General features: G+C 52.3%; 40 protein-coding genes and 1 pseudogene (1 of these 41 cut by a window edge). 25 read left to right on the top strand and 16 right to left on the bottom strand.

The features are described 5' to 3' along the window. Window positions 1–459: 459 nt before the first annotated feature. Both F3J30_RS19205 and mdtD read left to right on the top strand, forming a co-directional pair. Window positions 460–1,167, top strand: coding sequence for a FadR/GntR family transcriptional regulator (locus F3J30_RS19205; RefSeq protein WP_166718229.1), 708 nt, complete (start codon window positions 460–462; stop codon window positions 1,165–1,167). Continuing rightward, complete coding sequence (gene mdtD / locus F3J30_RS19200) at window positions 1,164–2,597, top strand: multidrug transporter subunit MdtD (RefSeq protein WP_014072422.1); 1,434 nt, start codon at window positions 1,164–1,166, stop codon at window positions 2,595–2,597. Before F3J30_RS19205 ends, mdtD begins: the two co-directional genes overlap by 4 nt. Here mdtD and rbsR read toward each other — a convergent pair. From rbsR to kup, 7 genes are all read right to left on the bottom strand, one after another. Continuing rightward, window positions 2,563–3,555 carry a ribose operon transcriptional repressor RbsR gene (gene rbsR / locus F3J30_RS19195; protein WP_166718228.1) on the bottom strand — a complete coding sequence of 331 codons (993 nt, stop codon included), beginning with the start codon at window positions 3,553–3,555 and terminating at the stop codon, window positions 2,563–2,565. The two genes, mdtD and rbsR, sit on opposite strands and share 35 nt — an antisense overlap. A 3-nt stretch (window positions 3,556–3,558) precedes the next feature. Next, on the bottom strand, window positions 3,559–4,488 hold the full coding sequence (gene rbsK, locus F3J30_RS19190) for a ribokinase (protein WP_166718241.1): 930 nt from the start codon (window positions 4,486–4,488) through the stop codon (window positions 3,559–3,561). 106 nt (window positions 4,489–4,594) lie between these two features. After that, window positions 4,595–5,485, bottom strand: coding sequence for a ribose ABC transporter substrate-binding protein RbsB (gene rbsB / locus F3J30_RS19185; protein ID WP_014072425.1), 891 nt, complete (start codon window positions 5,483–5,485; stop codon window positions 4,595–4,597). A 27-nt stretch (window positions 5,486–5,512) separates the two neighbouring features. Then, the gene (gene rbsC, locus F3J30_RS19180; RefSeq protein ID WP_006177541.1) at window positions 5,513–6,478 is read right to left on the bottom strand and encodes a ribose ABC transporter permease; all 966 of its coding nucleotides are present in this window, start codon (window positions 6,476–6,478) and stop codon (window positions 5,513–5,515) included. Window positions 6,479–6,482: 4 nt separating this feature from the next. Then, window positions 6,483–7,988, bottom strand: a complete 1,506-nt coding sequence (rbsA, locus tag F3J30_RS19175; protein ID WP_014072426.1) for a ribose ABC transporter ATP-binding protein RbsA — start codon at window positions 7,986–7,988, stop codon at window positions 6,483–6,485. Window positions 7,989–7,995: 7 nt separating this feature from the next. Continuing rightward, on the bottom strand, window positions 7,996–8,415 hold the full coding sequence (gene rbsD / locus F3J30_RS19170; RefSeq protein ID WP_014072427.1) for a D-ribose pyranase: 420 nt from the start codon (window positions 8,413–8,415) through the stop codon (window positions 7,996–7,998). A gap of 202 nt (window positions 8,416–8,617) precedes the next feature. Further along, window positions 8,618–10,486 carry a low affinity potassium transporter Kup gene (kup, locus tag F3J30_RS19165; protein ID WP_014072428.1) on the bottom strand — a complete coding sequence of 623 codons (1,869 nt, stop codon included), beginning with the start codon at window positions 10,484–10,486 and terminating at the stop codon, window positions 8,618–8,620. A 222-nt stretch (window positions 10,487–10,708) separates the two neighbouring features. Between kup and ravA the strand changes: the two genes are divergently transcribed. After that, window positions 10,709–12,205, top strand: coding sequence for an ATPase RavA (ravA, locus tag F3J30_RS19160; RefSeq protein WP_014072429.1), 1,497 nt, complete (start codon window positions 10,709–10,711; stop codon window positions 12,203–12,205). Continuing rightward, on the top strand, window positions 12,199–13,650 hold the full coding sequence (viaA, locus tag F3J30_RS19155) for an ATPase RavA stimulator ViaA (RefSeq protein WP_014072430.1): 1,452 nt from the start codon (window positions 12,199–12,201) through the stop codon (window positions 13,648–13,650). The genes ravA and viaA overlap by 7 nt, the downstream gene beginning before the upstream one ends. Here the strand turns inward: viaA and asnA are convergent, their stop codons facing one another. Continuing rightward, the gene (asnA, locus tag F3J30_RS19150) at window positions 13,651–14,643 is read right to left on the bottom strand and encodes an aspartate--ammonia ligase (protein ID WP_166718227.1); all 993 of its coding nucleotides are present in this window, start codon (window positions 14,641–14,643) and stop codon (window positions 13,651–13,653) included. It abuts the gene before it with no gap. 151 nt (window positions 14,644–14,794) lie between these two features. Between asnA and asnC the strand changes: the two genes are divergently transcribed. The 13 genes from asnC (at window position 14,795) to F3J30_RS19085 (ending at window position 26,284) form a co-directional block, all read left to right on the top strand. After that, window positions 14,795–15,253 carry a transcriptional regulator AsnC gene (gene asnC / locus F3J30_RS19145; RefSeq protein WP_003862383.1) on the top strand — a complete coding sequence of 153 codons (459 nt, stop codon included), beginning with the start codon at window positions 14,795–14,797 and terminating at the stop codon, window positions 15,251–15,253. A 90-nt stretch (window positions 15,254–15,343) separates the two neighbouring features. Beyond that, the gene (mioC, locus tag F3J30_RS19140) at window positions 15,344–15,793 is read left to right on the top strand and encodes an FMN-binding protein MioC (RefSeq protein WP_166718226.1); all 450 of its coding nucleotides are present in this window, start codon (window positions 15,344–15,346) and stop codon (window positions 15,791–15,793) included. 374 nt (window positions 15,794–16,167) lie between these two features. Next, a complete protein-coding gene (gene mnmG, locus F3J30_RS19135) occupies window positions 16,168–18,057 on the top strand; it encodes a tRNA uridine-5-carboxymethylaminomethyl(34) synthesis enzyme MnmG (RefSeq protein ID WP_014072433.1) in 1,890 nt (629 codons plus the stop codon). 108 nt (window positions 18,058–18,165) lie between these two features. Then, entirely contained in the window at window positions 18,166–18,789 is a 624-nt protein-coding gene (gene rsmG, locus F3J30_RS19130) for a 16S rRNA (guanine(527)-N(7))-methyltransferase RsmG (protein WP_014072434.1), read from the top strand. A gap of 616 nt (window positions 18,790–19,405) precedes the next feature. After that, window positions 19,406–19,786 (top strand): F0F1 ATP synthase subunit I, encoded by a 381-nt coding sequence (gene atpI, locus F3J30_RS19125; protein ID WP_008500194.1) that lies wholly within the window; start codon window positions 19,406–19,408, stop codon window positions 19,784–19,786. A gap of 8 nt (window positions 19,787–19,794) precedes the next feature. Then, a complete protein-coding gene (gene atpB, locus F3J30_RS19120; protein WP_129994687.1) occupies window positions 19,795–20,610 on the top strand; it encodes a F0F1 ATP synthase subunit A in 816 nt (271 codons plus the stop codon). A 49-nt stretch (window positions 20,611–20,659) separates the two neighbouring features. Then, a complete protein-coding gene (gene atpE / locus F3J30_RS19115) occupies window positions 20,660–20,899 on the top strand; it encodes a F0F1 ATP synthase subunit C (RefSeq protein WP_000429386.1) in 240 nt (79 codons plus the stop codon). Between the two features lie 48 nt (window positions 20,900–20,947). After that, on the top strand, window positions 20,948–21,418 hold the full coding sequence (gene atpF, locus F3J30_RS19110; RefSeq protein ID WP_014072436.1) for a F0F1 ATP synthase subunit B: 471 nt from the start codon (window positions 20,948–20,950) through the stop codon (window positions 21,416–21,418). Window positions 21,419–21,432: 14 nt separating this feature from the next. Then, window positions 21,433–21,966 (top strand): F0F1 ATP synthase subunit delta, encoded by a 534-nt coding sequence (gene atpH / locus F3J30_RS19105; protein ID WP_166718225.1) that lies wholly within the window; start codon window positions 21,433–21,435, stop codon window positions 21,964–21,966. A 12-nt stretch (window positions 21,967–21,978) separates the two neighbouring features. Continuing rightward, on the top strand, window positions 21,979–23,520 hold the full coding sequence (atpA, locus tag F3J30_RS19100) for a F0F1 ATP synthase subunit alpha (protein WP_006808751.1): 1,542 nt from the start codon (window positions 21,979–21,981) through the stop codon (window positions 23,518–23,520). Between the two features lie 51 nt (window positions 23,521–23,571). Further along, window positions 23,572–24,435, top strand: coding sequence for a F0F1 ATP synthase subunit gamma (atpG, locus tag F3J30_RS19095; RefSeq protein WP_014072437.1), 864 nt, complete (start codon window positions 23,572–23,574; stop codon window positions 24,433–24,435). 26 nt (window positions 24,436–24,461) lie between these two features. Beyond that, the gene (atpD, locus tag F3J30_RS19090) at window positions 24,462–25,844 is read left to right on the top strand and encodes a F0F1 ATP synthase subunit beta (RefSeq protein WP_014072438.1); all 1,383 of its coding nucleotides are present in this window, start codon (window positions 24,462–24,464) and stop codon (window positions 25,842–25,844) included. A gap of 20 nt (window positions 25,845–25,864) precedes the next feature. Beyond that, on the top strand, window positions 25,865–26,284 hold the full coding sequence (locus tag F3J30_RS19085; protein WP_006177560.1) for a F0F1 ATP synthase subunit epsilon: 420 nt from the start codon (window positions 25,865–25,867) through the stop codon (window positions 26,282–26,284). A gap of 302 nt (window positions 26,285–26,586) precedes the next feature. On the opposite strand, the gene F3J30_RS19080 is transcribed toward F3J30_RS19085, so the two are convergent. Then, on the bottom strand, window positions 26,587–28,695 hold the full coding sequence (locus tag F3J30_RS19080) for a right-handed parallel beta-helix repeat-containing protein (RefSeq protein ID WP_166718224.1): 2,109 nt from the start codon (window positions 28,693–28,695) through the stop codon (window positions 26,587–26,589). 344 nt (window positions 28,696–29,039) lie between these two features. Here F3J30_RS19080 and glmU point away from each other — a divergent pair, with 344 nt between their 5' ends. The 7 genes from glmU (at window position 29,040) to phoU (ending at window position 37,258) form a co-directional block, all read left to right on the top strand. Continuing rightward, entirely contained in the window at window positions 29,040–30,407 is a 1,368-nt protein-coding gene (gene glmU / locus F3J30_RS19075) for a bifunctional UDP-N-acetylglucosamine diphosphorylase/glucosamine-1-phosphate N-acetyltransferase GlmU (protein ID WP_166718223.1), read from the top strand. A 154-nt stretch (window positions 30,408–30,561) separates the two neighbouring features. Then, window positions 30,562–32,391, top strand: a complete 1,830-nt coding sequence (glmS, locus tag F3J30_RS19070; protein WP_014072441.1) for a glutamine--fructose-6-phosphate transaminase (isomerizing) — start codon at window positions 30,562–30,564, stop codon at window positions 32,389–32,391. Between the two features lie 321 nt (window positions 32,392–32,712). Further along, window positions 32,713–33,753 carry a phosphate ABC transporter substrate-binding protein PstS gene (pstS, locus tag F3J30_RS19065; RefSeq protein WP_014072442.1) on the top strand — a complete coding sequence of 347 codons (1,041 nt, stop codon included), beginning with the start codon at window positions 32,713–32,715 and terminating at the stop codon, window positions 33,751–33,753. Window positions 33,754–33,835: 82 nt separating this feature from the next. Continuing rightward, entirely contained in the window at window positions 33,836–34,795 is a 960-nt protein-coding gene (gene pstC, locus F3J30_RS19060) for a phosphate ABC transporter permease PstC (protein WP_014072443.1), read from the top strand. After that, window positions 34,795–35,685, top strand: a complete 891-nt coding sequence (pstA, locus tag F3J30_RS19055; protein WP_014072444.1) for a phosphate ABC transporter permease PstA — start codon at window positions 34,795–34,797, stop codon at window positions 35,683–35,685. Before pstC ends, pstA begins: the two co-directional genes overlap by 1 nt. Window positions 35,686–35,732: 47 nt before the next feature. Further along, a complete protein-coding gene (gene pstB / locus F3J30_RS19050) occupies window positions 35,733–36,506 on the top strand; it encodes a phosphate ABC transporter ATP-binding protein PstB (RefSeq protein ID WP_010426574.1) in 774 nt (257 codons plus the stop codon). A gap of 26 nt (window positions 36,507–36,532) precedes the next feature. Continuing rightward, on the top strand, window positions 36,533–37,258 hold the full coding sequence (gene phoU, locus F3J30_RS19045) for a phosphate signaling complex protein PhoU (RefSeq protein WP_008500182.1): 726 nt from the start codon (window positions 36,533–36,535) through the stop codon (window positions 37,256–37,258). Window positions 37,259–37,300: 42 nt separating this feature from the next. On the opposite strand, the gene yieH is transcribed toward phoU, so the two are convergent. After that, window positions 37,301–37,966 (bottom strand): 6-phosphogluconate phosphatase, encoded by a 666-nt coding sequence (gene yieH / locus F3J30_RS19040; RefSeq protein ID WP_166718222.1) that lies wholly within the window; start codon window positions 37,964–37,966, stop codon window positions 37,301–37,303. A 166-nt stretch (window positions 37,967–38,132) separates the two neighbouring features. Here yieH and adeP point away from each other — a divergent pair, with 166 nt between their 5' ends. Beyond that, window positions 38,133–39,470: an adenine permease AdeP gene (gene adeP / locus F3J30_RS19035; protein ID WP_166718240.1), complete on the top strand. Its 1,338-nt coding sequence runs from the start codon at window positions 38,133–38,135 to the stop codon at window positions 39,468–39,470. A gap of 90 nt (window positions 39,471–39,560) precedes the next feature. Here the strand turns inward: adeP and F3J30_RS19030 are convergent, their stop codons facing one another. The 6 genes and pseudogenes from F3J30_RS19030 to F3J30_RS19005 form a co-directional block, all read right to left on the bottom strand. After that, entirely contained in the window at window positions 39,561–40,127 is a 567-nt protein-coding gene (locus F3J30_RS19030) for an NADPH-dependent FMN reductase (protein WP_014072446.1), read from the bottom strand. A gap of 36 nt (window positions 40,128–40,163) precedes the next feature. Further along, window positions 40,164–40,910 carry a phosphopantetheinyl transferase gene (locus tag F3J30_RS19025; RefSeq protein ID WP_166718221.1) on the bottom strand — a complete coding sequence of 249 codons (747 nt, stop codon included), beginning with the start codon at window positions 40,908–40,910 and terminating at the stop codon, window positions 40,164–40,166. A 140-nt stretch (window positions 40,911–41,050) separates the two neighbouring features. Continuing rightward, window positions 41,051–42,013 carry an HTH-type transcriptional regulator YidZ gene (yidZ, locus tag F3J30_RS19020; protein ID WP_166718220.1) on the bottom strand — a complete coding sequence of 321 codons (963 nt, stop codon included), beginning with the start codon at window positions 42,011–42,013 and terminating at the stop codon, window positions 41,051–41,053. Further along, window positions 41,982–43,157 (bottom strand): MFS transporter, encoded by a 1,176-nt coding sequence (locus F3J30_RS19015; RefSeq protein ID WP_166718219.1) that lies wholly within the window; start codon window positions 43,155–43,157, stop codon window positions 41,982–41,984. Before F3J30_RS19015 ends, yidZ begins: the two co-directional genes overlap by 32 nt. Before the next feature lie 661 nt (window positions 43,158–43,818). Further along, window positions 43,819–44,106 carry a hypothetical protein gene (locus F3J30_RS19010; protein WP_166718080.1) on the bottom strand — a complete coding sequence of 96 codons (288 nt, stop codon included), beginning with the start codon at window positions 44,104–44,106 and terminating at the stop codon, window positions 43,819–43,821. Window positions 44,107–44,569: 463 nt separating this feature from the next. Beyond that, window positions 44,570–44,604, bottom strand: a pseudogene (locus F3J30_RS19005) (RHS repeat-associated core domain-containing protein) (its annotated part continues 433 nt past the right edge of the window); the annotation flags it as partial.

The raw sequence follows: 44,604 nt of genomic DNA, 5'->3' as shown, positions 1-44,604 counted from the left end.
AACTTCGTAATGAATTACGTGTTCACTCGTTGAGACTTGGTATTCATTTATTGTCCGAAGACATTAAGAATCCATGTCACTTTGAGTGCCCACACAGATTGTCTGATAAATTGTTAAAGAGCAGTGCAACGCGGCTTTCAGCTCACCGTTGCGAGGTGGCGTATATTACGCCTTCCTCATTCAGAGTCAAGCGTTTATTTTCGCTTTTCTCTGTTGGCGTTCATCTCTGAACCCCGCTAACCCGGCGGCTTGTAAGCCGTTGTTCCGTGTCAGTGGAGGCGCATTATAGGGAGTTATTCTGAAGTGACAAGAGGAAATTTAAAAAAAGTTTCTGACCGTGTTTTTTTTCACCAAAACCTACGTAATCAAGCTACAAATTGTTCTATTTGATGTATTTGCAACCACAATCACACTCCAGATGGCATACTTACCAGCATGAACAAATAAGGAATAAGAGCGATGCCCTTAAGCGCACAACAGCTGGCAGCACAAAAAAACTTATCGTATGTGCTGGCAGAAAAGCTGGCTCAGCTGATCTTAGCGGGTAAATATGCCCCTGGTTGTATCTTGCCAGGTGAAATGGAACTGGGTGAACAGTTTGGGGTAAGCCGTACAGCCGTTCGCGAAGCGGTGAAAACATTAACGGCCAAAGGGATGGTATTACCACGCCCGCGCATCGGGACTCGCGTTATGCCGCAGGGCAACTGGAATTTCCTCGACCAGGAGCTGCTCTCCTGGTGGATGACGGAAGATAACTTCCATCAGGTTGTCGATCATTTCCTGGTGATGCGCAGCAGTCTTGAACCGCAGGCCTGCCTGCTTGCCGCCACGCTAGGTAGTGCAGAACAGAAGGCAGAGCTGAACACCTTAATGGAAGAGATGGTCTTCCTGAAGAAGCACTTCAATCGCGAACGCTGGGTTGAAGTGGACATGGCCTGGCACGAGCACATCTATTATATGAGCGGCAATCCGTTCCTGACCTCGTTTGCATCTCTGTTCCATTCGGTTTATCACACCTACTTTACCTCTATTACCCAGGACGAAGTGGTGAAGCTGGATCTGCATCAGGCCATTGTTGATGCGATTCAGGACAGTGACGGGCAACGCGCCCTGAGAGCATGTCAGGCATTGCTGGCAGCACCAAACCACCAGCAGGAAAATAAATGACCGAGAAAAAAGCACGCAGCATGGCCGGATTGCCGTGGATTGCAGCCATGGCGTTCTTTATGCAGGCGCTGGATGCCACCATCCTTAATACCGCTCTCCCCGCGATTGCCCACAGTCTTAACCGCTCCCCGCTGGCGATGCAGTCTGCCATTATCAGTTATACCCTGACGGTGGCAATGCTTATCCCGGTGAGCGGCTGGCTGGCAGATCGCTTCGGCACCCGCAAAGTCTTTATGCTGGCCGTGACCCTGTTTACCCTCGGCTCCCTGGCCTGTGCACTTTCTACATCCTTAACGCAGCTGGTCATCTTTCGCGTACTTCAGGGGGTTGGCGGGGCGATGATGATGCCCGTTGCACGTCTGGCGCTATTGCGTGCCTATCCGCGCAGCGAACTGCTTCCCGTGCTTAACTTCGTTACCATGCCTGGGCTGGTTGGCCCGATCCTGGGCCCGGTCCTGGGCGGTGTGCTTGTCACCTGGGCAAGCTGGCACTGGATATTCCTGATTAACATTCCGATTGGTATCGCAGGGCTTCTCTACGCCCGCAAATATATGCCGAACTTCACCACCCCCAAACGCAGCTTTGATATGGGGGGCTTTTTCCTGTTTGGCCTGAGCCTGGTGCTGTTCTCCAGCGGGATGGAGTTATTTGGCGAGAAGATCGTGGCAACGTGGATAGCGGTATCCATTATTCTCAGCGGCATTCTGCTTTTGCTTCTTTATATACGTCATGCACGCCGTCACCCGACACCACTAATCTCTTTATCTCTCTTTAATACGCGAACATTTTCAGTGGGTGTTGCCGGAAACATTGCCTCTCGGTTGGGTACAGGTTGCGTTCCCTTTCTGATGCCGCTGATGTTGCAGGTCGGTTTTGGTTACCCGGCGTTGATTGCCGGCTGCATGATGGCCCCCACGGCGATGGGGTCGATTCTGGCGAAATCGACTGTAACTCAGGTGCTGCGCTGGTGCGGTTATCGTAAGACGCTGGTTGGTGTGACCGTGTTTATCGGCCTGATGATTGCACAGTTCTCGCTGCAATCCGCAGCATTACCGGTCTGGATGCTGATCCTGCCGCTGTTTGTTCTGGGCATGGCGATGTCTACGCAGTTCACCTCGATGAATACCATCACGCTGGCAGACCTGACGGATGAGAACGCCAGCAGCGGGAACAGCGTACTGGCGGTGACTCAACAGTTGTCGATAAGCCTGGGGGTAGCCGTGAGTGCGGCGGTACTGCGGTTCTATGAAGGATTCGACAGCGCAAACACCGTCGAGCAATTCCATTACACCTTTATCACGATGGGCGCGCTTACCGTTGTCTCTGCACTGGTCTTTATGTTGCTAAAACCCAAAGATGGTCGAAACCTGATCAAAGAGCGCCACAAACCAAAGGCTAAACCGAACCCCGTTCCATCAGAACAGGAGTAAGCTGCAAACGTTGCTGTTGCAGCGCGGGCTGTGCCATACGATGAATCAACACATCGATGGCCAGCTCGCCCAGTTCATCCTTGGGCTGATGGATGGTGGTAAGCGGCGGCGTCATATAGCGCGCCAGTTCGATGTCATCGTAGCCGATCACCGCCATATCATCAGGAATGCTCAGTCCGGCCTGATACAACGCCTGATAAGCACCAAATGCCATCGCATCGTTACCAATAAATACCGCCTGCGGACGTTGTGCTTGTGCCAGCAGCTTTTGCATGGCCTCTAAACCGCCGTTAAATTCAAAGTCACCGGTAATGCAATATCCCTCAGGAATGGAAAGCCCTGCCCGCGCCATCGCGGAAAGGTATCCTTCAAGACGTAACCGGGCCGGCGTTTTATCCAGCGGCCCCGTGATACAGGCAATACTGGTGTAGCCTTTATTGATCAGGTATTGCGTTGCCATATCGCCACCCAGCAACGAGTTATCCTGAATCAGGTCGCTGGTGCCATCGAACGGTGCCCAGTCCATCATCACCGTAGGAATAGAAGGGTAGCGCTGAATAATCTCTTTCGAGGGCTGATGCGTTTCGGTACACAGCAGTAGTAGCCCGTCGACGCGTTTTTGCATCAGTGTTTCAAGGTTACGGTTCATGCGCTGCTCATCGCCTTCGGTATTACACAACACCAGGCTGTAGCCGCGCTCAAAGCAGCTGCGTTCGACGCCGCGCACAAGTTCAGAATAGAAAGGGTTGGTACTGGCGGTAATAAGCATCCCGATGGTGCGGGTCTGGTTGAGCTTCAGACTACGGGCCAGCGCCGACGGCGCGTAATTGAGATCTTTTACTGCGGCTTCGACTTTTTCCCGAATCGCCTCACTGACAAAGCGATCGTTATTGATAACGTGGGAGACAGTAGAAGTAGAAACGCCCGCCATGCGGGCGACATCTTTCATTGTGGCCAAGCGTTACCCCTGCTGACTTAAGAATTCATCGATCTCTTTACGCCACGGAACGGAAGGCTGCGCACCTTTGCGGGTGACCGCGATAGCGGCAGCGGCATGAGCAAAACGAATAGCCTGATCCTGCGCCTTACCTTCCAGCAACGCCGTCACCAGCGCACCATTAAAGGTATCCCCGGCCGCAATGGTATCAATCGCTTTCACCTTAAAGCCCGGCACGCGACGGCCTTCGCCGTTGACGCTGGCCCACACACCGCGGCTGCCGAGGGTAATGATAACGTTGCCGATACCTTTGTCGTGCAGCGCGTTCGCCGCACGCGCCGCATCGTCGTCATTTTCCACACGAATACCGGTCAGCTTTTCAGCTTCGGTTTCGTTAGGGGTGATGATATCCACCAGCGCCAGGAGCTCATCAGATAATACACGGGCAGGCGCCGGATTAAGTACGACAGTGGTATGATTTTCATGCGCAATTTTGGCCGCAGCCAGTACGCTTTCCACCGGGGACTCCAGTTGCATTAATAATGCTTCTGCACTGGCAATAATGTCGCGCTGCGCTTCAACGCGTTCGGTTGTCAGCGCCGCATTAGCCCCAGCATGAATACCGATGACATTCTCACCTTCCGCATTAACGAAAATCAGCGCTACGCCGGTTGATTCCCCGGCCACCACGCTTACTGGCGCAATATCGATGTTGTCGCTTGCCAGTTGTTTACGTACGCGTTCACCCGTGTCGTCATTACCCGTACAGGCAATAAACGCAATCTGTGCGCCGCTGCGACCGGCAGCAACGGCCTGGTTTGCGCCTTTACCGCCGAAAGCCACCTGATACTGGTTGCCGGTGACGGTTTCGCCAGGTGTCGGGAAAGATTCAAGGTTAAGAATGTGATCGGCATTGATACTGCCAAGAACAACGAGGTTGCCAGCGGTTTTCATGTATGAGGTGTCCATCTGAGAGCGCCACCGGGATTAACCGGTGGCGTATGCCACACTTTTCTTTGTATTTGTCCATCAGGCCGCCAGTGACGGCCTGAATCGCATATTACTGCTTGATGACCAGTTTCAGGTCAACTGGATATTTTGCCTGAACCTTTTCGCCCTTCAGCACTTTATCAGCAGTCTGAACACCTGTTGCGCCAATCTGCTCAGGCAGCTGAGCGATGGTCGCAGCCAGTTTGCCATCATTTACTGCTTTTTCACCATCCGGAGTACCGTCAAACCCGACAACCATCACATCAGATTTACCGGCAGTTTGCAGAGCACGCAGCGCACCCAGTGCCATTTCGTCGTTCTGTGCGAATACAGCCTGTACATCAGGATGTGCGGTCAGCAGGTTCTGCATGACGTTCAGACCTTTAGTACGGTCGAAGTCGGCAGGCTGGCTGGCCAGAACGTTAAATTTGTGTGCTGCAACAGCTTGCTGGAAGCCTTCGCCACGTTCACGGGCAGCGGAGGTACCGGCGATACCCTGCAATTCAATAACTTTCGCGCCTTCACCGGCTTTCTTCGCGATGTAATCACCCGCGATTTTGCCGCCCAGAACGTTGTCAGATGCAATGTGGCTGACGACCTCACCTTTAGATGCCTGACGGTCCAGGGTGATCACCGGGATTTTCGCCTGGTTTGCCATTTTCACGGCGTTACCCACAGCGTCGGAATCGGTTGGGTTGATCAGCAGGATTTTGGTGCCACGAACGGTCAAGTCCTGAACGTTAGCCAGTTCTTTCGCCGGGTTGTTCTGGGAATCCAGCACCACCAGGTTGTAGCCCAGTTTGTCTGCTTCTTTCTGCGCGCCATCCTTCAGAGAGACGAAGAACGGGTTGTTCAGCGTGGAGATAACCAGCGCGATGGTGTCTTTCGCCATTGCGTTAGCACTTACGGTTGCGCTCAGCGCCACAGCAGAAACCAGGGTAGCCAGTTTTTTCATGTTCATATCTAAGATGTCCTGTAGTGTCGTCAGTTACTGTTTTTTGTTGTCTACCAGTACCGCCAGCAAAATCACCACTGCTTTAACGATCATCTGGTAATAGGAGGAAACACCTAATAAATTCAAACCATTATTCAGGAAACCGAGGATCAGTGCGCCGATCAATGTCCCAACAATGCGACCTTTACCGCCCGCAAGACTCGTACCGCCCAGAACCACTGCCGCAATGGCATCCAGCTCATAACCTGTACCCGCCGTAGGTTGCGCCGAAGAGAGACGCGCTACTTCGATGATGCCTGCCAGGGACGCCAGCAAACCGCACAGGGAATAGACGATAATTTTGACTTTATTAACGCTGATACCAGAAAGGCGCGTCGCGGCTTCGTTACCACCCAGCGCATAGATATAGCGACCCAGACGGGTGTGGTGCAGCATGTACCACGCCGCCAGGAAGACGATACCCATGATCCAGACCGGCGTCGGGATACCCAGCGGGCGACCGATACCGAACCAGCCAAACAGATCGGCGTTATCCGTAAATCCGGTGTTCACCGGGCTGCCGTTGGTGTAAACCATGGTCACACCGCGCAGCAGCAGCATCATCACCAGCGTGGCGATGAACGCCTGGACGCGGCCTTTCGCCACAATCACACCGGTCACGGCGCCAATCGCCGCACCTGCAGCCAGGGCCGCTGCAACGGCCACCAGCGCGTTGACCTCAATCCCTACAATTGAAGCCGCAATTGCACCGGTAAGCGCCAGCAAGGAACCGACGGACAGGTCGATCCCCGACGTCAAAATCACCAGCGTCATGCCGACCGCCATAATGGCGTTCACGGAAGTCTGCTGAAGAATGTTGAACAGGTTATTAACGGTGAAAAAGTTTGGGCTCATGGTCGACACAATCGCAATCAGCACCAGCAGGGCAATCAGCGATTTTTGTTCCAGCAGCCAAGCCTTTGTGAAATAACGGCGACCAGAAACAGCCTGGGTAGTCATCTTCTTACTCCTGATTCACGCGATTAAGCTTGCCCACAGCGGCAGCCATCAGAACTTCCTGGGTGGCCTGCTCGCGAGTGAATTCTCCGCCGAGATGCCCTTCATGCATGACGATAATGCGATCGCTCATGCCTAATACTTCTGGCATCTCGGAAGAGACCAGAATGATGCTCAGACCGTCGGCCTTAAACTGGTTAATCAGCTGATAGATCTCTTTTTTCGCGCCCACGTCCACACCACGGGTTGGCTCATCAAGGATCAGCACTTTCGGGCGCGTCATCAGACCACGCGCAATCGCCACCTTCTGCTGATTACCGCCGGACAACAGGCCGATTGCCTGCTCCATCGACGGGGTTTTGACGTTAAAGAGACGGATAAAATCGCTGACCGCCTGCTGCTCGTCTTTGTGCTTCAGGGTGCCGCCGCTATGGCTGAAATAGCGCAGTGCGGTCAGCGACATGTTCTCTTTCACCGACATGCCCAGCACTAAGCCGTCGCGCTTACGGTCTTCAGAAATATAGACGATGCCATTCGCCAGACCATCTTGCGGAGAGCGAGTGACAACTTCATGGCCATCAAGAGTGACGTAACCGCTGGTGCGCGGCAGTGCCCCGTAGAGCACTTTCATCAGCTCGGTACGCCCCGCGCCCATTAGGCCCGCCACGCCGAGGATTTCACCCTGACGTAGGGTAAAGGTCACATCGTTCACACCCGGGCCGCAAAGGTTGTCCACCTTCAGGCGGATTTCACCCGGCGCTTTATCCAGATGTGGGTACTGATCTTCGAGCTTACGTCCCACCATCATTTCGATCAGGGTATCTTCGGTCAGCGAAGCCACTTCGCGCTCGGCAATAAACTGCCCGTCGCGGAAGACAGTGACGTCGTCGCAAATCTCGAAGATCTCTTTCATGCGGTGAGAGATATAGACAATCCCGCGCCCCTGCGATTTCAGCTCGCGGATAACACGGAACAGGGATTCGGTTTCGGTATCAGTCAGGGCGTCGGTCGGTTCATCCATAATAATGACTTTCGACTCAAAGCTCAGCACCTTAGCGATTTCCACCATCTGCTGATCGCCGATGGAGAGGTCGCCCACCAGGCGGTCGCTTTTAAAGCGCAGGTTCAGCTTCGCCAGCAGTTTGTCCGCTTCGGCGTACATCGTTTTCCAGTCGATTTTGCCAAACCGGTTAACGAATTCGCGGCCGAGGAAGATGTTCTCCGCAATGGTGAGTTGCGGGATCAGATTCAGCTCCTGGTGGATAATGCCGATACCGGCTTCCTGGGATGATTTCGGGCCGTTGAAGGTGGTTTCTTTACCCAGCCAGGTGAGTGAGCCGGCATCGCGTTGATAGATACCGGTCAGCACTTTCATCATGGTGGATTTGCCAGCGCCGTTTTCGCCCACCAGCGCCATCACGCGCCCGGCGTATACGTTCAGCGCGGCACCAGAGAGGGCTTTTACGCCAGGGAACGATTTATCGATCCCTTTGAGTTGCAATAATGCGTCCATGATGGCCTCAGAAGGTGACGCCAGCACAGAGAATAATATTCGCATACGGGGAACACTCCCCGCTGCGAATCACCGCCTGACTGTCTGCGGTTTGTTGTTTGAACTGTTCGTGCGTTGTGTAACGAATTTCTATGGTGTTTCCCTGGTGTTGTTGCAGTTGCTCAATGTGGCTGAGCAACGTTTCGTGGAGTTGCGGATTATGTTGTTTGATCTCCGTCGCGAGAATGGCCGCCTCAACCTGCATCTCCGCGGTCACCACGTCCAGTACCTGCATAAACGAAGGAACACCCTGCGTTAACGCCATATCAATACGGGTTGTGCTGTGCGGAACCGGTAAGCCTGCATCGCAAACCACCAGCGTATCGGTATGTCCAAGACGGGAAATAACCGATGAGATTTCTGAGTTGAGTACAGTGCCTTTCTTCATTTTCTTGCTCCACTAGCGAAACGTTTCGCTGAAAACAGTGTAGACCCACTGGTGTTCAGAAAACCATCATGACGTAACAGATTTGTGATCAACGTCGAAACGTTTCGCTAAGTGAAATGTGGAGAGGTAAATGCAAAACGGTAACCCTTAGGTTACCGTTTTTTATGGTTGCGCCCTCTCCCCGTGGGAGAGGGTTGAGGACTTAAATCTCGACCTGTGTCCCAAGTTCAATCACGCGGTTAGGCGGGATCTCAAACTGGTCTGGCGCACGCAGGGCGTTACGTTGCAGGATAAGGTACAGTTTGCCACGCAGACGCAGATACCACGGCCGCTTACCGATAATCAGCGACTCGTGGGACATGAAGAACGAGGTCTCCATCATACGGCAGCTCAGCCCTTCCAGACCGCAGCGGTGGAACACCTCTTCCACGTTCGGCGTTTCGCGCCAGCCGTAACTTGCCACCACGCGCCAGAAGGTAGGCGACAGCTGCTCAATCTGCACGCGACGTACGTTATGAACATACGGCGCATCTTCGGTACGCAACGTCAGCAGGATCACGCGTTCATGCAGCACCTTGTTGTGCTTGAGGTTATGCATCAGCGCGAACGGGATAACGTTCAATGCGCGCGACATATACACCGCAGTACCCGGAACACGCACCGGCGGGGATTTCTCCAGGGAAACAATCATCGCTTCCAGAGAGTTACCGTGTTCATGCATCCGACGCAGCAGACGGAAGCGTTCGCTCTTCCACGTTGTCATCACAATAAACATCACCAGACCCAGCGTCAGCGGCAGCCAGCCACCGGAAACAATCTTGTCGAGGTTGGCGGAGAACAGCGGCACGTCGATGCACAGGAAGCCCACCAGAATCATTCCCACCAGGAATTTATTCCAGTGCCAGTTCCGGTAAGCCACAGTTGTGGAGAGGATCGACGTCAGCACCATGGTACCGGTCACGGCAATACCGTATGCCGCTGCCAGGTTGCTGGAGTGCTCGAAACTCACGATGACAATCACCACGGCAAAGTAGAGCAGCCAGTTAATGAAAGGAATGTAGATCTGGCCCGACTCCATTTCTGAAGTGTGGATAATGCGCATTGGCGAGAGATAACCCAGACGCACGGCCTGCCTAGTCAGAGAGAACACGCCGGAAATAACCGCCTGAGACGCAATAACGGTCGCCAGGGTGGCGAGGATCAGCATCGGTACCAGCGCCCAGTCAGGTGCCAGCAGGAAGAACGGGTTCTTAATGGCTTCCGGGGTTTTGAGCAACAACGCGCCCTGGCCGAAGTAGTTCAGCACCAGTGACGGCAGCACCACGGCAAACCATGCCACGCGGATAGGCAGTTTCCCGAAATGCCCCATGTCCGCATACAGCGCTTCAACACCGGTAATAGAAAGAACGACCGCGCCTAATGCAATAAACGAAACGGTTTTGTATTCAAGGAAGAAGTTAACAGCCCAGAGCGGGTTCAGGGCGTGCAGCACTTCCGGGTTCGCAATAATGCTGCGCAACCCCAGCGCTGCCAGGATCAGGAACCAGGCCAACATAATCGGTGCAAACAGCTTTCCGACAAGCCCGGTGCCGTGCTTCTGGATAGCAAACAGCAGCGTCAGAACAATAATGGCCAGCGGGACAACCCACGTATCAAGCTGCGGCGCGATAATTTCCAGCCCCTCTATTGCCGAGAGAACCGAAATCGCCGGGGTGATCACCACCTCACCATAGAAGAAGCTGCCGCCAATCAACCCGATGATCACCAGCACCGAGGTCATTTTGGCCGACGTGTTACGCCCGGCAAGAGACATCAGCGTCAGGATACCGCCTTCGCCTGCATTATCTGCACGCATAACAAAGGAGAGATATTTAACGGAAACAACCAGGATCAGCAGCCAGAAGATGAGTGACAAAAAGCCAAATACAGCGTCACGTTCAACACCAAAACCAAACTGACCGGACAGACATTCACGAAGCGTATAAAGCGGGCTGGTGCCGATATCACCGTAGACAACCCCGATCGCCGCAAGCGTTATTGCGGGTAATGATTGCTTATTATCAGTGCTCATAGACTAGTCTTTTCGTTTGTATAACAAATGTGTGCTTAGTCCCTTGGCCCACAAAAAGCGCACAGTATGCACGATTAATTGCAAAATCGTACCCCTAAATGCAACCGCGTTAATGTAGCGCAAAGAAAATAGCGCCGCACTTCAGTCTATTACCAGCCCTGACTGAAACGTCTATACTCGCTTCAATTGGCCGCCACGACGGCGAAAGGATGCAAAACTATTATGGCTCACTCACATTTATTAGCAGAAAGAATTTCCCGCCTCAGCAGCGCGCTGGAAAAAGGCCTTTTCGAGCGTAGCCACGCCATTCGCCTGTGTTTACTGGCGGCGTTGAGCGGTGAAAGTGTATTTTTGCTTGGCCCGCCGGGGATCGCGAAAAGCCTGATTGCCCGTCGGCTGAAGTATGCTTTCCAGAATGCCCGTGCCTTTGAATATCTGATGACCCGATTCTCTACCCCGGAAGAGGTTTTCGGTCCGCTTTCCATTCAGGCCTTAAAAGATGAAGGGCGCTATCAGCGTCTGACGGAGGGTTATCTCCCGGAAGCAGAGATAGTGTTTCTCGATGAAATCTGGAAAGCCGGCCCAGCCATTCTGAACACTCTACTTACGGCAATTAACGAGCGTCGCTTCCGTAACGGCGCCAGTGAAGAAAAAATCCCGATGCGCCTGCTGGTGGCTGCCTCCAACGAACTGCCGGAAGCCGACAACAGCCTGGAAGCACTTTACGACCGTATGCTGATCCGTCTGTGGCTGGATAAAGTCCAGGATAAATCGAACTTCCGCTCGATGCTGGTCAGCCAGCAGGATGAAAACGAAAACCCGGTATCCGCATCGCTTCAGGTCACCGACGAGGAATACCATCAGTGGCAGCAGGAGATCGGCAAAATCAAACTGCCAGATGCCGTCTTTGAGCTGATCTTCATGCTACGCCAACAACTCGATTTACTGCCTTCGGCGCCCTACGTTTCCGATCGTCGCTGGAAAAAAGCGATCCGCCTGTTACAGGCCAGCGCCCTGTTCAGCGGGCGCGATGCCGTTGCGCCCATTGACCTGATCCTGCTGAAAGATTGTCTGTGGCATGACGCAGAAGGCATGAACCTGATGCAACAGCAGCTTGAAATATTGATGACCGGGCAGGCCTGGGGGCAGCAGTCAATGCTCAACCAGCTCGGTGCCATTGCCCAGCGTAGGATGCAGCTCCAGCAGCAGCAAAGCGATAAAACAGCGCTCAAGGTTAACCGTCTTGGCGGAATGTTTGCCCGTAAGCCGCATTACGAGCTGCCAACTGAGCTCACTGCTACCTCTCTCACGCTTCTGCTCCAGCAACCGCTAAAACTCCACGATATGCAGGTGGTGCACATTACCCTTGAGCGCGAGGCATTATCGCAGTGGCTGGATAAGGGCGGCGACATCCGCGGCAAGCTCAACGGCATTGGTTTTGCGCAACTGCTGAATATGGAAGTGGATACCAGCCAGCATCTGGTGCTTCGCGATGTTAGCCTGCAAGGTTCCCGCCTTGCGTTACCCGGCACGGCGTCAGACAGCGTGCCGGAAGAGATCAAACAGCAGCTGGAAGCGCTGGATACCGAATGGCATCAGCAACATACCCGCTTCAGCGAACAGCAGAAGTGTCTGTTTATTCACAGCGACTGGTTAGGGCGCATTGAAGCCAGCCTTCAGGACGTGGGCGCGCAGATCAAACAGGCGCGTCAATGCTAACGCTGGATACGCTTAACGTCATGCTGGCGGTCAGTGAGGAAGGATTGATCGAAGAGGTCGTCATTACTCTGCTGGCCTCCCCACAGCTGGCGGCCTTCTTTGAAAAATTCCCCAGACTCAAAAAGGCCATGACCGACGATCTCCCGCGCTGGCGGGATAATCTGCGTAAGCGCTTAAAAGAGACGGAAGTCCCGCCTGAACTCACCGAAGAAGTGGCGTGCTATCAGCAGTGCCAGCGGTTATCCACGCCACAGTTTATTGTTCAGCTGCCACAAACCCTGACCCTGCTGGATAAAGTCCACTCTCCGTTTGCCAGCCAGGCCAGAACGCTGGTCACCGATAACGCCACCTTTACTCCGGCACTGCATACTCTGTTTTTACAGCGCTGGCGGCTCAGCCTGGTGGTGCAGGCGACAACCCTTAACCAGCAGCTGCTGGATGAAGAGCGTGAACAGCTCCTGAGCGAAGTACAGGAGCGTATGACGCTCAGCGGCCAACTGGAGCAGGTGCTGGTAGAAAACGAAAACGCGGCCGGACGCCTGTGGGATATGAGCGCCGGGCAGCTGCGGCGCGGTGATTACCAGCTGATCGTAAAATACGGCGACTTTCTCACGCAGCAACCTGAACTCATGAAGCTTGCAGAGCAGTTGGGTCGTTCGCGGGAGGCGAAATCCGTCCCGAAAAAAGATGCACCAATGGAAACCTTTCGCACGCTGGTGCGTGAACCGGCGACGGTGCCTGAACAGGTTGATGGATTACAGCAGAGCGATGATATTTTGCGCCTGTTACCAACGGAGCTAAGCACGCTGGGTATTACCGAGCTGGAGTACGAGTTTTATCGTCGGCTGGTGGAAAAGCAGTTGCTCACGTACCGGCTACATGGCGAATCCTGGCACGAAAAAATCAGCCAGCGTCCGGTGGTGCATCAGGACTTTGATGAGCAGCCACGCGGGCCTTTTATTGTGTGCGTGGATACTTCCGGTTCGATGGGCGGTTTTAATGAGCAATGCGCGAAGGCCTTTTGCCTGGCACTGATGCGCGTGGCCCTGGCCGACCGACGTCGCTGCTTTATTATGCTGTTTTCCAGTGAAGTGGTGGGTTACGAACTGACGGGGCAACAAGGCATTGAGCAGGCCATTCGTTTCTTAAGCCAGCGTTTTCGTGGTGGTACCGATATGGCGAGCTGCTTTCGCGCCATTATCGAACGTATGCAGGGTGGCGACTGGTACGATGCCGATGCTGTGGTGATCTCTGACTTTATTGCCCAGCGGCTGCCGGATGATGTGGTAAATAAAGTGAAGGTGTTACAGCGCGAACATCAGCACCGTTTTCATGCTGTGGCGATGTCCGTAAACGGAAAACCCGGCATCATGCGCATCTTCGATCATATCTGGCGCTTTGATACCGGGTTGCGTAGTCGCCTACTCAGACGCTGGCGACGCTAATTAAAGAAGGGAACTGACGCTTTCACGAACCTGCTGCGGCCAAACGCCACACTGAACCTGGCCGATGTGGTCAAGTTGCAGCAACAGCATCGTCAGACGAGACTGACCAATACCGCCGCCGATAGTCTGCGGCATCTCTCCGCGCAGCAACGCCTGGTGCCACTCAAGCTTCAGGCGATCTTCATCACCCGTAACGGCAAGCTGGCGTTTCAGCGCAGCGGCATCAACACGGATACCCATTGAAGAAAGCTCAAATGCATCTTCAAGAACCGGGTTCCAGACCAGAATGTCACCGTTCAGACCCGCAAATTCACTTTCGCCTGCCGTGCTCCAGTCATCGTAATCAGGTGCACGAACGTCATGACGCTTACCATCAGACAGCTTGCCGCCGATCCCCATCAGGAATACCGCACCCAGCTCTTTCGCAATTGCGCGTTCACGGCCTTTAGCATCCAGATCCGGGAAGCGGCTCAGCAGCTCCTGGCTGTGAACAAAGTGGATCGTTTCTGGCAGGAACGGTGCCAGACCAAACTCTTTGCTCACGGCGGTTTCAGTCGCTTTGATCCCGGCGTAGATCGCCTCAACGGTGGATTTCAGCGTACAAATATGGCGCTCGCCATCACCCATTACGCGCTCCCAGTCCCACTGGTCAACGTAGACAGAGTGAATAGCAGAAAGGCGGTCTTCATCGGGACGAAGGGCTTTCATGTGCGTGTAGAGCCCTTCGCCCGCGCTGAAGTCGTGTTGTCCCAGCGTTTGACGCTTCCATTTCGCCAGTGAATGAACCACTTCGAACTGAGCGTCTGGCAGTGTTTTCACTTTCACCTGAACCGCTTTTTCGCAACCAGACAAGTTATCCTGCGTCCCGTCTCCTACGCGGCTTAAGATTGGAGCCTGAACTTCAACCAGGCCGAGTTTATCTTCCAGCTGGCGGGAAAAGTGGGATTTAACGAAGCTGATCTGGCGTTGTTTTGCGATGTAAGCGGTTTTCATTATTTATACTCCTGCGTCCTGTTGGTATTGATTAAGCAACAGAAATGGCACTCAATTCAATAATCCAACAACAAAAAGCCATCTTCACTTTTGATTCGTTAAAATATGACGCTAGAATAGAGTGATTCACTAATCTTCATAAGAAAAACCTATGGAAAATTATCAGATCGACAATCTGGACCGCGGCATCCTGGAAGCGCTAATGGCCAATGCACGCACCGCCTACGCAGAACTGGCAAAGCAGTTTGGTGTCAGCCCCGGAACCATTCACGTCCGGGTAGAGAAGATGAAGCAGGCGGGGATCATTACCGGTGCACGTATCGACGTCAGCCCAAAACAGCTGGGTTACGACGTTTGCTGCTTTATTGGCATCATCCTCAAGAGCGCCAAAGATTATCCCTCTGCACTGGAAAAGCTGAACGCACTCGATGAAGTCACCGAGGCGTACTACACCACCGGGCACTACAGCATCTTTATTAAAGTCATGTGCCGATCCATCGATGCGCTCCAGCAGGTACTTATCAACAAGATCCAAACAATCGATGAAATTCAGTCCACTGAGACACTGATCTCCCTGCAAAACCCGATCATGCGGACTATCCGCCCGTGATCGGGCAAATTCATTCCCACATTTTCCACAGGTAGATCCCAGCTCGTTCACAGCGTACAATGGCCGCCTCTTAATATGAGCGAGCGATCAATGGCGGACATTACTCTTATCAGTGGCAGCACCCTGGGCGGCGCGGAATACGTTGCAGAACATCTGGCCGAAAAGCTGGAAGATGCCGGTTTTTCCACAGAAACCCTGCACGGGCCGTTACTGGAGGATCTTCCGACTGCCGGGATCTGGCTACTGATCACCTCTACACACGGTGCCGGCGATATCCCGGACAACCTGCAACCTTTATATGACGAACTGCTGGAGCAACAACCCGACCTGTCAGCCGTGCGTTTCGGTGCAGTCGGTATCGGCAGCCGTGAATATGACACCTTCTGTGGTGCAGTAGAGAAAGTAGAAGCCGCAGTGAAGTCATGCGGAGCCAAACAGCTCGGTGAAACGCTGAAGATCAACATCCTCGAACACGATATTCCAGAGGATCCAGCAGAGGTTTGGCTGGAAGAATGGAAAAATTTACTCAAAAACGATTAAAGATCGCGCGAATAGATGTGGATAACTCTGGTTAAAAGCTCGTATTAAGCCGTAGTTATCCCAATAACAACTCGCGTCCCGTTTTTGGCCTGTGTATAAAGTCGCGATCTGATCCCAGCTTATACGGTCCAGGATCACCGATCATTCACAGCAAACGATCCTTTCTAACTGCATGATCTTCTTTGTGAGATCGGACTTACCCACAGGGAGAGCCGATCCTAATAAGAGATCACAATAGAACAGATCTCTAAATAAAAAGATCTTCTTTTTAATAGCCCAGGATCCCAATGCTTTCTCGAAAGACTAAAGTTGAGTAGAATCCACGGCCCGGGCTTCAATCCATTTTCATACCGCTTTACGCGAGGCAGACCACCATGTTTTATCAGGATCCTTTTGACGTCATTATCATTGGCGGGGGTCATGCAGGCACTGAGGCCGCAATGGCCGCAGCGCGAATGGGTCAGCAGACCCTGCTTTTGACACACAATATCGACACGCTTGGACAGATGTCCTGTAATCCGGCGATTGGCGGCATTGGGAAAGGACACCTGGTAAAAGAAGTGGATGCACTTGGCGGCCTGATGGCGAAGGCGATCGATCATGCGGGCATTCAGTTTAGGATACTAAACGCGAGCAAAGGCCCGGCTGTCCGTGCGACCCGAGCCCAGGCAGACCGTGTGCTTTACCGCCAGGCAGTGCGTACCGCACTGGAGAACCAACCGAATCTGATGATCTTCCAGCAAGCGGTGGAAGATCTTATCGTTGAGAACGATCGTGTTGTCGGCGCGGTGACCCAGATGGGCCTCAAATTCCGCGCTAAAGCGGTGGTGCTGACTGTCGGGACATTCCTCGATGGCAAAATCCATATCGGTCTGGATAACTACAGCGGTGGCCGTGCTGGCGATCCACCGTCCATTCCGCTGTCTCGTCGTTTGCGTGAGCTGCCGCTGCGCGTCAGCCGCTTGAAAACCGGTACGCCGCCGCGTATCGATGCCCGAACCATTGATTTCAGCGTGCTGGCACAACAGCATGGTGACAACCCAATGCCGGTGTTCTCGTTCATGGGCAATGCGGCTCAGCATCCGCAGCAGGTACCGTGCTACATCACGCACACCAACGAAAAAACCCATGACGTGATCCGTAATAACCTCGATCGCAGCCCAATGTATGCCGGCGTGATCGAAGGGATCGGCCCACGTTACTGCCCGTCGATCGAAGACAAAGTGATGCGCTTTGCCGATCGTAACCAGCACCAGATCTTCCTGGAGCCGGAAGGGCTGACCTCTAACGAAATTTATCCGAACGGTATTTCCACCAGCCTGCCGTTTGATGTGCAGATGCAAATTGTTCGCTCAATGCAAGGCATGGAGAACGCTAAAATTGTTCGTCCAGGCTACGCTATTGAATACGATTTCTTCGATCCGCGTGACCTGAAGCCAACCCTGGAGAGCAAGTTCATCCACGGACTGTTCTTCGCAGGCCAGATCAACGGCACAACAGGTTACGAAGAAGCAGCCGCACAGGGTCTGCTTGCAGGTCTGAACGCCGCGCGCTTCTCTGCCGAAAAAGAGGGCTGGGCTCCGGGTCGTTCCCAGGCTTATCTGGGCGTGCTGGTCGACGATCTTTGCACCCTGGGCACCAAAGAGCCGTACCGTATGTTTACGTCCCGCGCGGAATATCGTCTGATGCTGCGCGAAGACAACGCCGATCTGCGTCTGACCGAAATGGGTCGTGAGCTGGGTCTGGTGGATGACGAACGCTGGGCGCGTTTCAACGAGAAGCTGGAACGCATTGAGCAGGAACGTCAGCGCCTGAAAACAACGTGGGTGAATCCACAGGCAGAGACTGCTGCCGAAGTGAACGCTCACTTGACTGCACCGCTCTCACGCGAAGCCAGCGGTGAAGATTTGCTGCGTCGACCAGAAGTGACCTATGAGAACCTGGTCAAACTGACCGCGTTCGCGCCGGGTCTTGAAGACGCTGAAGCGGCAGAACAGGTCGAAATTCAGGTGAAATACGAAGGCTACATTGCGCGTCAGCAGGATGAGATCGAAAAACAGCAGCGTAACGAAAATACGTTGCTGCCGGAAATGCTGGACTATCGCCAGGTAACAGGCCTTTCCAACGAAGTGATCGCCAAACTTAACGATCATAAGCCTGTGTCGATCGGCCAGGCATCTCGTATCTCCGGCGTCACACCTGCCGCGATTTCGATTCTGCTGGTGTGGTTGAAAAAACAAGGCATGTTGCGCCGCAGCGCGTAAGTGCTAAGAGAATTGCCCGGTGGCGCTGCGCTTACCGGGCCTACATGATCCCGTAGGGCGGGTAAGCGAAACGCGACCCGCCTTTTAGCATCTCAACAGGTATTCACCGTGCTCAATAAACTCTCTCGTCTGCTGGATGAAGCAGGTATTTCGCTCACCGATCACCAGAAAAATCAGCTGGTGGCCTATGTCGATATGCTGAACAAATGGAACAAAGCGTACAACCTGACTTCCGTACGCGATCCCAACGAGATGCTCGTTCGCCATATTCTCGATAGCATCGTGGTTGCCCCGTATCTGCAAGGTGAGCGCTTTATCGACGTCGGAACGGGTCCGGGCCTGCCTGGTGTGCCGCTGTCGATTGTTCGTCCTGAGAGCCATTTCACGCTGCTGGACAGCCTTGGGAAACGCGTACGTTTCCTGCGCCAGGTGCAGCATGAATTGCAGCTTGATAACATCACACCGGTGCAGAGCAGGGTAGAGGAGTTCCCGGCTGAACCACCGTTTGACGGTGTTATCAGCCGCGCATTTGCATCACTCAACGATATGGTGAGTTGGTGTAAGCATTTGCCTGCGCAAAATGGCCGTTTTTATGCGCTGAAAGGGCAGTTGCCTGCTGAGGAAATTGAACAGCTTCCTGTTGGTTTTTCAGTCGAAACTATTGAGAAATTAAACATTCCTCAGCTCGATGGCGAACGCCATCTGGTGATAATTAAGCCAAACAATTTTTAAAAAATTAATAAAAAATGTGGAATTTGTGCTGTTCTTAGAGTGTTAAAAAACAGCACAACTAACGAGATTTTACTGAAGTTAATTTAACCTTGTTGTTACCGTGGATTTTCTTTGAGTTAACCTAATTGGCATGGTTGCCCTGGAGAATAATCAACCACGAAAATATCAGCCTGCTAAAAGTGAAAAGTGGCAATAAGGTGAGGATGTTAAATATTTATTAAGAATGTCAATAAAAGGTTTTTGTTGTATACAGGGCTGTTTTGAAAAAAGTTACGACAATTTATCTTTAATATCATAAAGATGAAATAAACCGATTTACGTCTTTGATAAATACAACCTTATCGTAAATGTGTATTTTGTGATCTCGTGCACGCTTTATCGTCAACGTTTTCGCGCTGTTTGCAGTTTTGTTGGAAGGCCTGCGGTTTCACGAAAAGTTAAAAAATAGCGGTGGGGAAAAATATTTAAACATTTATTCACCTTTTCGCTACTTAATGTTTGAAATCACGGGGGCGCACCGTATAATTTGTCCGCTTTTTGATGCTTGACTCTGAGCCTTAAAGGACGTTTTATACGACACGCGACATACCTCAAAGGGAGCAGGAGTAAAAACGTGATGTCTGTGTCGCTCTTGAGTAGAAACGTTGCTCGTAAGCTTCTGTTCATTCAGTTTCTGGCTGTGATAGCAAGTGGACTGCTGTTTAGCCTCAAAGACCCCTTCTGGGGCATCTCCGCCGTGTGCGGGGGTTTGGCGGTGGTTTTGCCAAACGTGTTGTTTATGATTTTTGCCTGGCGTCATCAGGCGCATACACCTGCCAAAGGCCGCGTGGCCTGGTCCTTCGCTCTCGGCGAAGTGTGTAAGGTGTTGCTGACCTTTGCTCTACTGGTGATGGCGCTGGCGGTTTTGAAAGTGGTATTCATGCCGCTGATAGCAACGTGGGTTTTGGTGCTGGTGGTACAAGTTCTGGCTCCAGCTGTAATCAACAACAAAGGGTAAAAGGCATCATGGCTTCAGAAAATATGACGCCGCAGGATTACATAGGTCACCATCTGAATAACCTTCAGTTGGACCTGCGTACATTCTCGCTGGTCGATCCGCATAACCCCCCGGCCACCTTCTGGACGATCAACATCGACTCCATGTTCTTCTCGGTGGTTTTGGGTCTTCTGTTCCTGGCCATGTTCCGCGGTGTTGCTAAAAGAGCGACCAGCGGTGTTCCAGGGAAATTCCAGACCTTCATCGAAATGATCATCGGCTTTGTCCATGGCAGCGTGAAAGACATGTACCATGGCAAGAGCAAGCTGATTGCTCCGCTGGCCCTGACCGTGTTCGTTTGGGTATTCCTGATGAACCTGATGGACCTTCTGCCTATCGATTTCATTCCGTGGATTGGCGAACACGTCCTCGGTCTGCCTGCACTGCGCGTGGTTCCGTCTGCTGACGTGAACATCACTCTGTCGATGGCGCTCGGTGTATTCATCCTGATTCTTTTCTACAGCATCAAAATGAAAGGCGTAAGCGGCTTTGTGAAAGAGCTTACCTTGCAGCCGTTCAACCACTGGGCGTTTATTCCGGTCAACCTGATCCTGGAAGGCGTTAGCCTGCTGTCCAAACCTGTTTCACTGGGTCTGCGACTGTTCGGCAACATGTATGCGGGTGAGCTGATTTTCATTCTGATCGCGGGTCTTCTGCCGTGGTGGTCACAGTGGATTCTTAATGTGCCGTGGGCCATTTTCCACATCCTGATCATTACGCTGCAAGCCTTTATCTTCATGGTTCTGACGATTGTCTATCTGTCGATGGCATCTGAAGAGCACTGATTCTTTACCAACACTACTACGTTTTAATTGAAACAAACTGGAGACTGTCATGGAAAACCTGAATATGGATCTGCTGTACATGGCTGCCGCTGTGATGATGGGTCTGGCGGCTATCGGTGCTGCGATCGGTATCGGCATCCTCGGGGGTAAATTCCTGGAAGGCGCAGCGCGTCAACCGGATCTGATTCCTCTGCTGCGTACTCAGTTCTTTATCGTTATGGGTCTGGTGGATGCTATCCCAATGATCGCTGTAGGTCTGGGTCTGTACGTGATGTTTGCTGTCGCGTAGTAGTAGTTTTAAAACCCTAAGCCACAGAAATTAAAGAGGTATTGTGCTGTGAACATGAACGCAACAATCCTCGGCCAGGCCATCGCGTTTATTCTCTTTGTCTGGTTCTGCATGAAGTATGTATGGCCGCCATTAATGGCTGCCATCGAAAAACGTCAGAAAGAAATTGCTGACGGTCTGGCTTCCGCAGAACGCGCTAAGAAAGATTTGGACCTTGCACAGGCCAACGCGACAGACCAGCTGAAAAAAGCGAAAGCTGAAGCTCAGGTAATCATTGAACAGGCTAACAAACGCCGTTCTCAGATCCTGGACGAAGCCAAAGCTGAAGCAGAACAGGAACGTACTAAGATCGTGACACAAGCTCAGGCTGAAATTGATGCTGAGCGTAAACGTGCTCGTGAAGAACTGCGTAAGCAGGTTGCGATTCTGGCTGTTGCTGGCGCCGAGAAGATCATCGAACGTTCCGTGGATGAAGCTGCTAACAGCGACATCGTGGACAAACTTGTCGCTGAACTGTAAGGAGGGAGGGGCTGATGTCTGAATTTGTTACGGTAGCTCGCCCCTACGCCAAAGCAGCTTTTGACTTTGCTGTCGAACACCAAAATGTCGATCGCTGGCAGAACATGCTGGCGTTTGCCGCTGAGGTGACGAAAAACGAACAAATGGCTGAGTTGCTTTCCGGTGCGTTAGCGCCAGAAACCCTCGCCGCGTCGTTTATCGCCGTGTGCGGAGAGCAGCTGGATGCCAACGGCCAGAACCTGATTAAGGTTATGGCTGAGAACGGTCGTCTGCGTGTGCTCCCGGATGTTCTTGAGCAGTTCGAGCACTTACGTGCCCTTAGTGAAGCTACCGCTGAAGTTGAAGTGACTTCCGCGACTGAACTGAGTACCGAACAGCTTGCGAAAATCACCGCCGCGATGGAAAAACGTCTGTCACGCAAAGTTAAGCTGAATTGCAAAATCGATAAGTCTGTAATGGCAGGCGTAATCATCCGTTCGGGTGATATGGTCATTGATGGCAGCGTACGCGGCCGTCTTGAGCGCCTTGCAGACGTCTTGCAGTCTTAAGGGGACTGGAGCATGCAACTGAATTCCACCGAAATCAGCGAACTGATCAAGCAGCGCATTGCTCAGTTCAGTGTTGTGAGTGAAGCTCACAACGAAGGTACTATTGTTTCTGTAAGTGACGGTGTTATCCGCATTCACGGCCTGGCCGATTGTATGCAGGGTGAAATGATTTCCCTGCCGGGTAACCGTTACGCTATCGCACTGAACCTGGAGCGTGACTCCGTAGGTGCAGTTGTGATGGGTCCATACGCTGACCTCGCCGAAGGCATGAAGGTTAAGTGTACTGGCCGTATTCTGGAAGTGCCGGTTGGCCGTGGCCTGCTGGGCCGTGTTGTTAACACCCTGGGTGCGCCAATCGACGGTAAAGGTCCGGTTGAGCACGATGGCTTCTCTCCAATCGAAGTTATCGCACCGGGCGTTATCGACCGTCAATCCGTTGATCAGCCAGTACAGACTGGTTATAAGTCCGTTGATGCCATGATCCCAATCGGTCGTGGTCAGCGTGAACTGATCATCGGTGACCGTCAGACCGGTAAAACCGCAATGGCTATCGACGCCATCATCAACCAGCGCGACTCTGGCATCAAATGTGTGTACGTGGCTATCGGCCAGAAAGCGTCCACCATTTCCAACGTTGTTCGCAAACTGGAAGAGCACGGTGCGCTGTCTAACACCATCGTTGTGGTTGCAACTGCTTCTGAATCTGCTGCACTGCAATACCTGGCACCATATGCCGGTTGCGCAATGGGCGAATACTTCCGTGACCGCGGTGAAGATGCACTGATCGTATACGATGACCTGTCTAAACAGGCTGTTGCTTATCGTCAGGTTTCTCTGCTGCTCCGTCGTCCACCAGGACGTGAAGCATTCCCAGGCGACGTATTCTACCTCCACTCTCGTCTGCTGGAGCGTGCTTCCCGCGTAAACGCGGAATACGTCGAGAACTTCACCAAAGGTGAAGTGAAGGGTAAAACCGGTTCTCTGACCGCTCTGCCGATCATCGAAACCCAGGCGGGTGACGTTTCTGCGTTCGTTCCGACCAACGTAATCTCCATTACCGATGGTCAGATCTTCCTGGAAACCAACCTGTTTAACTCCGGTATTCGTCCGGCAGTTAACCCGGGTATCTCGGTATCCCGTGTAGGTGGTGCTGCTCAGACCAAGATCATCAAGAAACTGTCCGGTGGTATCCGTACCGCACTGGCACAGTATCGTGAACTGGCTGCGTTCTCTCAGTTCGCATCCGATCTGGATGAAGCAACCCGTAAACAGCTGAGCCACGGTCAGAAAGTGACCGAGCTGCTGAAGCAGAAACAGTACGCTCCAATGTCTGTTGCTCAGCAGGGCCTGGTGCTGTTCGCGGCTGAACGCGGTTACCTCGAAGATGTGGAACTGGCGAAAATCGGTAGCTTCGAAGCCGCTCTGCTGGCTTACGTCGACCGTGATCACGCTCCGCTGATGCAAGAGATCAACCAGACCGGTGGCTACAACGACGAAATCGAAGGCAAGCTGAAAGCTATCCTCGATTCCTTCAAAGCAACCCAGTCCTGGTAATCGTCCGGCGGCTTGTCTTAGGACAAGCCGTCTGGCATTGAGGAGAAGCTCATGGCCGGCGCAAAAGAGATACGTAGTAAGATCGCAAGCGTCCAGAACACGCAGAAGATCACTAAAGCGATGGAGATGGTCGCCGCTTCCAAAATGCGTAAATCGCAGGATCGCATGGCGTCCAGCCGTCCTTATGCAGAAACCATGCGCAAAGTGATTGGTCACCTTGCAAACGGTAATCTGGAATATAAGCACCCTTACCTGGAAGAACGCGACGTTAAGCGCGTGGGCTACCTGGTGGTGTCGACCGACCGTGGTCTGTGTGGCGGCTTGAACATTAACCTGTTCAAAAAACTGCTGGCGGATATGAAAGCATGGTCCGAAAAAGGCGTTCAGTGCGATATCGCAATGATCGGCTCTAAGGGCGTTTCTTTCTTTAACTCCGTTGGTGGCAACATTGTCGCTCAGGTGACCGGTATGGGTGATAACCCGTCCCTGTCCGAACTGATCGGCCCGGTTAAAGTGATGTTGCAGGCCTATGATGAAGGCCGTCTGGACAGACTGTACGTTGTCAGCAACAAATTTATTAACACCATGTCTCAGGTTCCGACGCTCACTCAGATGTTGCCTTTACCGGCATCAGAAGATGGTGAGATGAAGCAGAAAACCTGGGATTACCTGTATGAACCTGATCCGAAACCGCTGCTGGATACCCTGCTGCGTCGTTACGTTGAATCACAGGTTTATCAGGGCGTGGTAGAAAACCTGGCCAGCGAGCAGGCCGCACGTATGGTGGCGATGAAAGCCGCGACCGACAATGGCGGCAGCCTGATTAAAGAGCTGCAGTTGGTATACAACAAAGCTCGTCAGGCCAGCATTACTCAGGAACTCACCGAGATCGTCGGTGGTGCATCCGCGGTATAACCAGGTTAATTCGTAGAGGATTCAAGATGGCTACTGGAAAAATTGTCCAGGTAATCGGCGCCGTGGTTGACGTCGAGTTCCCTCAGGATGCCGTACCGCGCGTGTACGATGCTCTTGAGGTACAGAATGGTAACGAGAGCCTGGTGCTGGAAGTTCAGCAGCAGCTCGGTGGTGGTATCGTGCGTACCATCGCAATGGGTTCTTCCGACGGTCTGCGTCGTGGTCTGGAAGTTAAAGACCTTGAGCACCCGATCGAAGTTCCTGTAGGTAAAGCAACACTGGGTCGTATCATGAACGTATTGGGTCACCCAATCGACATGAAAGGCGACATCGGTGAAGAAGAGCGTTGGGCTATCCACCGCGCAGCACCTTCCTACGAAGAGCTGTCAAGCTCTCAGGAACTGCTGGAAACCGGTATCAAAGTTATCGACCTGATGTGTCCATTCGCGAAGGGCGGTAAAGTTGGTCTGTTCGGTGGTGCGGGTGTTGGTAAAACCGTAAACATGATGGAGCTGATCCGTAACATCGCGATCGAGCACTCCGGTTACTCTGTGTTTGCAGGTGTTGGTGAGCGTACTCGTGAGGGTAACGACTTCTACCACGAAATGACTGACTCCAACGTTCTGGACAAAGTATCCCTGGTTTACGGTCAGATGAACGAGCCACCAGGAAACCGTCTGCGCGTTGCGCTGACTGGCCTGACTATGGCTGAGAAATTCCGTGACGAAGGCCGTGACGTTCTGCTGTTCGTTGATAACATCTACCGTTATACCCTCGCCGGTACTGAAGTATCAGCACTGCTGGGTCGTATGCCTTCTGCGGTAGGTTATCAGCCAACTCTGGCAGAAGAGATGGGTGTTCTTCAGGAACGTATCACCTCTACCAAAACCGGTTCTATCACCTCCGTTCAGGCGGTATACGTACCTGCGGATGACTTGACTGACCCATCACCAGCAACCACCTTTGCTCACTTAGATGCAACCGTGGTACTGAGCCGTCAGATCGCGTCTCTGGGTATCTACCCAGCCGTTGACCCGCTGGACTCCACCAGCCGTCAGCTGGATCCACTGGTTGTTGGCCAGGAACACTACGACACCGCGCGTGGCGTACAGTCCCTGCTGCAACGTTACCAGGAACTGAAAGACATCATCGCCATCCTGGGTATGGATGAACTGTCTGAAGAAGACAAACTGGTGGTAGCACGCGCTCGTAAGATCCAGCGCTTCCTGTCCCAGCCGTTCTTCGTTGCGGAAGTATTCACCGGTTCTCCGGGTAAATACGTTTCCCTGAAAGACACCATCCGTGGCTTTAAAGGCATCATGGAAGGCGAATACGATCACCTGCCAGAGCAGGCGTTCTACATGGTTGGTTCCATCGACGAAGCCGTGGAAAAAGCCAAAAAACTTTAACGCCTTAATCGGAGGGTGATATGGCAATGACTTACCACCTGGACGTCGTCAGCGCAGAGCAACAAATGTTCTCTGGTCTGGTCGAGAAAATCCAGGTAACGGGTAGTGAAGGTGAACTGGGTATCTTCCCAGGTCACGCACCGCTGCTCACCGCCATTAAGCCTGGTATGATCCGCATCGTTAAACAGTTCGGTCATGAAGAGTTTATCTATCTCTCCGGCGGCATTCTCGAAGTGCAGCCTGGCAGTGTGACCGTTCTGGCCGATACCGCTATCCGTGGCCAGGATCTCGACGAAGCGCGAGCCCTGGAATCGAAGCGTAAGGCTGAAGAGCACATTAGCAGCTCTCATGGTGACGTGGATTACGCTCAGGCGTCTGCGGAGCTGGCCAAAGCGATCGCGAAACTGCGCGTTATCGAGTTGACCAAAAAAGCGATGTAACACCGGCTTGAAAAGCACAAAAGCCAGTCTGGTTTCAGACTGGCTTTTTTTATGGTTTCGTTTCAGGAAAAGTGAAACTGAAAAGCTGTTTTATTATTTTGTGATTTACATCGCAAAAATGTTGATCGGTTAAAAAATGAGGCGTAGACTTCTTTTTTGTGAAGTGTGTCACAAAATAAACCTCAATAATTCAGGATGCCATCATGAAACTGGTCAACAAAATCATCGCTCTTTTCAGCAACATGAACGTTTCTTTCGGTACGTTCAACCACTAATCCGCTGAATGCCGAGTGGCGCCACGCTTACCGTTGTGTGATAAGCGAAGCGCCATCTGGCAGGATCTCTCCACTGCCGTTTACGCTCTTCCCTTTCACGATAAAATAGTTCGACTTATCAATATTCCCCACCACCGCATCGTCGTATAAGCCTTGTTGCGTCCGCACCGATTTATTGCCGCTAAACACTCCCTGGGTTGATGCATCGCTGTATGGGCTGGGCCGGAAGATGAAATTAAAGCGCAGATTGTCCACCGCAATGTTATTGGCCACCACCAGCGCGCCAGGATTGAAGTTGTCAGTAAATCCATCCAGATGATTGCCAATGGCCTTACTGTTGCGAACCTCATGCGCAACCGGCTGCCCTTCGCCGCCAAGTTTAAAACCGTTGCTGGTGTTATTGCGGGCAATTGAATTCTCGATCACCACAACGCCATTTGCACCGTCCTCAATCTTGTTGAACAGGTCAAAGCCGTCATCGATATTGTCATGGGAATAGCAGTTTTCCAGGCGGTTCCCCTCCCCCACGCGCATTTTGACGGCAAAACCATCTGCGTTGATTTTCCCTGGATCCTCATTGGCATACGACTCTGAATCCATTATCCGGTTATAGCTGGCCCACAATGGGCGACCAATATTTTCCGGGGAGGAAATCTGGATCCCGGTATCGTCATTGCGGTAAGCCGTGACGTTTTCGATAAGGTTATGGCTGCCCTGCACCCGCAGGCTCTTATCTGTTATCTCAATACCGTTGATATGCCAGTAGCTCGCGTCCACCAGCAGACCCTTTATCACCGCTTTGCCGTCCGCCTGAAGCGTTTTTACCTTATCCGGGCTGCCGCTGGCTGAAAGCGGGATAGCGCTTCGCGGATACTCGCCTGCCTGTAAAACGACTTTCCCACCCACAGGGAGCAGATTAATGGCGGTATTTAAATCCATCGGCGCACTTTTACTACCCTCTGCACCGGCTTTGCCTTCAGGCGAGACATAGAGCGTTGTTGTTGCGTTGTCAGCGAGTTTTTCCACGCTGAATTGGGTTGCCACCGGGGATGCATTCTCTGTGCTGGTGGGAGTGAAGGTAAGACGAAAATCATTCTTTTCCCCGAGCGTAGCAGGCAGCGTGTACATCTCCCCCGCTTTCACCGGTTTATCGTTACCGATCACCACTTCATTTTGCCAGACGCTGAAAATGCCATCGTAGTTTGCGCGAGCCTGTACCAGATACTGCGCAGAGGCGCTCTGGCTGCCGGAAGCAAGTTGCACCACAACAGGCAGCGCTTTGGCCTGCCAGGGGGCAGATTCAAGAGTATGCGCCTGGGATGTGGTAAGCGATGCACCCGTAACGGTGATTTTGGCATTGCGGGAGGCGAAGAACCCGACGTAATAGTGAGCGTTGTCCTGTACTGAGATCAGGTTTGCGCGAGGCACGCTCTTACTCACCCATTCATCGCTGCCTGCGGGCGCCCAGGAGGTAATAAACCCGCTATCGGTGCGCTCAAGCCTGAGGCGGAATTCCGGTGTTTGCTGTAAATCCACCTCCTCTTTATAACTCTGCTTCTTGATTTCGGCTCCGGCATTCCCCCACGGATGAGAGATCCCTTCACGCGTAATGGCTTGCAGTTTTATCCGGTGATGATCTTTTTTATCCTGCGTCATAATGGCATTCATCACCTGGTTGGATGCCGCAGGGAACTCTTCATAGCCCGCTTTAAGCGGCTGTTGGCGCGGTACGCCGATGATGTCACGCACCAGCAGTCCGGCCCCTTCCTGCGCGGCCGGTTTGGCTCCGTTTTCCGGGCCAAACTGATCCACTTTGACGGTGGCCTGTAAGACAAAGTTTTCCCCTGAAGGAAGCGTGGTATAGAAAAAGGTTAGACCGTCGTGGGAATTTGCTATTTTCCCGCCCCGGCTTTCAATCGTGACGGGTTTTGACAGATCAACGGCATCCTGTGGCGTGAGTTTTTTCCCGCCGAGGGTCACATCGTTTACGCCGATTTTATCGGGCAGTACGTTTGAGGAAAAATTCATGTCCGTTGACTGCCCGAAGGCTATAGCTTTCCAGACATGCTCAGGCTCTGCGGCCGAAGCGGTGAAGGTGCTACACATCATTAGAGCCAGAGGTATTTTATAGTTCATCTTATTCTCCTGAGTAATAATTGAGCGTTATTATCATAAAGATGAAACGGCGTTTCTTTTTTCTCTGTCACATTATTCGATTATTAAAACTACGTTTTAATTTTGGCTTATCTTTATTCATGAGGCGAAAGAACAGCTAAGCTGTTGTGACAGCTTGCGACTTACCGCGAGAATGCTATTTTCAAGAGAAAAAGTGATTTACTCTGCCCTAAAAAGTATCCTCAAATAGCCCGTAAAGCCTTGGGTTGAGCGTTTTAGCGGCATTCCATTTTATGGCGCAAAATATGTAGAATTTTCAACGTCAAAGGGTTTTACTTCTCACTCAAATTACAGTCAGGACGCGTATGTTGAACAATACGATGAGCGTGGTCATCCTTGCCGCTGGCAAAGGCACCCGCATGTATTCCGATCTTCCGAAGGTGCTGCACACCCTGGCAGGAAAGCCTATGGTGCAGCATGTCATTGATGCCGCTAATGATCTCGGTGCCCGCCAGGTACACCTGGTTTACGGCCACGGCGGCGATCTGTTAAAGAAAACGCTGCGTGATGACAAACTTAATTGGGTACTTCAGGCTGAACAACTGGGTACCGGCCATGCGATGCAGCAGGCTGCCCCGTTCTTCGCGGATGATGAAGACATTCTGATGCTGTACGGCGATGTGCCGCTGATTTCTGTCGAAACCCTGGCTCGCCTGCGTGAAGCGAAACCGCAGGGCGGTATTGGTTTGTTAACCGTGGTACTGGACGATCCGAGCGGCTATGGCCGCATTACCCGTGAAAATGGCAATGTAACAGGTATCGTTGAGCACAAAGATGCCAGCGACGCCCAGCGTCAGATCCAGGAAATCAATACCGGCATCCTGATTGCCAACGGCGCAGACATGAAACGCTGGCTGTCGAAACTGACCAACAACAACGCTCAGGGTGAATATTATATCACCGATATTATTGCTCTGGCGTATCACGAAGGCCGTGAGATTGCCGCTGTACACCCGGCCCGCATTAGCGAAACCGATGGTGTAAACAACCGCCTGCAACTTTCCCGCCTGGAGCGTATTTACCAGTCTGAACAGGCGGAAAAACTGCTGCTGGCAGGCGTTATGCTGAACGATCCGGCGCGTTTTGATCTGCGCGGAACCTTATCTCACGGGCGCGATGTTGAGATTGATACTAACGTTATCCTTGAAGGCAATGTGACCCTTGGCCATCGCGTCAAAATTGGCACGGGTTGCGTGATTAAAAACAGCGTCATTGGTGACAACTGCGAAATCAGCCCCTACAGCGTGGTGGAAGATGCCCATCTGGAAGCGGCGTGTACCATTGGTCCGTTTACGCGCCTGCGCCCTGGCGCTGAGCTGCTGGAAGGCGCGCATGTGGGTAACTTCGTCGAAATGAAAAAAGCGCGGCTGGGTAAAGGCTCTAAAGCTGGTCATTTGACCTATCTGGGCGATGCAGAGATTGGCGATAACGTGAATATTGGTGCAGGTACAATCACCTGTAACTACGACGGTGCGAATAAGTTTAAAACCATCATTGGTGATGATGTGTTTGTCGGCTCCGATACGCAGCTGGTGGCACCTGTTACCGTTGGTAATGGCGTGACTATTGCCGCAGGAACGACCGTCACGCGCGATGTGGCCGATAACGAGCTGGTGTTAAGCCGCGTGCCGCAGGTTCACAAGCAGGGCTGGAAACGCCCGGTGAAGAAGTAACAAATTTTCGGGGTGAGGGGATAAAATAATCCTCCTCCCATCAGCAGTACCAATAAATATAACCCCACTCTCTACAAGGCTCGGGGCGCCCGAAAAGGGCAACAACAGGTCAGCGACAACGCATGGCAAAACGCCATAATCAGGAAATCTAACTATGTGTGGAATTGTTGGAGCAGTTGCGCAGCGTGATATTGCTGAAATCCTTCTCGAAGGTTTACGTCGTCTGGAATACCGTGGCTATGACTCTGCTGGTCTGGCTGTGGTGGATGCAGAAGGTCAAATGACCCGTTTGCGTCGTCTGGGTAAAGTGCAGATCCTGGCGCAAGCGGCGGAAGAACATCCGCTGCACGGCGGCACAGGTATCGCGCATACCCGCTGGGCGACGCACGGCGAACCCTCCGAAGGTAACGCGCACCCGCATGTGTCTGAACACATTGTTGTAGTGCATAACGGCATTATCGAAAACCACGAACCACTCCGTGAAGTGCTGAAAGCACGCGGTTATACCTTCGTGTCTGAAACCGACACCGAAGTTATTGCTCACCTGGTTCACTGGGAGCTGGAACAGGGCGGCACACTGCGTGATGCGGTGCTGCGTGCTATTCCTCAGCTGCGCGGCGCATACGGTACGGTGATCATGGATTCCCGTGACCCGAGCACACTGCTTGCTGCACGTTCCGGTAGCCCAATGGTTATCGGCCTTGGCATGGGTGAAAACTTCATCGCATCCGATCAGCTGGCGCTGCTGCCAGTGACCCGTCGCTTTATCTTCCTGGAAGAGGGCGATATTGCGGAAGTGACACGCCGTTCCGTGTCTATCTTTGATAAAGCCGGTACGCAGATTAATCGCCAGGAAATTGAATCCAACCTGCAATACGACGCAGGCGATAAAGGCGCGTACCGTCACTACATGCAGAAAGAGATTTACGAGCAGCCGAACGCCATCAAAAACACCCTGACCGGGCGTATTAGCCACGGCGAAGTGGATCTGAGCGAGTTGGGCGACAATGCGAACGAGCTGCTGTCGAAGGTTGAGCATATTCAGATCGTTGCCTGCGGGACTTCGTATAACTCCGGCATGGTGTCGCGCTACTGGTTTGAATCGCTGGCGGATGTGCCATGCGATGTGGAAATTGCCTCTGAATTTCGCTACCGCAAATCCGCAGTGCGCCGTAATAGCCTGATGATCACCCTTTCCCAGTCTGGCGAAACGGCAGATACCCTGGCTGCGCTGCGCCTGTCCAAAGAGCTGGGTTATCTTGGCTCTCTGGCGATTTGTAACGTCCCAGGCTCCTCGCTGGTACGTGAATCCGACCTGGCGCTGATGACGAACGCGGGCACGGAAATTGGCGTGGCGTCGACGAAAGCCTTCACGACTCAGCTGACCGTGCTGCTGATGCTGGTGGCGAAACTGGCGCGTCTGAAAGGGCTGGATGCCGCTGTTGAGCAGAACATTGTTCATGGCTTGCAGGCTTTGCCGAGCCGTATTGAGCAGATGCTGTCTCAGGACAAACGTATTGAGCAGTTGGCTGAAGATTTCTCTGACAAACATCACGCGCTGTTCCTGGGGCGTGGCGATCAGTATCCGATTGCGCTGGAAGGCGCGCTGAAGCTGAAAGAGATCTCGTACATCCACGCAGAAGCCTATGCGGCAGGTGAGCTGAAACACGGCCCGCTAGCGCTGATTGATGCGGATATGCCGGTTATCGTCGTTGCTCCAAACAACGAACTGCTGGAAAAACTGAAGTCCAACATTGAAGAAGTGCGCGCCCGTGGCGGCGTACTGTACGTCTTTGCTGACAAGGATGCCGGTTTCACCAGCAACGACAACATGCACATCATCGAGATGCCGCATGTGGAAGAGGTGATTGCACCTATCTTCTACACCGTTCCGCTGCAATTACTGGCTTATCACGTTGCGCTTATCAAAGGCACCGACGTTGATCAGCCGCGTAACCTGGCGAAATCTGTAACGGTTGAATAATCCTCTCAGGCTCCACCTTCGGGTGGAGCTTTTTTACTCTTCCCGGTTTGTTTTTAATCAACTCTTTCCCGTTTTTATTTATGACAATCTGTCATCTTCAGCTACTTTTTTCAGTGTCACATAAAGAAAATATTACTGAAAACGTACTGTCATGCTGGTGGCTAACTTATTGATATTGAAGGTTAGTTTTGCTTATTTTTAAGTGAAACTTTCAGTGTCATAAAACTGTCATAATTCGTACATTTATCTGTCACCTGTTTGTCCTATTTTGCTCATCGTAGCCACTAAACAACGATTTACGAAAATCTTGCAGGAGACATTATGAAAGTTATGCGTACCACTGTCGCAACTGTTGTCGCCGCGACCTTATCTCTGAGCGCTTTCTCTGTATTCGCAGAAGCAAGCCTGACTGGTGCCGGTGCAACCTTCCCTGCGCCGGTGTATGCCAAATGGGCAGATACCTACCAGAAAGAAACTGGTAACAAGGTTAACTACCAGGGTATCGGCTCCTCCGGTGGCGTTAAACAAATTACCGCTAACACCGTTGATTTCGGCGCATCAGATGCTCCACTGACTGATGAAAAACTGGCTCAGGAAGGCCTGTTCCAGTTCCCTACCGTTATCGGTGGTGTGGTTCTGGCAATCAACCTGCCGGGCGTGAAGTCTGGTGAACTGGTGCTGGACGGCAAAACACTGGGTGACATCTACCTGGGCAAAATCAAAAAATGGGATGACGAAGCTATTGCTAAACTCAACCCAGGCCTGAAACTGCCTTCTCAGAACATCGCTGTGGTTCGCCGCGCAGATGGTTCTGGTACCTCTTTCGTCTTCACCAGCTACCTGGCGAAAGTGAACGAAGAGTGGAAATCTAAAGTCGGTTCTGGCTCTACCGTTAACTGGCCAACCGGTCTGGGCGGTAAAGGTAACGACGGTATCGCGGCATTCGTACAGCGTCTGCCAGGCTCTATCGGTTACGTAGAATACGCTTACGCTAAGCAGAACAACCTGGCTTACACCAAGCTGCTGTCTGCTGACGGCAAACCAGTAAGCCCGACTGAAGAGAACTTTGCTAACGCGGCTAAAGGCGCTGACTGGAGCAAATCCTTCGCACAGGATCTGACTAACCAGAAAGGCGAAGGCGCATGGCCAATCACCTCTACCACGTTCATTCTGGTTCACAAAGAGCAGAAGAAACCTGAACAGGGTACTGAAGTGCTGAAGTTCTTCGACTGGGCATACAAAAACGGCAACAAACAGGCTAACGACCTGGATTACGCCAGCCTGCCGGACAGCGTGGTTGAGCAGATTCGTGCTGCATGGAAGACCAACGTGAAAGACAGCAGCGGTAAAGCGCTGTACTAACAGGATATTTTTGACGAAGATGGCGGGTGGCGTGAGCTAACCCGCCAGTATTCGTGAAACGTCTTTAACAGAAGAGTGATTTATGGCTGCAACCAAGCCTGCATTTAACCCTCCGGGTAAAAAAGGTGACATAATTTTCAGCGTGCTGGTAAAACTGGCTGCGCTGATTGTGCTATTGCTGCTGGGCGGCATTATCGTGTCCCTGATTTTCTCATCCTGGCCGAGCATCCAGAAATTTGGATTCTCTTTCCTGTGGACTAAAGAGTGGGATGCGCCGAACGAAATCTTCGGTGCGCTGGTACCGATTTACGGCACATTGGTGACCTCGTTCATCGCTCTGCTGATTGCGGTTCCGGTGAGCTTTGGTATTGCCCTTTTCCTGACGGAACTGGCACCAGGCTGGCTAAGACGTCCGCTCGGTATTGCGATTGAACTCCTGGCGGCGATTCCAAGTATCGTTTACGGCATGTGGGGTCTGTTCATCTTTGCTCCGCTGTTCGCAACCTACTTCCAGGAGCCGGTCGGTAATGTCCTCTCTGCGATCCCGTTTGTAGGCGCCCTGTTTGCTGGCCCGGCATTCGGTATCGGTATTCTGGCCGCAGGTGTGATCCTCGCCATCATGATTATCCCGTACATTGCGGCCGTTATGCGCGATGTCTTCGAACAAACCCCGGTGATGATGAAAGAGTCGGCCTACGGCATCGGCTGCACCACCTGGGAAGTTATCTGGCGCATCGTTCTTCCGTTCACCAAAAATGGGGTGATCGGGGGCGTCATGCTGGGATTAGGTCGTGCACTGGGTGAAACCATGGCGGTGACCTTTATCATCGGTAATACCTACCAGCTCGACAGCGCATCGCTGTTCATGCCGGGTAACAGCATTACCTCTGCACTGGCGAACGAATTTGCCGAAGCAGAATCCGGACTGCACGTTGCTGCATTGATGGAGCTGGGTCTGATCCTGTTTGTTATCACCTTCATTGTTCTGGCGATTTCCAAGCTGATGATTATGCGTCTCGCTAAAAATGAGGGGGCACGCTAATGGCGACTCTCGAAATGCAAAGCACCGCTGAGCTGGCGGAATCTCGCCGTAAAATGCAGGCTAAGCGCCGTCTGAAAAACCGTATTGCGCTCACGCTCTCGATGGGGACGATGGCATTCGGTCTTTTCTGGCTGGTCTGGATCCTCTTCTCTACCGTTGTGCGCGGTATTGATGGCATGTCACTGGCGCTGTTCACCGAGATGACACCACCACCGAACACGGCGGGTGGCGGCCTGGCTAACGCCCTGGCGGGCAGCGGCCTGTTGATCCTGTGGGCGACCATCTTCGGTACGCCGTTGGGGATTATGGCGGGTATCTACCTGGCAGAATACGGACGCAAATCCTGGCTGGCGGAAGTCATTCGCTTCATCAACGACATTCTGCTCTCTGCACCTTCTATCGTGGTCGGCCTGTTCGTGTACACCATTGTGGTGGCGCAGATGGAGCACTTCTCCGGCTGGGCGGGCGTTATTGCGCTGGCGCTGTTGCAGGTGCCTATCGTCATCCGTACCACCGAGAACATGCTGAAACTGGTGCCGGACAGCCTGCGTGAAGCGGCTTATGCACTGGGGACACCAAAATGGAAAATGATCTCCGCGATTACGCTAAAAGCGTCAATCTCCGGGATTATGACCGGTATCCTGCTGGCCGTTGCCCGTATCGCGGGTGAAACAGCTCCGCTGCTGTTTACGTCGCTCTCCAACCAGTTCTGGAGTACGGACATGATGCAGCCGATCGCTAACCTGCCGGTGACTATCTTTAAATTTGCGATGAGCCCGTTCGCGGAGTGGCAGCAGCTGGCCTGGGCCGGGGTGCTGATCATTACCCTTTGCGTACTGTTGCTGAACATTCTGGCGCGCGTCATTTTCGCGAAGAAGAAACACGGTTAATTTTTTACGGCGCGGCACATCGCGGCGTCGAATGAGGAAATGAGTCAATGAGTATGGTTGATACTGCCCCGGGTAAGATTCAGGTTCGTGATTTGAACTTCTACTACGGCAAATTCCATGCCCTGAAGAATATCAACCTGGATATCGCGAAGAACCAGGTCACGGCATTCATCGGTCCATCTGGCTGTGGTAAATCCACCCTGCTGCGTACCTTTAACAAGATGTATTCGCTTTATCCGGAACAGCGCGCAGAAGGCGAGATCATTCTGGATGGTGAAAACATTCTGACCCAGGCCCAGGATATCGCCCTGCTGCGTGCGAAAGTGGGCATGGTGTTCCAGAAGCCGACGCCGTTCCCGATGTCGATTTACGACAACATCGCCTTTGGCGTGCGCCTGTTTGAAAAGCTTTCCCGCGCCGATATGGACGAGCGTGTGCAGTGGGCTTTGACTAAGGCCGCATTATGGAACGAAACCAAAGATAAGTTGCACCAGAGCGGTTACTCTCTCTCCGGTGGTCAGCAGCAGCGTCTGTGCATTGCGCGTGGTATCGCCATTCGCCCGGAAGTGTTGCTGCTGGATGAGCCGTGTTCAGCTTTGGACCCGATCTCAACCGGTCGTATTGAAGAGCTGATCACCGAGCTGAAGCAGGATTACACCGTGGTTATCGTGACCCACAACATGCAGCAGGCTGCACGTTGCTCCGATCACACGGCGTTTATGTACCTGGGCGAGTTGATTGAGTTCAGCGATACGGACGCGCTGTTCACCAGGCCCGCGAAGAAACAAACTGAAGATTATATTACTGGCCGCTACGGTTGATTTGCCTCAGTGCATGTGGAGAAACCATGGACAACCTCAATCTTAATAAACACATTTCCGGCCAGTTTAACGCAGAGCTGGAAAGCATTCGCACCCAGGTGATGACCATGGGTGGCATGGTCGAGCAGCAGCTTTCTGATGCGATCACGGCGATGCACAACCAGGACAGCGAACTGGCGAAACGCGTTATCGAAGGTGACAAAAACGTCAACATGATGGAAGTGGCGATCGACGAAGCCTGCGTACGCATTATCGCAAAACGTCAGCCGACGGCGAGCGACCTGCGTCTGGTGATGGCAATCATCAAAACCATCGCTGAACTGGAACGTATTGGTGACGTTGCGGATAAAATCTGCCGCACCGCGCTGGAGAAGTTCTCTCAGCAGCACCAGCCGCTGCTGGTCAGCCTGGAGTCGCTGGGTCGCCACACCGTGCAGATGCTGCACGACGTGCTGGATGCCTTTGCGCGTATGGATCTGGACGAAGCGGTACGTATTTACCGTGAAGACAAGAAAGTCGACCAGGAATACGAAGGCATTGTGCGTCAGCTGATGACCTACATGATGGAAGATTCACGTACGATCCCAAGCGTACTGACCGCATTGTTCTGTGCGCGCTCTATCGAGCGTATCGGCGACCGCTGCCAGAACATTTGCGAATACATCTTCTACTTCGTGAAAGGTCAGGATTTCCGTCACGTGGGCGGCGATGAGCTGGACAAGCTGCTGGCAGGTAAAGATCCGAAAGAGTGATGTTTGTGGCGGGTGGCGCTAGCGCCATCCGGCTTTGTTTTTTCAGCGAGTAATATCCCATCCCCGCGCCTTCCACAGATCCGGCAGTTGAGCCAGATCGGTAAAGGTCGTTACTTTTGGATGATCGATCGGTTTGTTGTGTGGATCGGCACAGAAGTAAAACACTTCCATTCCCGCATCAATCCCTGACTGTGCGCCCGCAGACGAGTCATCCACCAGAATGCAGTTTTCTACGTTGACGTTCATCGCCTTCGCCGCGTGGAACATCAGCGCCGGGTCTGGTTTCCAGCGCTGGATATCGTAGCCGCTGAACAGTTTTTCCGGGAAATGGTTCAACATCTCAAGCTTGCCCAGCGAGTGCTGCATTTTGCTGACCGGACCGTTGGATACCACGCAGATTGGCACTGTCATCGCATCCAGAAGCGCATTTGCCCCGGCAATGACCTCCAGCTCCGAGTCGAACAGGCGTGCGACCTCGGCGCGGTACACCGGCTCCAGAGCATCTTTTGCCAGAGCTACGCCGTGTTCTTCGTTAATGATGTCGATGATCTCGTACAGTTTCACGCCCTTAAAGCGTTTGAACACCTCTTCGAGATCGAGCGTAATGCCAAATTCCTGGAACATGGCGACATACGCACGGGAACAAATGACCTCACTGTCGACAAGCGTACCGTCGCAGTCGAAAAATACCGCCTCAATTCCGGACATGCCTTTCCCTTTTAACAAGTTTAACGTTTACGTGGTGCAGTTTTACGACACGCAATCGTTGCCGTATAAGCAAATTCAATGAAAAAAAGTACCCTATAACCGCCCTTATTGTCGCATTTTGGTATAGGATAGCGACGAATTTTCCCTCCTTGTTCGGAAATTGATGATGAGTCAACAACACACTACCCAGACATCTGGTCAGGGTCTGCTTGAGCGCGTGTTTAAACTGCGCGAGCACGGCACAACGGCACGCACCGAAGTGATCGCCGGTTTCACCACCTTCCTGACGATGGTCTATATCGTTTTTGTTAACCCACAAATTCTGGGCGTTGCTGGCATGGATACCAGCGCCGTCTTCGTAACGACCTGTCTTATCGCGGCCCTCGGCAGCATTCTGATGGGTGTGTTCGCGAACTTGCCTGTAGCGCTGGCACCGGCAATGGGTCTGAACGCCTTCTTCGCGTTTGTTGTGGTTCAGGCGATGGGCCTGCCGTGGCAAGTGGGTATGGGCGCTATCTTCTGGGGCGCGATTGGCCTGCTGCTGCTGACCATTTTCCGCGTACGTTACTGGATGATTGCCAATATTCCTGTGAGCCTGCGAGTGGGTATCACCAGCGGTATCGGTCTGTTTATCGGCATGATGGGCCTGAAAAACGCCGGTGTTATCGTGGCTAACCCGGATACACTGGTCAGCATCGGTCATCTGACCTCGCACAACGTGCTGCTGGGCGTGCTGGGCTTCTTTATCATCGCTATCCTGGCGTCCCGTAACATTCATGCGGCGGTGCTGGTGTCCATCGTGGTGACAACGCTGCTGGGCTGGATGCTGGGTGATGTTCACTACAACGGCATCGTTTCTGCGCCACCGAGTGTTTCCACCGTGATTGGTCACGTTGATCTGGCGGGCTCCCTGAACCTGGGCCTGGCGGGCGTGATTTTCTCCTTTATGCTGGTCAACCTGTTCGACTCCTCCGGTACGCTTATCGGTGTGACCGACAAAGCAGGCCTGGCAGATGAGAAGGGTAAATTCCCGCGCATGAAGCAGGCGCTGTTCGTTGACAGTATATCTTCCGTTGCGGGCTCCTTTATCGGTACCTCTTCTGTTACCGCTTACATTGAATCCTCGTCCGGGGTCTCTGTGGGTGGCCGTACCGGTCTGACAGCCGTGGTTGTCGGTATTCTGTTCCTGCTGGTGATTTTCCTTTCTCCGCTGGCGGGGATGGTTCCACCGTATGCGGCAGCAGGCGCGCTGATTTATGTGGGCGTGCTGATGACATCCAGCCTGTCACGCGTGAAGTGGGATGATTTAACCGAAGCGGTTCCCGCGTTTATTACTGCGGTAATGATGCCGTTCAGCTTCTCGATTACCGAAGGTATCGCGCTGGGCTTTATCTCTTACTGTGTGATGAAGATCGGTACCGGTCGTTTCCGCGACCTCAGCCCATGCGTTATCGTTGTGGCGCTGCTGTTTGTGCTGAAGATTGTGTTTATTGATGCCAAATAAACAGCAAGCCCTTTTCAAAGAAAAGGGCTTTAGTGTTTGCACCCTCTCCCGTGGGAGAGGGCTGGGGTGAGGGCAACAGGCCGCTCCGGCTTACGCTTTCACCCGCTTAATATAATCGCCAAACGCCGTCAGCTGACCTGCCAGATGATCCCGCGTGCTTTGATCAACCACTTCACCCGTTTGCGGGTCGACCTTGTTCTGAATCACACCGCCCATAAATTCCGGCTTGTTCATAACCATCGCATCCAGGAATACCAAAATCTGGCGCAGATGATACTGGCAACGCGCGCCGCCAATGGCGCCCATAGAGCTGGTCTGAATCAGCACTGGCTTACCAGACAGCGGCTGCTGGGGTAAGCGGGATAACCAGTCAATCGCGTTCTTCAGGCCACCAGGCACCGAATAGTTATACTCTGGCGTAACGATGACAACGCCGTCAGCCTGGCGAATCTGCTCTGCCAGCGCTTCAACGCTCTGTGGAAAACCGTCTTCCTGCTGAACATCGGCATCATACAGTGGGATATCACCAATAGACGGCAGCGCTGAAACGTCCATTCCTGCCGGAGCCAGCTGTGGAAGAGAACGGGCAACCATCCCGTTAAATGAACCTTTGCGCAGGCTTCCCAGTAACGTAACAACTTTCAACGTATCAGACATGATTACTCCTTTTTCATCATGATGGCCCTGGATGGGTCAGTTAAGGGTAAGAGCTTTTTCTGCCGGTAAACTGGTTAATCTCATTAAACGTGCGGCAGGTTCATTAGCGCGCGCCGGGACATCAGGAAGACTATGCCACCCGCGGCTGCTGTCAAATTCCCAAATTTTGAGGCGTTCAATGGCCGGCGTCACGGCAATTGACCAAATCAGAACATCTTCCGCATCACTGAGTGCCTCAACCAGTGCCGCTTTTGAGGCGCGCAAACGGCCGGAGCCGGGCAACAGCTGAAGCAGCCGGGCATCATCAGAGGCACAGCCTGATAATTTACGAATACTCTGGCGCAGCGTGATGAGTTGCGCCTTTGCTTCACTGGGATCGTTCTGGTTACGGATCCACAGTTTTTCGTTGCTTGAGAGCGGGTATTCATCAAGCGTATTCACTCCCAGGAAACCGGTGGTTGCTCGCTGGAGTTCCATATCCAGCCCGCAATCGCCTTCGGTGGTGAGGGCTACGCCAATAATGTTGCCGGTGTAAGAGATAGAAAAGCGGGGAAGTTCCGGGTCAGCAAAGACCGGGCGGCCTTCTGGCTGGGTAATGATATCCGGCAGCTCGCTGGTGCCGTACAGCATAAACATCAGCTCCGCGAGCAAGGCTCTGGAGGCTAAAAAGCGCGTCCGGCGATGTTCCGGGAGTTTGAGTGCCTCACTGTGGCACGCTGAAGAAATTCTGGCCGATACGAGGCGTCCTTCTGTGAGTATCCCTCTTGCAAAGTGCGTTGCCATTTTTCGCTCCTTGATAATGGTCGTATTCGGTTAAACGGTTACACATTATCGCTTAACTTCTCCTCTGTTTTAATCAGTAAATGGCAGTAAGAGAAGCCTGAGGACCGAACTTTACATTTTCTTAGGCAAAAATAGGATCGCTAGCTCAGTGGGGAGCCATACAGCGCCTTAATCGTCTCTCTGAGCCAGAGGATTTTCGGGTTGTGGCTGTTACGTTTATGCCAGATAAGCGTGAAGGGTACGGTCAGCTTTTCTGCCTGTGCTTCATCGACAGGAATAGGGAGTGCAATCAACTTACGCTGGTGGAGTTGATTGTAGTGATGGCAGTAGTGCGGAGCGGTGGCAATATAGTTATGGCCTGGCTGCGCTGCCATAAACATCGACTGCTCGAACCCGGGCAGGCTCATGGCGATATTCCGCTCGCGGCCCATCTCTCTTAGCACTTCATCGAGTGCCCAGGTATCGCTACGTTCCCAGTAAATACTGATATGTGGATAGCGCAGGAAGGTGTCGAGATCCCACGTTTCCTGAAGCGCCGGATGATCTTCCCGCAGATAAACACAAGGGCGGTCGCTGAACAGGATTTCATAGTCGATAAACCACGGCATCAGCTTAAGCAGCTCGCGGGAACGTGGATGCGTTTCGCGCCCGGTAAAGCCGAGGTCGACCTCTCCGCGCGTAATCGCGTCCAGCGAATCGTAATCCCACTGCCGCATCTTTACCGTGGCCTGTGGGTAACGTTGATTCACCTGCTCCAGCAGGGCATTGAAGCGGATCAGCATCAGCGGCGTTTCCGCTGCCATTTCGAATGTCAGGCCGCCCGGTGAGTCATGGTGGAATTTATCGAGGATCTGATTACCAATATGCATCCAGTCGGCCAGATCCTGCTCCAGACTCACCGTCAGCGGTGTAGGCAGCAGCCCTAGCGGGGTTTTCACAAACAGCGGGTCCTCAAACCAGTCGCGCAATTTCGCCAGTGATTTACTCACTGCCGACGGCGTGACGTTCATCCGCTTGGCGGCTTTGGTCACGCTGCGTTCCTGCAACAGAAGTTGCAGGGTTAACAACAGGTTAAGATCGAGGCTGCTGATGGGCTTCTTCATAATGTGCGGCGGTCTGTATCACCAGAAGTAAAAGAATGCAGAGTATGCTACAGCCAATCAGTATCCCGATCAGCATATTCAACGCGTTAAGACCAAGAACGGCCGCCAGCCAAATCCACAGCGAAGAACCGCAGACCTGGGCAATACCCAGTACCGAGCTTGCTACGCCTGCACGCAGTGAGAATGGGCCTAGCGCCTGGCTCATCGCCACGCCAAACCCAACGGAGAATCCGGCGCAGATAAGGGTAATGCCTGCCAGCATAATGGCATGTGAGTTTGCGGTGGCCAGAATCACGCCTGCCGCGAGGAACAGCACCTGAGAGGTGAGCATCAGCGTGCGCTGACGGAAAATATTCAGGGCAAAAGGCGTTGAGAACGAAACGGCCATGCTCACCATCGCCGTCGCTGCCATTACCGTGGAGTATTCACCGCGATCAAACCCCATCGTTTCCATAAGCAGAACCGGGGAAACGTTTACATAGGTCAGGATCACCGCCACGCTGAGAGTTGTGACGAGCAAACGGCTGATGAAAAAGCGGTTCAGGAGCTTTTCAGCTGGGTTAATCGTTGCATTATGCCCTGCATTCTGCGCGCCGGGATGTGTCTCTTTAAGTACCGCGACAGACAGAATAAAGACCAGCCCGCCCATCGCCGCCATTGTCCAGAACAGGCTCTGCCACGGGAACTTGAGCATAATCAGATAGCCCACAACGGGCGCCAGCACCGGAATAATGCAGGTGATGCCGTTCAGCATTGAGAGCACTTTGGCGCGTCGCTGGGCATTTAAGGTATCGCGCAGAATGGCAAAGGCGACCACGTAGCAACCGCCAGCGCCAATGCCCTGAATAAAGCGCCCGGCCAGGAACAGGCTGCTGTCCTGAGCCATTGAACACAGAACAGAAGCCAGCGCAAAAATCACCGCGCCGGTAATGGCGACAGGCTGCCGTCCCGCTTTGTCCGCTATTTTCCCGGCAAATACCATCGACGACGCCATCCCTGCGAGATAGGCTGAAAACGCAATATGCAGTTGTGCTTCGCTGGCGCCCAGATCGCGGGCGATGTGCGGTAAACCCACCAGATACATATCAATACCTGACGGATAAAGCAGAACCAGCGCAAAACTACAAAACAGAAAACGAGCCATAGATCCCCCATAGATGCAGGCAAGCAGAATAGGGGGTGAAAGGGGATTAAGCGAGTTGCCATTTGGACAATGGTGATTTCCTGGGAGGAAAACAACATTAGATTAAGGAATTACTATAATAAAAAGGCGGACACTTTATTATGTTGTTTTATATTCAGGTAGATAACGGAAAGCGTTTGTTTGCATTATATTGCTTTGTACTCTGAAGCCACGCTGATGATTCAACATGGCTGCAATAGCATTTTTGAACTTGAGTTAGCCATAATGCTTCGGACAATACTGACCATTATTGTCAATTCATAACATCAGGTGTATTTCTCGTGAGAAATATCATTTGTTTATAGACTGGTGTAGTCTTCATCTGACTCGTACTTTTTATCTGTTCCATCATTATTGATGGATGTAGAGTATTATATACGGGACAGATATTTTTGATCATACAGATGGATTCTCCGCGCCTGCACGTAACTCGTCTAACATGGTAAATTTTTCTATATCAATCGCCCCACCTTTTTTGTTTTTCTCAAAATGAAAAAGCAAAATAGAGTAACTATTAATATAATAGCAACGCTCACTATGATGTTTTTCTTTGATTATATCATATTCACACTAGCTCCCACTTAATAAACAAAAAAACCACCGATACAAACAGAATATATACCTATTGTTTTTGCTCATAAGATGAAAGTGTATCGATGAGATAATCCAACGTCTTATTCTGGTAATCTGAGCTACCTTCATGTATAAAACTTTTACCACAAGTTAATAACAAATTTTTCGGCTCTATGTCTCCACCCTTTCTCATGGCCTCAGCAACATCTTTAATATATGCGGAGCCTTTTCTGCCGCCATTGCCACAGCTAAATATTTTTCTCACTGCTGAGACTCCCGCACTCACATCGACTTTTCCACATCCGTTTCCCGGTGCCACGGTCCATAAAGGTAACATAGTGCAGTCCTGTATCTTCACCATTGTCGGTTGCAATGAAATAGTATTCAAGGTTCCTAATTGATGGAATCATACCTATAACTTTTTAGCTTGATTTTTTTACCTTCGATTTTGAAAACAAAAACCTCCCGGACGATACTTTTCGAATATTCTGAAAAGTATACTAATGAGATTTCATCGTTTGAAAATAAGCTGTGCGTGATTTTCTCTTTTTTTAGAGTGGATTTTTTATAATTCCCAAGATGTTTTTCTTTTGCCTCAGTCATTATATCGATGAATTTTTTTTCAGATGTTGCTGTCTGAAAATCGATTGAAGTAATTTTATATATATCACTGTATTTTTTTTGCTTGATATAAATCATGAAAGATATTAACTTCCGACTTGGCTGGTTCTACATCCACCGGAGAGCAACCACATATTAAGAATAAAGCTAAAAAATATATTTTTTCATGTTCTCTCTTATTAATTTACTAAGCATTCTTGCCACGTCTTACAAG

The sequence above is a fragment of the Enterobacter sp. Tr-810 genome (genome assembly GCF_011752765.1).
In the GTDB taxonomy this organism is placed as follows: domain Bacteria; phylum Pseudomonadota; class Gammaproteobacteria; order Enterobacterales; family Enterobacteriaceae; genus Enterobacter; species Enterobacter soli.
The sequence above is the reverse complement of the archived record's forward strand: the minus strand, read 5'-3'. Positions and strand labels throughout refer to the sequence as shown.

Excerpts from the sequence above, each read along its gene's own strand:
- mioC (WP_166718226.1), top strand. The coding sequence starts at position 15,344 with ATGGCGGACATTACTCTTATCAGTGGCAGCACCCTGGGCGGCGCGGAA.
- yidZ (WP_166718220.1), bottom strand. The coding sequence starts at position 42,013 with ATGAAGAAGCCCATCAGCAGCCTCGATCTTAACCTGTTGTTAACCCTG.
- atpA (WP_006808751.1), top strand. The coding sequence starts at position 21,979 with ATGCAACTGAATTCCACCGAAATCAGCGAACTGATCAAGCAGCGCATT.
- atpD (WP_014072438.1), top strand. The coding sequence starts at position 24,462 with ATGGCTACTGGAAAAATTGTCCAGGTAATCGGCGCCGTGGTTGACGTC.
- ravA (WP_014072429.1), top strand. The coding sequence starts at position 10,709 with ATGGCTCACTCACATTTATTAGCAGAAAGAATTTCCCGCCTCAGCAGC.
- F3J30_RS19080 (WP_166718224.1), bottom strand. The coding sequence starts at position 28,695 with ATGAACTATAAAATACCTCTGGCTCTAATGATGTGTAGCACCTTCACC.
- viaA (WP_014072430.1), top strand. The coding sequence starts at position 12,199 with ATGCTAACGCTGGATACGCTTAACGTCATGCTGGCGGTCAGTGAGGAA.
- atpH (WP_166718225.1), top strand. The coding sequence starts at position 21,433 with ATGTCTGAATTTGTTACGGTAGCTCGCCCCTACGCCAAAGCAGCTTTT.
- rbsK (WP_166718241.1), bottom strand. The coding sequence starts at position 4,488 with ATGAAAACCGCTGGCAACCTCGTTGTTCTTGGCAGTATCAATGCCGAT.
- F3J30_RS19015 (WP_166718219.1), bottom strand. The coding sequence starts at position 43,157 with ATGGCTCGTTTTCTGTTTTGTAGTTTTGCGCTGGTTCTGCTTTATCCG.
- phoU (WP_008500182.1), top strand. The coding sequence starts at position 36,533 with ATGGACAACCTCAATCTTAATAAACACATTTCCGGCCAGTTTAACGCA.
- glmU (WP_166718223.1), top strand. The coding sequence starts at position 29,040 with ATGTTGAACAATACGATGAGCGTGGTCATCCTTGCCGCTGGCAAAGGC.
- rbsC (WP_006177541.1), bottom strand. The coding sequence starts at position 6,478 with ATGACTACCCAGGCTGTTTCTGGTCGCCGTTATTTCACAAAGGCTTGG.
- rbsD (WP_014072427.1), bottom strand. The coding sequence starts at position 8,415 with ATGAAGAAAGGCACTGTACTCAACTCAGAAATCTCATCGGTTATTTCC.
- mnmG (WP_014072433.1), top strand. The coding sequence starts at position 16,168 with ATGTTTTATCAGGATCCTTTTGACGTCATTATCATTGGCGGGGGTCAT.
- atpB (WP_129994687.1), top strand. The coding sequence starts at position 19,795 with ATGGCTTCAGAAAATATGACGCCGCAGGATTACATAGGTCACCATCTG.
- rbsB (WP_014072425.1), bottom strand. The coding sequence starts at position 5,485 with ATGAACATGAAAAAACTGGCTACCCTGGTTTCTGCTGTGGCGCTGAGC.
- atpG (WP_014072437.1), top strand. The coding sequence starts at position 23,572 with ATGGCCGGCGCAAAAGAGATACGTAGTAAGATCGCAAGCGTCCAGAAC.
- F3J30_RS19085 (WP_006177560.1), top strand. The coding sequence starts at position 25,865 with ATGGCAATGACTTACCACCTGGACGTCGTCAGCGCAGAGCAACAAATG.
- glmS (WP_014072441.1), top strand. The coding sequence starts at position 30,562 with ATGTGTGGAATTGTTGGAGCAGTTGCGCAGCGTGATATTGCTGAAATC.
- kup (WP_014072428.1), bottom strand. The coding sequence starts at position 10,486 with ATGAGCACTGATAATAAGCAATCATTACCCGCAATAACGCTTGCGGCG.
- yieH (WP_166718222.1), bottom strand. The coding sequence starts at position 37,966 with ATGTCCGGAATTGAGGCGGTATTTTTCGACTGCGACGGTACGCTTGTC.
- rbsA (WP_014072426.1), bottom strand. The coding sequence starts at position 7,988 with ATGGACGCATTATTGCAACTCAAAGGGATCGATAAATCGTTCCCTGGC.
- pstC (WP_014072443.1), top strand. The coding sequence starts at position 33,836 with ATGGCTGCAACCAAGCCTGCATTTAACCCTCCGGGTAAAAAAGGTGAC.
- atpE (WP_000429386.1), top strand. The coding sequence starts at position 20,660 with ATGGAAAACCTGAATATGGATCTGCTGTACATGGCTGCCGCTGTGATG.
- F3J30_RS19030 (WP_014072446.1), bottom strand. The coding sequence starts at position 40,127 with ATGTCTGATACGTTGAAAGTTGTTACGTTACTGGGAAGCCTGCGCAAA.
- asnC (WP_003862383.1), top strand. The coding sequence starts at position 14,795 with ATGGAAAATTATCAGATCGACAATCTGGACCGCGGCATCCTGGAAGCG.
- asnA (WP_166718227.1), bottom strand. The coding sequence starts at position 14,643 with ATGAAAACCGCTTACATCGCAAAACAACGCCAGATCAGCTTCGTTAAA.
- atpI (WP_008500194.1), top strand. The coding sequence starts at position 19,406 with ATGTCTGTGTCGCTCTTGAGTAGAAACGTTGCTCGTAAGCTTCTGTTC.
- F3J30_RS19010 (WP_166718080.1), bottom strand. The coding sequence starts at position 44,106 with ATGTTACCTTTATGGACCGTGGCACCGGGAAACGGATGTGGAAAAGTC.
- mdtD (WP_014072422.1), top strand. The coding sequence starts at position 1,164 with ATGACCGAGAAAAAAGCACGCAGCATGGCCGGATTGCCGTGGATTGCA.
- F3J30_RS19205 (WP_166718229.1), top strand. The coding sequence starts at position 460 with ATGCCCTTAAGCGCACAACAGCTGGCAGCACAAAAAAACTTATCGTAT.
- pstB (WP_010426574.1), top strand. The coding sequence starts at position 35,733 with ATGAGTATGGTTGATACTGCCCCGGGTAAGATTCAGGTTCGTGATTTG.
- pstS (WP_014072442.1), top strand. The coding sequence starts at position 32,713 with ATGAAAGTTATGCGTACCACTGTCGCAACTGTTGTCGCCGCGACCTTA.
- pstA (WP_014072444.1), top strand. The coding sequence starts at position 34,795 with ATGGCGACTCTCGAAATGCAAAGCACCGCTGAGCTGGCGGAATCTCGC.
- F3J30_RS19025 (WP_166718221.1), bottom strand. The coding sequence starts at position 40,910 with ATGGCAACGCACTTTGCAAGAGGGATACTCACAGAAGGACGCCTCGTA.
- adeP (WP_166718240.1), top strand. The coding sequence starts at position 38,133 with ATGAGTCAACAACACACTACCCAGACATCTGGTCAGGGTCTGCTTGAG.